We start from the raw sequence: 57,671 nt of genomic DNA on the forward strand, positions 1-57,671 counted from the left end.
AACGGCAAGCGGCTTTCTTCCCACGAGGAAGAGTTCGCGACGCCTGAAGTCGCCAGCCAGCAGTAAAAAGAAGCCCGGCAGAGATGCCGGGCTTTTTGGTTTTCGCCTACCATGGGGCTCTTCTCACGAAAAAGGATGCGTTGTGATGGCGAATACAGCCGACCGGGTCAACATCATTGAATCCCAGGTGTTGTCCCACGACTGGTACCTGCTGAAGAAAATCACCTTCGACTACCAGCGCAATGATGGCGAATGGCAACGCCAGACCCGCGAGGTCTACGACCGGGGCAATGGCGCGGCGATTCTGCTTTTCAACCGCGAGAAGAGAACCGTGGTGCTGACGCGCCAGTTCCGGTTGCCGGTGTTCGTCAACGGCCACGATGGTTTGCTGATCGAAGTGGCTGCCGGGCTGCTCGAAGGCGCGGCACCTGAAGAGCGCATCCGCGCTGAAGCCGAAGAGGAAACCGGCTATCGCGTTCACCACGTGCAAAAGGTTTTCGAATCCTACATGAGCCCCGGCTCGGTCACTGAAAAGCTGCACTTCTTCATCGCTGAATATGATGCAACGTCGAAAGTCAGTGATGGCGGTGGGCTGGAGGAAGAGACGGAAGAGCTGGAAGTGCTGGAGTGGACATTTGACGAGGCGCTCGAGGCGTTTTATCGCGGGGAAATCTGCGATGCGAAGACCATCATGCTGTTGCAGTACGCCGCGATGAAAAACCTCTTCGCCCCGGTTTAAGAGTGCATTACGCGCCCTGTAGGAGCTGCCGAAGGCTGCGATCTTTTGATCTTTTTTTAGACGCGAAGATCAAAAGATCGCAGCCTTTGGCAGCTCCTACAGGATCAAAAGCCCTCGAGTCTTGCAGACCCCAGCCACTGGCGGCCCTCAAGTGTGAGTAACAATTCCTTCGCCTCAAGCCCCCCGGCAAACCCGGTCAATTTCCCCGACGCCCCAATCACCCGGTGACACGGCGCGACAATCGAGATCGGGTTCTTGCCATTCGCCGCCCCCACCGCCCGAACCGCACTCGGATTGCCAATCTGCTCGGCAATCTGGCTGTAGCTGCGGGTCTCGCCAAACGGGATAGTCAGCAGCGCCTGCCAGACCTTTTTCTGGAACTCGGTCCCGGCAAAATCCAGCTCCAGGTCGAACTGATTGCGCGTACCGGCAAAGTATTCCTGCAACTGTAGAACGGCGCGTACCAGGATTGGATTGTCCGCCGCTTCCGTCATCGGCCCGAGCCTGACGCGGTTCGGTTTGTCGTTTTCCCAGAGGATGGCCGCCAGTCTTGAACCGTTCGCGACCAGCTTCAACTCGCCGACCGGGGAGGGCATGGTGGTGCAGGTGTAGGTCATGCCGGCGGACTCCGAAAAAGACTGAACAGGCGCTCAGCATACTGCCTGATCGGGGAGGCGCAATACGCAATCCCAGCCATACTGGCTACTGCTCTTGAAGCGTTCCCTCTGTTTGATACAGAGCCTGAAAACAAAAAAGAGACCGAATCATGAAGTTCGAACCTTTTGCCAAATCGCTGTTAGCGACCTCCTTGGCGCTCAGTTGCCTCAGTGCATACGCCGCTTCCGTGGCCCCGGTTGCGGCCGAAAACGGCATGGTGGTCACCGCCCAGCATCTGGCCACTCACGTGGGCGTGGATGAACTCAAGAACGGCGGCAACGCCGTAGATGCCGCGGTTGCGGTCGCCTATGCGCTGGCGGTGGTTTATCCCGCGGCGGGCAACCTGGGCGGCGGTGGTTTCATGACCATTCAACTGGCGGACGGGCGCAAGACCTTCCTCGATTTCCGCGAAAAAGCCCCGCTGGCGGCCACCGCCAATATGTACCTGGACAAGGACGGCAACGTCGTCCCGGACCTGAGCACCCGTGGCCACTTGGCCGTGGGCGTGCCGGGCACCGTGTCTGGCATGGAACTGGCCCTGAGCAAATACGGAACCAAACCCCGTAAGGAGGTGATCGCCCCGGCGATCAAATTCGCCGAAGAAGGCTTCGTGCTGGAACAGGGCGATGTCGATCTGCTGGAAACCGCGACCGACGTGTTCAAGAAGGACATGCGTGATTCGGGTTCGATCTTCCTGAGCAATGGCGAACCGATGCAAGTCGGGCAAAAACTGGTGCAAAAGGACCTGGGCAAAACCCTGCGGGAAATCTCCGAGAAGGGCGCCGACGGGTTCTATAAAGGTTGGGTGGCCGACGCCATCGTCACGTCCAGCCAGGCCAACAAGGGCATCATTACCCAGGCCGACCTCGATAAATACAAGACCCGTGAACTGGCCCCGGTGGAGTGTGATTATCGCGGCTACCATGTGGTCTCGGCGCCACCACCAAGCTCCGGCGGCGTGGTGATCTGCGAGATCATGAACATCCTCGACGGCTACCCGATGAAAGACTTGGGCTACCACTCGGCCCAGGGCATGCACTATCAGATTGAAGCGATGCGCCACGCCTATGTGGACCGCAACAGCTACCTCGGCGACCCGGACTTCGTGAAGAACCCGATTGCCCACCTGCTCGACAAAAACTACGCGACCAAACTGCGCGCCGCCATCGAACCGCAAAAGGCCGGCGTGTCCCGCGAGATCAAACCCGGCGTAGCGCCGCATGAGGGCAGCAACACCACGCACTTCTCCATCGTCGACAAGTGGGGCAACGCGGTGTCGATGACCTACACCCTCAACGACTGGTTCGGCGCTGGCGTCATGGCCAGCAAAACCGGGGTCATTCTCAACGACGAAATGGACGATTTCACCTCGAAAATCGGCGTGCCAAACATGTACGGCCTGGTACAAGGCGAGGCAAACGCCATCGCCCCCGGCAAGGCCCCGCTGTCCTCCATGAGCCCGACCATCGTCACCAAGGACGGCAAAGTGGTCATGGTCGTCGGCACGCCTGGCGGTAGCCGCATTATCACCGCGACCTTGCTGACGATCCTCAACGTCATCGACTATGGCATGAACATTCAGGAAGCCGTGGATGCGCCGCGTTTCCACCAGCAGTGGTTGCCGGAAGAGACCAACCTGGAGACCTTCACCACCAGCCCGGATACGGTGAAGATCCTCGAAAGCTGGGGACATAAATTTGCCAAGCCTCAGGATGCCAATCATGTGGCGGCGATTCTGGTCGGCGCGCCTTCGCTGGGGGTAAACCGGTGGGCAATAATCGCTTCTATGGGGCGAATGATCCGCGCAGGAATACCGGGTTGTCGTTGGGGTATTGAGTTCTTGCAACACCGCCTCGGCCACCCTGAGCGGGTTGGTCGAGTTGAAGGTGTTCGAGAAGCGAAAAAGGGGGCGAGAGTGGGTAATACCGATCAGTTAAGCTAAACACGATCTGTAGCAGCTGGCGAAGCCTGCGTTCGGCTGCGCAGCAGTCGTAAAATCTGAGAACGCGGTCTTTCGGATACACCGCGTCGTCTGGATTGACGACTGCTACGCAGCCGAACGCAGGCTTCGCCAGCTGCTACAAAGCGTGTGTCACCTTGAGATCTTCTTAACTGATCGGCATTACGCGAGCGTGGGTGTTCTTCTTGCGAGCAGCGCCCTAGGGCTGTTCTATATAACAGCGTTTTGCGGCATTATCGACGATGCGCGTCCATGCCCGGCCTCCAGTGAGCAGGTTGCGTCCCCCCTTAATCTGATGGACTACTTTAAGGCTCCTGTCATGACCACTGCACTGCTGATCATCGATGTCCAACAAGCCCTGTGCTCCGGCGAGTTCGAATGCTTCGACATCAAACACGTCATCCAAAACATCAACAGCCTGAGCGCCAAGGCCAGGGGAACCGGGATCCCGGTGATCCTGATCCAGCACGAAGCCAAGGATGATTTACTGCAGCACGGCTCTGAAGGTTGGCAATTGGCCGAAAGCCTGGAAACGTCGCCGCAAGATCTGCGTGTGCGCAAAACCACGCGGGACTCGTTCTATCAGACTAACCTTGGTCAGCTCTTGCCTAAAGAGGACTTCGAACGCCTGATCATCTGCGGCCTGCAAACTGACTATTGCGTCAACGCCACTGTCCGCCAGGCCCTGACGCTGGGCTACGACGTGGTCCTCGCCGGCGACGCGCATTCCACTGTCGACAACGGCAACCTCAGCGCTGAAGAGATCATCGCCGAACACAACGCAGACCTGGCGCATTTGACGGGCCCTGTGGCGCGAATCGACGTGCTACCTACCGCCAAAATCCACCTCTAAAACCACTCCGAATCCTCAAGCGAGCGAGCTCTCCTGTGGCGAGGGGGCTTGCCCCCGTTGGGTTGCGCAGCAGCCCCCCCCCAAAAAAATTCAAGTTGCAAACAACAACCCGCCTATCGCTCCAACCCGCTCCGGCACCACACCCCCCAAAACCAACCGCGTAATCGTCGCCGCAGCCTGCGAAAAGTCCCCATCGTCCGGCACCTGCCGCCCGGTGATATGCGCCATCTGCCAACCCAGATTGGTATAGGTGCGCGTCGCCGACCAGATAAACAACATCAAATGCTCTGGATCCACCGGCGCCAGCAACCCGCGATCAATCCAGCTGCGCAGGCACTCGACATTGCGCTGAGCCTCGGCATACAACAAATCCCGACACTCCTCAGGCAACTGCCGACCACCCAGCAGCAACTCACTACTGAACACCTTGGCAATGTGCGGATGTTCCCGCGCGATGCGGATCCGCGCCGCAATATAAGCCTGCAACCCCGCCACCGGATCGTCGCTCTCGCGCAACACCGCCGAGGCCTCCAGCAACGGTTCGACAAACTCCAGTAACACCTTGGCGTAGAGGTTTTCCTTGCTCTGGTAGTAGTAATAAAGATTCGCCTTCGCCAGCCCCGCGCGCAGCGCGATGTCCAGGGTCTGGGTGGCGTCGAAGCCTTTGGCGGCGAATTCTTCGCTGGCGGCGGCCAGGATCAGGCGCTGATTGCGTTGGCGAATGCTGGTCATGGAGAAGGAACGAAAGATAAGGACATGAGAAGGACTTGGGGGATTCTGGCTCGTAATATATAAAACTATACAGCGAATGAGCCAGACGCGACGGTGCGAATCGTCTGATCCCTACGGCAAGGATGTCGCACATGCAATGTGTGAATTTACGGCGAACCGAAAATCTCGATCAACTCGCTCAGGAAGGCACTCACCAAATCCCGCTGCCGGGCAGAGTGTCGTACCGCCGCATGAAAGCCGACCTCATAGCGTAGAAGTTCAGGATTGAGCGGATGTAACTGCCCCAATTGTTCATGCTTCGCCGCATAGTGTTGCGGCAGAAACCCCAAGTGTTGGCCTGACAGAATCAGCAGCGCGGCGCCGTCCATGCTGTCGGTGAGTACCGTCAAGCGTTCTATCGCGGCCGGTGCCGGCATTTCCGGCAAAGGATGGCTGGGCCATACCCAGTCATGCCCGGCGACTTCCTTTCTGGTCAACTCGCCTACATGTTCGAACAGCGGGTGAGTGGGCGCGCAATAAGCGATTTGGGTTTCCTGGAACAACGGGAAGTAGTCGATGTTGGGCAAGCGGTGCCAGAAGTAACCGATCGCCAGATCGATATGGCTGTTGATGATTTTCTCTTCCAGCAGTGATGACGACAGCTCGGTGAAGTGGAAATACAAGCCCTCATGCCGAGAGTGTAAACGGGCGATGGCCAGGGCGATTTTCTTATTGGCAACAGGATCGATTTGACCGAGCAGGCCAATGTTGATGTTGCCCGAGACCTTTCGGTTGAGCGCTGGCCGGCGCCGATCTGCTCTGCGCCCCGTCAACTGGCCCGACGGCCCAAGGCCGCAAACCGAGCGCCCCGCAGAAGTCGTACGGGTCCAGGCCAATGCATCAGTGAACGAATGTTCATTGCCGCGTGTGACCGACATGGCCACGAGCGCGGCGTCAGCTGGGTGCAGGGTTCAGTCATCGTCGATGCCGATGGTTACCCTTTGGCGGGGCCGGCGGAGCAGGGCGGCGAGCAAATTTTGCTCGCAACACTTAACCTGGTCGAGGCGCGGAACAAGCGGATCAGTGAGCGTAATGACCTGCATCGTGATCGGCGGCCATCGTTGTACGGGTGAGGCATGAAATGCCCCGTGCACCGAGTTCCTTGGCCGTAAGCACCACTTTTCCTTGTATCGCATGGTCCGGCATAGCGTAACGCCTGCAAGTGAAGGTATGACCGGGTCTGGAGTGGCATCGTCAAAAGATAAGCCAGTGCGGGCGGGATGAACTGTTCAGTTTTTTTTCGGACAATCGCCAGCGCTGCGGGAGTCTCAAGTCAGATAGGGGCTGGCAGTCCCGGGGTGTTCCGTACACGCTGAAGCCTGAAGAAAGATCGGGAGGTCTGTTGCCGGTGGAGAAATGTCGAGGTGATACAACATGCTCGCGATGTTTCCACGGTGATAGGTCGTGTGATTGACCACATGCAGAAAAATGTCTTCGCGGGACATGTTGCCAAGGCCTCCGCCGATGAACTGAAACTCGATCACTTCACTTAACTGCACCGGGGACAGCGAATCCGCATAGTTGACATACCAACGGTCTATCTCGCGTTGAGCGGCGACAAGATCCCGGATAGAAGGGTGGTCGGCCGGATTGCGCGTAGTAAGACCATGAGGCTCGCCAAGCAAGTGGCACTTCCAGACAAAATCCATGGCGTACGAATGATTGAGCGTTCGGATGATATTGCCGAAAAATCCCGGGTCCGGTGCAGTCAGTTGAGATTCCGGAAGGTTTTCCAGCGCGGATAAAAAAGTGTCGTCCGCCCACGCCTTGTAGCGTGTGAGAGTGTGTACCGAGTTCACAATATTTCCTTATGTAGTCAAACCGGGTGGAACAGCGTAGGTCTCAGGCGCCAACAGTCCTGGTTGCTGATTATTTTGGGGCGCCCATCACAATGCGTGTGATCGACGTGAAGGTTCAGTGCGATGCAGATACACGGCAAACGTATCCCACGGCAGTTCAATAGACAGTTGCTTCATGATTTGACCCACTTCACCGCGGTGGTACCCGGCATGCGTGACGACATGGGTCAGCATTTCTTCACGTGACATATAGCCGGCGTCTGCGTCGGTAAAAACGAAAGGCACGGATTCGGACAACAAGGACGGGGTCACGTTCTCCAGGTACTCGAGGTACCAACGATCGGTGGCTGCTACGGCGACGCGCAGATCAGCCAGTGAAGGTATCTGCGGTGTGTTGTCTGTGGAAAATCCGTGTGGCTTGCCCACCAGATGCGCAGCAAATATCTGGCTGACGACATGGGCGTGATTGATCAACCGCAATGCAGTGCGGAGTTCTTCTTTGTGGCGTTCGGGATCAAAGCCTTCCATCTTGTTTAGCAGCTCGCTGTTGGCCCATGCCTGATAGCTGAAAAGCGTACGAAGTAAGGGTGATGCGCTCATGATCCGTGATCCCTTCTGAAGTTCTAGAATGTGAATACTCTGTTTATATTTTGATTCCAGGGAGCGATTTTTGACTACTCGCATTTCATCGACGCATTCCCGGATGCGAAAGGAGCCACGCCAGGCGCGTTCTCGTGCCACGGTCGATTCCATTGTTCAGGCAGGTGCTCGCGTTTTGAGCGACCGGGGATGGGCGGGTTTCAATACCAACGACGTGGCTGATGCGGCTGGCGTGAGTATTGGATCGCTCTATCAGTACTTTCCAGACAAGCAAGCGCTGGTCGAAGCCATTCGGCAACATCACCTCAATGATGTTCTGGCGGTCATACGCACCGTGGGTAGCGGCGAAAAACATCCCGGGCAGCTAGTGGACGAGCTGGTCGACGGCATGATTGCGGCACACAGCATTCATCCGGAACTTCATCGAGTGTTGCTTGATATTGCCCCGCCGCATTCAAGTGCCATATCCGCTCATAGCGTGTTCGAAGCGCAATATCTGGCGCGATATAGAGCCGTTGTTGAGGCTTACCCGGGCTCACGAGGCCGCGCGGTGAACTCAATGGTGGCGCAAGTACTCTGCGCCGCAGTGGAAGGGGTCATTCATGGCGCAGCCAGAAGCGGAACGTTGAAATCCAAAGAGCTGAAAGAAGAGCTTGTGCACTTGGTCTGTTCGTATTTAGGTTAGGGCCTGCCACGTAACCAACAGGATAAGAACAAATGGGGGAGGGTAACGAAGTCGGTGCCATGGCCACGCTCAATGCATTCAGTCGCTGCGTGCTGCACCTCGGTCGTCTGGCCCAGGAGCGCGACGCCTCTCAGTTTATCGAGGACGGTTTGCAGGCATTCAGCGAACTGGTGCCATTCGCGTCCGCCTGGTGGGGCGAAATGTCGGCGTCAGAGGCCGATGCACCGCCGAAAAGCTGGATGCACGGGCGCATCAATCTGCCGCAATCGTTTGCCGTGGAATGGCACCAGGGCGCGGGCAGCGACGGTTTTTCCCATAACACATTGAGTCAGCCCGGTGAGGTTGTGCGCGAAAGCGGGTTCGACGATCTGGACGAGGTGGTGAGCGCGTTTGCGCGGCGCCACGATCTTTTCCACGCGATGTGCATTACCTTCGAATTGCCCGAAAGCGGCTTGATGTTCTTCGTTTGCCTCTACCGTGGCATCGATGCGCCGGGGTTTGGCGACGCTGAGGCCGATTTGTTTTCGGCGTTCTGTGATCATCTGTTGCAGCTCTGGCGATTTCAGGTGCAGGAGATGATCCGCTTCGACACGGGCAGTGGCGCGACCGACTTCGGGATCGCCCGTATGGACGGCAGCCTGCTGTACGTGGGGGCCAGTCTATGCGCGGTCATTCAGCGCGAGTTGCCGGGCTGGAGCGGTTCAATGCTGCCCTTTGAGGTGACGGCGCAACTGCCGAAAGCGCCATGCGTGATTCGCCTCGGTCGCTGTGCGCTGACCCTGAGCCCGAACGCCGAACATGTGATTCTGTCCCTCGAAGCCCAGTCGCGTGGTGCGGTGCTGGCGCCGCGGGAGCGCACGGCTGCGCTGCTGTTCGCCGCTGGCCATTCCTACAAGGAGATCGCCAAAACCCTCGGGCTCAGCCCGGCCACCGTGCGCACTTATCTGCGCAACTGCTACTTGCAGCTCGGCGTAAAGAGCAAGGTGGAATTGGGTTCTGTACTGCGTTCGCCGACGTCGTTTTCCCACGATACCCGGCGTATTTCCCACTAATTTCCTGACCCCTCCTCATTTGCGGAGGTCCGAATTTCGACGGCGCTCTATAGGCTAGGCCCTGCCTGCCACGGGCGTGCACAGCCGGCGGTTCGGGCACTTCAAAAACTATAAGAACAGAGGTGGGTCAGTTGAAATTTTCCAGGTTATTTATCGCGATTGCCGCGACGACGGTATGTGCGGGTATGGGGTTGGTGGGGTGCCAGACGCAGGGTTCGACCGGCGCCGACATGGTCATGCGCAACGGTTATGTCTACACCGTCGATGGCAGGAATTCGGTGCAACAGGCGATTGCCGTGACGGGCGGCAAGATCGTTTATGTCGGCAGCGATGAAGGCGTTGCCTCGTACATCGGCAAGCAGACCCAACTGGTCGACCTGGCCGGGCGCATGCTGATGCCGGGCTTCATTGACGCGCACATGCACCCGGGGGACGGCGGCCGCGCCATGACCTTGTGCGACCTTAACTACCAGACCATGACCCGCAAGGTGTTCCAGGAAACCGTTCAGGCTTGTCTCGATGCCGAGAAGGACAAGGGGCCCGATGTGTGGCTTGAAGTCGGCAGTTGGGACCGCATGGGCATGGAAGGCCTCGATGGCGATCCGGACAAATCAACGCTCGACGCGCTCAAGACCCAACGGCCGATTCAGGTGCGCTCCACCGATTTTCATACGGTGCTGGTCAACTCCCGCGGCCTGGAAGTCGCCGGCATCAACAAGCACACGCCCAACCCGGGTGATGGCAAATACGCCCGCGACAGTGCCGGCAACCCAACCGGTATCTGCGAAGACGGCGCTGCCGAGAGCATGGCCGCCGTGGTGCCGCCGGCCACCGATGCACAGAAGCTGATCCAGATTCGCGCGGCACTTGATGCGATGCGCCAGCAGGGCATCACCAGTTTCTTCGACGCCTTGTCGGGGCCGGAGAATGGCAAAGCCTTCACCCGCCTGCAGCAGTCCGGCGAACTGACGGCTCGGGCGTTGCTGGCGATCAAACTGGACCCGTCCGCGGCGGCGGCAGATCCGGCGAAAACCATCGTCGAGGCCAAGGCATTGGCCGATCTCTACGATCAGGGCGAAGCCAAAGTCGCGCCGGGCGTGAGCATGCGCCACGTCAAATTGTTCATGGATGGGATCATCAACGCGCCGGCAGACACGGGCGCGATGTTGACGCCTTACCTGCACAATGCGGGCACCGCCAAGGTGCCGAAGTGGGGGCCGGGCAAGAATGTCGGCGAGCTGTACTTCCCGCCGCCAGTGCTCGATGCGCTGTTGCTGAAGGCTGTTCAGGCCGGCTTCGACCCGCACCTTCATGCCACTGGCGACCGCGCGGTGCGTGACTCGTTGAACGGCATCGAGTACGTGCGCCAACAACTGCCGGGCAATGCTTTCCGTCCAGCCATCGCCCACGCCGAGTCGGTGGACCCTGGCGACTATGCGCGCTTCAAGGCGCTCGACGTGACGGCCACCATGTCCTTCCAGTGGGCCCAACAGGCGCCGTCCACCGTCGATGGCACCAGTGAACACCTGGGTGCCGAGCGTTTTTCCCGTATGGAACCGTCCGGTAGCATCGCCCGTGCCGGCGGCCGCATAGCGTATGGCAGCGACTGGCCGGTTGATCCGCTCGACGAATTCCTTGCGCTGAAAGTCGGCGTCACCCGCTCCGGTGATCCGCTGAACCCGCACAGCTACGGCGCCGAGTACGCGGGCCGGCTGAATGCCGATCCGGCGCTGTCACGCGCGCAAGTTCTGCGCAGTATCACCCTCAATGCCGCCGAGCAATTGAAGCTGGACGCGGTGGTCGGCTCGGTCGAAGTCGGCAAGTTCGCGGACCTGATCGTGCTCGACAAGAACTTCATGCAGGTGCCCGAGGCTGAACTGGCGCGCAATAACGTGGTGCTGACGATGGTCGGCGGCAAAGTCGTGTGGGCCAAGGCTCCGTTCGTTGGCCTGGATCGGCAATCGGTTGCCGTCGCCGTTTTGAACGCTGAACAATAAAAATAAAAGAGCACACAGTCATGACCCAACAACGAAGTCCCCTGATCGAGACACGTTCGATCGATTACATTCCCGAGGCCGAGCGCCACGGCAGCCTCTACAGCCAGTTCACGTTGTGGCTCGGCGCCAACCTGCAAATCACCGCCATCGTCACCGGCGCGCTGGCGGTGGTACTGGGCGGTGACGTGTTCTGGTCACTGATTGGCTTGCTGATCGGCCAGTTGCTTGGCGGCACCGTCGTCGCCCTGCATGCCGCGCAGGGGCCGAGGCTTGGGCTGCCGCAGATGATCTCCAGTCGGGTGCAGTTCGGCGTCTACGGCGCGGCGATCCCGATCGTGCTGGTGTGCCTGATGTACCTCGGTTTCAGCGCCACCGGCGCGGTGTTGTCGGGGCAGGCGATTGCGCAGTTGATCAGCGTCAGCGACAGCACCGGTATCCTGATTTTCGCCGCGTGCATCGCGTTTCTGACGATCTTCGGTTACCGGGTTATTCATGTGGTCGGCAGGGTGGCCAGCGTGCTGGGCATCATCGCCTTCGCCTACCTGTTTACCCGGCTGATAACCCTCAACGACATCGGCCTGTTGCTGGAAAACCGTCACTTTGGCTGGAGTACTTTTCTGCTGGCGGTGTCGCTGTCGGCGTCCTGGCAGATCGCGTTTGGCCCTTATGTGGCCGACTACTCGCGTTATCTGCCGAGCAAGACCTCGTCGTGGAAAACGTTCGCCGCTGTCGGGCTGGGCACCGTGCTTGGCGCTCAAGCGTCCATGGTGCTGGGGGTGTTCGCTGCCGCGTTGGCGGGGGCGAACTTCCGTGGTCACGAGGTGGCGACCATCGTCGGGTTGGGCAGCACCGGCGTGATGGCTTCGCTGCTGTACTTGAGCGTGGTGTTCGGCAAGGTCACGGTGTCGACGCTCAACGCCTATGGCAGCTTCATGTGCGTGGCCACGATTATCAGCGGCTTTCGCAGTCGTCTGGAAATCACCGCCAAACAACGCATGGTATTTGTGCTGCTGATCGTCGCCGCGTCGACCACGCTCGCTTTGTTGGGGCAGTACTCGTTTTTGAACACGTTCAAATACTTCATCCTGTTTCTGCTGACGTTCTTCACGCCGTGGAGCGCGATCAACCTGGTGGATTACTACTTCATCAACAAAGAGCGTTATGACATCCCGGCATTGTCCGACCCGGCGGGGCGTTATGGTCGCTGGAACGGGCGCGGGATCAGCGTGTACGTTATTGGAGTGTTGATCCAGTTGCCCTTTGTCGACACGCACTTCTACTCAGGGCCGATGGTTGCGCAGCTGGGTGGTGTGGATATTTCCTGGATCGTGGGGTTGGTGGTGCCGGGGGTTCTTTATTACTGGCTGGCCAGGACGTCGGCGTTGGCGGTGGGTTTGGAGCAGCAATCGAAGGCGTGAAGGACGCGAAATCGTATTGAGCGCTTACACTCCCTGCCGAGTGTTCGCTTTTCGTAGGAGCCAGGCTTGCCGGCGAAAGCGTTCTTGAGGACGCCTTCGCCGGCAAGCCTGGCTCCTGCGAGTCCGATGCTTTCATCCAATCTGTACGGAGACAGTCACCATGGCCATTCACGCCCAACGCGCCGACGCCAGCCACCTCGACCCCGTCGCGCAGTTGTTCGACGCCTACCGAGGTTTCTACGGCCAGCCTTCAAACCTGCCGCAATCCGGGACTTTATCGCCGAGCGCCTCGCCAGGGATGAATCCGCAATCTTCCTGGCGCTGGACGCCGACGGCGAAGCGCTGGGTTTCGTGCAGTTGTACCCGACATTTTCGTCCATCGACGCCCACCGCGCATGGTTACTCAGTGACCTGTTCACCACACCGGCCGCACGGGGCCGCGGGGTAGGGACGTTGCTGATGAATACCGCCCGCAGCTTTGCACTGTCGACGGGGGCGAAGGGTTTGTTATTGGAAACAGCGACCGACAATTACGGCGCGCAACGTTTGTATGAGTCGCTGGGTTATGTGCGGGATGAGGGTTACTACACCTACTTGCTCGATTTGAAGCAGGGGTGAGCGCGTCAGCTCAACAGCCGCTCGATCTGCGCCAGCTCCCAGGTACTCAGTAAACTCACCGGGTCCGTGCCAAAGCGCCAGGCTTCAAGCGTTCCTTCTCGACCGTCCGGGCTTAGGCAGTATTGGCAGTGGTACAAGCGCTTGCCGTCGAAGTCGAGGATCAGGCGCCAGCCTTCGATTTCGACCTGTACCTGGCCGGGCTCGCTGTTTTCCAGGCCACGCCGTAACGGACGGACCTCCAGGGCGGCGTCTCGCAGGATTTGGCAGACTTCGCGGGCGGTGAGGTCGGGCATCGGGGTCAGGCTCTGCAGATTCATTATCGGGATCACTTTCGCAGCAGTGTAGCGAGAGAGGCAAGCTACCTCGCTACCGGATTGCGTGACGACTGTTTCAACGTTCGACACCAGAGGGCAGGCCGCCAGCCATGACTGTGGGTTCCCTGCCAAGCTGCAAGCTTCGCTGGATGATCCACACCCGAATGTTCCACATGATCAGGTGATGGCGCAGATGCGAGTCCTTATCGAATCAAAGCGTAATAAGCGCGATGCGGGTTGAGTGGCAACCGAGTCCGTCACCGCCAGGCCGCTTCCCAATCACTGGCCCCGCACGCCCCAATTCCGTAACATCCGCAACCCTCTTTCCCCCGCAACTCCCGCGGCCCATTTCACCGGCCCGCCATTCAGGTACGTCATGAAATCTCAACGTCTACGCGCCGATGCCCTGGCCGGGCTCACTACATCCTTTGCCTTGCTGCCCGAATGCATCGCTTTCGCCCTGGTGGCTCATCTCAATCCGCTGATGGGCCTGTATGGCGCGTTTATCATTTGCACGTTGACCGCGCTGTTCGGCGGGCGGCCGGGGATGGTGTCCGGGGCGGCCGGGTCGATGGCGGTGGTGATCGTTGCGCTGGTGGTGCAGCACGGCGTGCAGTACTTGCTGGCCACCGTGTTGTTGGGTGGGTTGATCATGATGGCGTTCGGGTTGCTGCGGCTGGGCAAACTGGTACGGATGGTGCCGCACCCGGTGATGCTCGGCTTCGTCAACGGCCTGGCGATCATCATTGCGCTGGCGCAGTTGGAGCACTTCAAGAGCGGCGACACCTGGCTCAGTGGCATGCCGCTTTACGTGATGAGCGGGTTGGTGGTGCTGACGATGGCCATCGTTTACCTGCTGCCGCGCATGACCCGCGCGGTGCCGCCGGCACTGGTGGCGATTCTCGGCGTCGGGTTGGCGGTGTATGTGCTCGGCTTGCCAACGCGTACCCTCGGCGACATGGCGCACATTGCCGGCGGCTTGCCGGGCTTCGCGCTGCCGGACATTCCCTGGAACCTTGAAACCCTGCGCATCGTCGCGCCTTACGCGATTTTGATGGCGCTGGTCGGCCTGCTTGAAACCCTGCTGACGCTGAACCTCACCGACGAAATCACCGAGAGCCGGGGCTACCCTGATCGCGAGTGCGTGGCGCTGGGCGCGGCGAATATGGTCTCGGGTGTGTTCGGCGGCATGGGTGGCTGCGCGATGATCGGCCAGACCGTCATCAACCTTGGTTCCGGTGGCCGTGGCCGACTTTCCGGCGTGGTCGCCGGGGTGATGATTCTGCTGTTCGTGTTGTTTCTGTCGCCGCTGATCGAGCGTATTCCTTTGGCGGCGCTGGTCGGCGTGATGTTCGTGGTTTCGCAGCAAACCTTCGCCTGGGCCTCGCTGCGGGTGCTCAACAAAGTGCCGCTCAACGATGTGCTGGTGATCATCGCCGTGACCACCATCACCGTGTTCACCGACCTGGCCACCGCCGTGCTCTGCGGGATCATCATCGCCGCGCTCAACTTCGCCTGGCAACAGGCCCGTGAGCTGTACGCCGACACGTATCTGGAAGCCGACGGCAGCAAACTCTACCGCCTGCACGGCACGCTGTTTTTCGCCTCAACGGCGCCGTTTTTCAACCAGTTCGATCCGGCCAACGATCCGGCTCAAGTGACCCTCGATTGCCGTCACCTGAGCTTCGTCGATTATTCGGCCATCGCCGCGCTGAAAACCCTGCGTGAACGCTACGGCAAGGCCGGAAAGCATCTGCGGGTGTTTCATTTGTCGGAACGCTGCAAGCAGATGCTCAAGCGTGCGGGCGTGGATCACGACTGACGCGTGATGTTCTTCACCCCTTGAACTTGCTCATCGGCATGGTACGACGAGCGCACCAACGGGCCGGAAGCCACGTTCTTGAAGCCCATCTTGTAACCTTTCTCGGCAAACCAGGCGAACACGTCCGGGTGGACGAAACGCTGCACCGGCAAGTGGCTGCGGGACGGTTGCAGGTACTGGCCGAGGGTCAGCATGTCGATGTCGTGTTCGCGCATGCGCTTCATGACTTCGATGACTTCTTCGTCGGTCTCGCCCAGGCCAAGCATCAGGCCGGACTTGGTCGGAATGTGCGGCATCATCTGCTTGAAGCGTTGCAGCAGCGTCAGCGACCACTGGTAATCCGACCCAGGACGCGCAGCCTTGTACAGGCGCGGCACGGTTTCCAGGTTGTGGTTGAACACATCCGGCGGCTCGGCGGCGGTGATTTCCAGTGCCACGTCCATGCGGCCACGGTAGTCCGGGACCAGGGTTTCGAGTTGCACGTTCGGCGACAGCTTGCGGATCTCGCGGATGCAGTCGGCAAAGTGCTGGGCACCGCCGTCGCGCAGGTCGTCGCGGTCCACCGAGGTGATCACCACGTACTTGAGTTTCAGGTCGGCGATGGCAATCGCCAGGCTTTGCGGCTCGTTGACGTCCAGTGGTTTCGGACGGCCGTGGCCGACGTCGCAGAACGGGCAGCGACGGGTGCAGATGTCGCCCATGATCATGAACGTCGCGGTGCCGCCGGAGAAACATTCACCCAGGTTCGGGCAGGACGCTTCTTCGCAAACGCTGTGCAGCTTGTGTTTGCGCAGCAGGGCCTTGATGCGATTGACTTCCGGGGATACCGGGATGCGCACGCGGATCCAGTCGGGTTTGCGTGGGAACTCATCGGTCGGGATGATCTTGACCGGGATCCGTGCAACCTTTTCGGCGCCACGCAGTTTGACGCCGACTTCCATTTTTACCGGGGCTTTTACGGGTGATTGCGCCAGTGCGCTCATGTGTTTTTTCCTTTTAAGCGAGCAGAAGAAAACGATCCCTGTAGGAGCTGCCGAGTGAAACGAGGCTGCGATCTTTTGATCTTTTAAAAAGCCAAGATCAAAAGATCGCAGCCTCGTTTCACTCGGCAGCTCCTACAGAGCCCAATACAGTCGCGCTAGCGGATCAGTCGCGATAGACCGGGAAATCACGGCACATCGCAGCGGCCTGACGGGCGATGGTTGCCTCGACATCGGCGTCGCCGAGGTGATCGAGGATGTCGCCGATCCAGCCGGCCAGTTCGATGCTTTGGGCTTCCTTGAAGCCACGGCTGGTGATTGCCGGCGTGCCGATGCGCAGCCCCGAAGTCACGAATGGCGATTGCGGGTCGTTCGGCACGGCGTTCTTGTTCACGGTAATACCGGCGCGGCTGAGGGCGGCGTCGGCGTCTTTGCCGGTCAGGCCCTGGCGGATCAGGCTGACCAGGAACAAGTGGTTGTCGGTGCCGCCGGACACTACGTCGTAGCCACGGTCGATAAAGACCTTGGCCATCGCCTGGGCGTTGCGGATCACTTGCGCCTGATAGGTTTTGAAGGCCGGTTCCAGCGCTTCCTTGAAGCACACGGCTTTGGCTGCGATCACGTGCATCAGCGGGCCGCCCTGGCCGCCAGGGAATACGGCGGAGTTGAGTTTTTTCTCCAGTTCCGGATTGGCTTTGGCCAGGATCAGGCCGCCACGTGGGCCGCGCAGGGTTTTGTGGGTGGTGGTGGTCACCACATCGGCAAACGGAATCGGGTTCGGGTACAGACCGGTCGCCACCAACCCGGCCACGTGGGCCATGTCGACAAACAGGTAAGCGCCAACCTTGTCGGCAATTTCACGAAAGCGTGGAAAGTCCAACGTCTTCGAATACGCGGAGAACCCGGCGATGATCATTTTCGGTTGGTGCTCGACCGCCAGACGTTCGACTTCGTCGTAATCGATCAGTCCGGTCGCGGTGTCGATGCCGTACTGCACGGCGTTGTAGAGCTTGCCGGAAAAACTCACTTTGGCGCCGTGGGTCAAGTGACCGCCGTGGGCCAGGCTCATGCCCAAAACAGTCTCGCCAGCTTGCAGCAACGCCAGATAAACCGCGGCGTTGGCCTGGCTGCCGGAGTGCGGCTGGACGTTGGCGTAGTCGGCGCCGAACAATTGTTTAGCCCGATCAATCGCCAGTTGCTCGACCACGTCGACGTGTTCGCAACCGCCGTAATAACGCTTGCCCGGATAGCCTTCGGCGTACTTGTTGGTCAGGCCGCTACCTTGCGCTTCCATCACCCGCTGGCTGGTGTAGTTTTCCGAAGCGATCAATTCGATGTGGTGTTCCTGGCGCGCGTCTTCGGCATTCATCGCCGCCAGCAATTCGTCGTCGTAGCCTTTGATCTGGTCGTGCTTGCTGAACATGGTGGAGTCCTCTGTTGTTCTTGGATGTCTGACGTACACCCGTAGGAGCTGCCGCAGGCTGCGATCTTTTGATCTTGCTTTGATACGTAAAATCAAAAGATCGCAGCCTGCGGCAGCTCCTACGGGTGTCAGGTGTTGTTCTCAGGCCGGCATCAGGTTGCGATCACCGAATATGTTGTCGACCCGGCCCACGGGCGGCCAGTATTTGGCATCGATCAAGGTTTCCAGTGGATACACCGCTTGCTCACGGCTATACGGATGCGTCCACTCGCCAACGATTTGCGCGGCGTTTTTCAGCGGGTTGTCGTCCTTGTCCAACGCACTGCGCGGATTTCTTCGCGGATGCGGATCATGGCGTCGCAGAAGCGGTCCAGTTCTTCCCAGGATTGGCTTTCGGTCGGCTCGATCATCAACGTGCCAGCGACCGGGAACGACAGGGGCGGCGCATGGAAGTCGATCAGGCGCTTGGCGACGTCATCGACACTGATGCCGCTGCTGTCTTTGAGTTGACCTCAAGCATCTTCGTGGGTCAGTCGCTCGTAAGCGGTCTGGTCGAGCAGGGTGTCCATGGCGCTGGCGTCGCTGGGGCGCATACGGAAAAACCAGCCTTCACCCAGCGCGTCTTCGTTGATCAGTTCCGGGGAACCTTCCAGAGACGAATTGACCTCGACCACTTCGCCGTTCAACGGCATATACACGCTGCTGGCCGCTTTCACCGACTCCAGCACCGCGACTTCATCGCCAGCGCCGAATGCACGCAATTCCGGCACCTGAACGAAGACCACATCACCCAACGCTTGCTGGGCGTAAGCGGTGATGCCCACGGTAATCAGACCGTTGCTCTCAAGACGCAGCCATTCGTGATCGACGGTAAAACGCAATTCGCTCATATCAACTCCTCATTGTTCTGACTCAACCGCTGCTGGTGGCGGCTGACGTTTACCGGCTCGTATCGGGCAACGAGGGTGGCTTGAGGGTTGATAGCAAGGGCGGTGCCAATGTTGGTTAATCGTTGTAGATCAATGGGTTGAATGGTTTAAAGGCGGATTGATAGAGCGCGACTGTATTGAAATCAATACGGGAGTCGGGAGAGGAGGGTGTAAAGTCCGGGCCAGAGGTGTCGAGAGGGGTTTGTCTTGAATTCGTTACGCTGTATTGATTTGAATACGACCCCTGTAGGAGCTGCCGAAGGCTGCGATCTCTTGATTTTTCAATGCAGAAGCCGCCGAAAAGCAAGATCAAAAGATCGCAGCCTTCGGCAGCTCCTACAGGGGATCGCGCAGGGCTTCAGGGCTTGCCGGGAATCCCGTATTTACGCAACCGAACCGCAATTGCGCTGTGCGAAGTTTGCAGGCGCGCGGCGAGCAAACGGCTGGACGGATAGCTGCGGTAAAGCTGTTCCAGCAGATCCTTTTCAAACCCTCCGACAGCATCTTCCAGGCTGCCAACCTCGCCATCGTTTTTACGCTCGACGGCGGTGCGGGCGATATCCAGGTCATCGATGTCCACCCATGGATTCTCACAAATCGCCGCCGCCCGAAAGATCACGTTTTGCAGTTGCCGCACATTGCCCGGCCAACGGTTGCCCAGCAACGCTGAAAATGTACCGGGGGCCAGTCGACACGGTGGCCGTTGAATCTGCGCGCAGGCCTGCTGCATGAAGTGGTTGGCCATCAGCAGAATGTCATGGCCGCGTTCACGTAGTGGCGGCACTTGCAGGTTGAGCACGTTGAGGCGATAGAACAGGTCCTCGCGAAAACTGCCTTCGGCGACCATTTTTTCCAGGTCGCGGTGGGTGGCGCTGAGCACCCGCACATTGACCCTGACCTCACGATCCCCACCGACCCGCCGGAAGCAGCCATCGCTCAAGAAGCGCAGCAGTTTCGCCTGCAGGTACGGCGACATTTCACCGACTTCATCGAGAAACACCGTGCCCTGGTCGGCCAGCTCCAGCAGGCCGAGTTTGCCGCCACGCTGGGCGCCGGTGAAGGCGCCAGCGGCATAGCCGAACAGTTCGCTTTCGGCCAGGCTCTCCGGCAGTGCCGCGCAGTTCAACGCCAGAAACGGCGAGTCATGTCGGCTGCTGATGGCGTGGCAGGCGCGCGCCACCAGCTCTTTGCCGGTGCCGGTTTCGCCCTGGATCAGCAGCGGTGCATCGAGGGTCGCCACTCGTTGCGCGCGGGCCTTGAGCGTACGAATCGCCGGGGACTCGCCGAGCAGTGCATCAAAACCTTCGGCATGGTCGTGGTGCAGCGCCGACAGGCGTTCGCCGATGCGGTTCGGTTGATACAAGGTCAGCAGGGCGCCGGCGTCGGTGATCGGCATCGCGTCCAGCAGCAAGGTCTGGCCGCCGAGGCTGACTTCACGCATGGGCAAGCGGTAACCGTGCTCGATCAGCGTGCTTTGCAAATCCGCATCATCAAACAGTGCGGTCAACGGCTCACCAGCTGGTTCACGGCCGCACAGTGAAATCAGCGCCGGGTTGGCCAGCAGCACGTAGCCGCGCTCATCCACCGCCAACACCGGGTCGGTGCTGGCCGCCAACAAGGCATCCAGTTGCAGGCGTCGGCGTTGCCCCGGAAGGATGTCGACCATCGTCACCGCTTGCACGCCCTGCACGCCGAGAAACGCCTCGCGCAATTCTTCCAGCACCTCGGCGCCGAGGGTCGGCGCATCGATGTAGACGTTCGGCGGGACCATCTCGACCGCATCCAGATTGAACCGGCGCCCACCGAGCAGGGCCAGCACTTCCTGGGTGATGCCGACGCGGTCGATGAAGGTGACGTGGATGCGCATGGATAGCCTGCAAGGGTGGAGAACGGAATGAGTATGACCGGCACGCGCCGGGTCTGTCAGGTGTTGGCGGTTTTGCGCGAACAGGCCGCCAGGTCTTCAAGGAACGCCTGGAGGATCGGTGGCGGGGCGGTGCCGCGCCGGGTGATCACATCGAACGGCGACATCAGGCGCATGCTGGTCGGCGCCAATTGGTGCATCTCGCCGGTCTTGATCCACTGCGCCGCAAAGTGCATCGGCAGAAAGCCCAGGTAGGCGCCGGAGATCAGCAAGATCGCCAGCGCTTCGATGTTGTCGACGGTGGCTGCGGCCTTGCTGACGCCCAGGTGTTCCAGGTCGTATTGCTGCATGTAGCCGCGCACGACAATCCGGCTCGCGCCAATCTCTTCGAGCAGTTCATCGCTCTCGGCCTGGCTGCCATACAACGGATGCCGCCGCCCGCAATACAACCCCAGGGCTTCCTGATACAGCGGTGAGTGCAGCAGGCCGGGCACGTGGATCGGGAAGTGCCCGATGGCCAGGTGCAGTCGGCCGTCGAGCACGCGTTCCTCCAGTTCGGCCGGGGTGCCGACGTACACGTTCAGGTGCACGTCATGCCCCCGGGACACGAAGCGCTGGGTGGTGCGCGGCAGCGGCGAATCGGGATCGGTAATCGTGGTGTCGATGATCCCCAGGTTGAGCTTGCCGCTGATGTGCTGCTTGAGCACGTCGGCGTCCATGCAGAAGTTTTCCACCGCCGAGAGCAGGCGCTGGGTCGCTTCATGAATCGCCACGCCTTGCTCGGTCAGGCGAAAGCCGCTACGCCCGCGCTGGCAGAGTTTGACCCCGAGGCGAGTTTCCAGATGAGTCATTTGTTCGCTGATGGTCGACTGGCCGGCGTTCAGCGCCGCCTGCGCCGCGGAAAAGCCGCCGCACCGAACAATCGTGGCAAACACCCTGAGCAGTTTCAGATCGACATCGTGCAGCTGAATCACCTTGGACCTCCCGCGTGTGGATGCATCGGTAATGCCGATATGAGTATCTGATGTTTGGCATTTTTTCCACGAAAACCTGCGCTCATAGTCATTTCAACAGCGGGCACCTTCCACCTCCGCTGAGTCGATAACAAGAATTGGAGAAGCCTGAAATGTCGAACAACGGTTATGAATCCGGTCGCCTGAACTTGCCGTTCGTAGGGCACTGCACGTTCGCCAAATCCCCGGTGTGCACCGATTGGGACGCGCTGGATGCCGACGTGGCGATCCTCGGTGCACCCAATGACATGGGCACCCAATGGCGCTCCGGCGCACGCTTCGGACCACGGGGTATTCGCGAGGCATCGACGCTGTTTTCCTTCGGCCATGCCGGCGCCTACGACCACGAAGATGACGTCATGTACTTGACCGCGTCCGACGTGCGGATGGTCGATGTCGGTGATGCCGATATCGTCCACACCGACATGGTCACCAGTAACCGGAACACCGAATACGCCGTGCGCAAGATCCTCGATGCGGGCGTCATGCCGGTGGTGCTCGGCGGCGATCACTCGATCCATGCCCCGGTAATCAAGGCCTTCGAGGGTCGCGGGCCGATCCACATCATTCACTTCGATGCGCACCTGGACTTCGTTGACGAGCGTCACGGCGTTCGCTACGGCCATGGCAACCCGCTGCGCCGCGCTTCGGAAATGAACCACATTGTCGGCATGACCCAAATGGGCATCCGCAACGTCTCGTCGTCCAATCGCGATGACTACGAAGCGGCCCACGCGGCGGGTTCGAAGATCCTCTCGGTGCGCGACGTTCGCCGCCTCGGCGTTGAGGGCGTACTGGCGCTGATCCCGCAGAACATCAACTACTACATCACCATCGACATCGACGGTTTCGACCCTTCCATCGCCCCAGGCACCGGCACGCCGAGCCATGGCGGCTTCCTCTATTACGAAGTGCTGGAAATCATCCAGGCCCTGGCCAAACGCAGCCAAGGCAACATCGTCGGCATGGACCTGGTGGAGGTGGCGCCCGTCTACGACCCGACTGGCATGACCTCGATTCTGGCGGCGCAACTGCTGCTCAACAGCATCGGATTCATCTTCCACGAGCGGGCTCAGGCGCGGCAGCTCATGAGCGAAACCACCACCGCTTCGGCGTGATCTGAGCGCCGCACAGAGGGCATGAACATGGACACAATCGTTAAGCAGTACCTGCAGAAATTCGGCGTCTCGGAAGCGACCCAAACCTTCCTCGGCAAAGTGCAGAAGATGTTCATCGGTGGCGCCTTTGTCGAGGCCAGCGACGGGCAAACGTCCGATGTGATCGAACCCTCGACCGAAGGCCTGATCACCCGTATTCCGATGGGCACCACCGACGACCTGGACCGCGCCGTGCAAGCCGCGCGCGCCCAGTTCGACGGCGGCGCCTGGCGTCAGGTCAAGCCGGCCGAACGTGAACGGCTGATGCAGCGACTGGCGGACCTGATTGAGCAAAATGCCGCTGAATTGGCAGAGATCGAATCGATCGACATGGGCAAGTCCGTGGCGTTCGCCAGGGATGTCGATATTCAGGGCACGGTCGACACCCTGCGTTACTTCGCCGGTTGGGCGACCAAACTCCACGGCCGCACCGTCGAGCCTTCGCTGCCGGGCAATTACCTGGCCTATACGCGCAAGGAAGCGGTGGGCGTGGTCGGCGCCATCGTGCCGTGGAACTTCCCGCTGCAAACCATGGCCTGGAAGCTCGGTGCGGCGCTGGCCACCGGTTGCACCGTGGTGGTCAAACCCGCCGAACTGACCTCGCTGTCGGCCTTGCGCTTCGCTGAACTGGTGCAAGAAGCCGGGATCCCGGACGGTGTGATCAACATTGTCACCGGGCGCGGCAGCGTGGTCGGCGCGGCGATGGCCACCCACCCTGGTATCGACAAACTGACCTTCACCGGCTCGACGCCGGTCGGCCGTACCGTCGGCCGCGCGGCGCTGGATGAAATGAAGCGACTAACCCTCGAACTGGGAGGAAAATCGCCGGTCATCGTCCTCGCCGATGCCGACGTGCCGGCCGCCGCCCAAGCGATTGCCAACGGGGTGTTCTTCAACTCCGGCCAGGTGTGCGATGCCGGTACGCGGGCCTATATTCATCGCAGTGTCTACGACGAATTTTTGCGTGAACTCGTCGCTTACACCCGCACCTTGAAAATGGCGCCGGGTCTGGATCCAGACTGCTTTATCAGCCCGTTGGTCTCGGCGTTGCAAAAGGCCCGCGTGACGGAGTACATCGAAACCGGCAAACAGGAAGGTGCCGAACTGGTCTACGGCGGCCAGCCTGTCGAAGGGCCTGGGTTCTTCGTCGAACCGACGATTTTTGCCCATTGCCGTAATGACATGCGCATCGTTCAGGAAGAGATTTTTGGCCCGGTGCTGGTGACCGCGCCGTTCGATGATGAAGAAGAGGCGCTGGCCCTGGCCAATGACTCGCCGTACGGCCTGGCGGCCGCGCTGTATTCCAATGATCTTGGAAAAGTGCACAGCCTGATCCCGCGATTGCGCGCCGGTTCGGTCTACGTCAACGCCCACGGCACCCTCGACCCGTCGATGCCGTTCGGTGGCTATAAACAGTCCGGATTCGGCAAGGATCTGGGTGCAGAGCAGCTCGATTACCTGCTCGAAACCAAGGCTGTCTGGATCACGCTGCCCTGAGTCACGGTTGTCTCAAACCCTGTGGGAGCGGGCTTGCTCGCGAATAGGCCGGCACATCCGGCATTGATGTCGGCTGATACTCCGCTTTCGCGAGCAAGCCCGCTCCCACAGGGGCGTTAACCCGTAAGGATGCGGTTACTTCGTCATGATCTTCCAACAATAAGAGTCCATCATGAACACTAACGCCAAGTCCGCCCCGAGCGTGTCGGTCCTCGATGACAAACCCGTCGTCGAAAGCCATTCGATTGATTTCATCCCGGAGAACGAGCGCACTGACAAACTGTCGAGCCAGGGCCCTTTCTGGTTTCTCGGCAATTTCACCTTCTTCACCATGACCATCGGCTTCGTCGGCCCAAGCGTCGGCCTGACCGCGCTTTGGACCACGCTTGCCGGCACGCTGGGCATCATGTTCGGCACGTTGTTCATGGCGTTTCACGGTTCGCAGGGTCCACACCTCGGGCTGCCGCAGATGATCCAGTCGCGGGCGCAGTTCGGTTATCGCGGGGTGATCCTGGTGTTGCTGGCGACGCTGTTTGTGTTCGCCGGGTTCAACATCGTCAACCTGGTGTTGATGATGCAAGGGCTGCACACGCTGTTCGGCTTCAACCCCGCCGTGATCGCGGTGGCGGTGACGATACCGGCGGCGGTCCTGGCGATCCTTGGCCATGACTGGATGCACCGCAGTTTCAAATGGGCGCTGTACCTGTCGCTGCCGCTTTACAGCCTGGTGACGTTGGCCGTGATTATGGGCTGGGTGCCCGATGCCGCGATGCCGGTATTGGCCCCCGGTGAAGTCGCCCCGGCACCATTGGGGTTCAACTGGACCGGTTTTATCGCGCAGTTCGCGGCGGCAGCCAGCTACAACATCGCCTACGCCCCGTATGTGTCCGACTACTCGCGTTATCTGCCGAAAAACACCTCCAGCGGGAAGCTGATCGCGGTGGTCTTCCTCGGCGCTTCGTTGTCCGGCGCGTGGATGATTTCCGTCGGTGGCTGGCTCGCCGATCACCTGCATTCCACTGACGTGCTGGTGGCACTCGGGCAAGTCGGCAACACCGTCTCGCCGCTGATGGGCACGGCGGTGGTGGTGGTCACGATCCTGGCGTTCCTGCCGGTTATCGCGATGAACATCTACAGCGCGAAGCTGACCACGTTGACCTGCGTCGACTCGATCAAGCACATCGAACCGACCCGCAAGGCGCGGATTCTGGCGATCGGTTTTGTGATCCTGCTGCAACTGGGCGTGGCCCTGAGCATCCAGAGTTCCGGCAAAGGTTTGTCGGTGCTGGGGATCTACCTGGTGGTGATGCTGTACTTCCTGGTGCCCTGGACCTCGGTCAACCTCACCGACTACTTTTTCGTGCGCAAGGGCCGCTACGCCATCCCGCATTTCTTCATGCCCCACGGCAACCTCTACGGCAGCTGGGGCCTGCGCGGTATCGCCGCGTATGCCATCGGCTTTATCTCGATGATCCCGTTCTTCTACATCTACGACGGCGTCGAACAGCGCGAAGTCTACGTCGGCCCGCTCGCCCGGGCGCTCGGCAGCATCGACATCGCCTGGCTCGTCGGGCTGATCGTCTCGGGGCTGGTCTACTACTGGTTCAGCCGTTCGATCGACCTCAAGCGCGAAGAAGCCGTTATCCAGCAAATCGAGAAAACCTGCCCGCAATACACCACCGGTGACACGCTGACCAGGCACTCGTCACCGGTCTTCAACGAATCGACGGTCGGGAGATAACCATGACTACCCAAAAATACGACTACATCATTATTGGCGCCGGCTCCGCAGGTTGTGTGTTGGCCAACCGCTTGAGCGAAGACCCGTCCACCTCGGTGCTGGTGCTGGAATACGGCGGCAGTGATCGCAGTGTGGTGATCCAGATGCCGAGCGCGTTTTCGATCCCGATGAATACCAAGAAGTACAACTGGCGCTACGAAACCGAGCCCGAACCCTACCTCAACGGCCGCCGTATTCACTGCCCGCGCGGCAAGGTGCTGGGGGCTCATCATCGATCAATGGCCTGGTCTACATCCGTGGTCATGCCTGTGACTTTGATGAGTGGGAGTCGCTCGGCGCAAAGGATTGGGGCTACCGCAATTGCCTGCCGTACTTCAAACGGGCCGAACATTACGAAGGTGACGGCGACAACTACCGGGGTAAAGCCGGGCCGCTGCACACCACCAACGGCAACCACATGAAAAACCCGTTGTACGGCGCGTGGGTCGAGGCCGGTGCCGAGGCGGGCTACATCAAGACCGATGACTGCAACGGCTTTATGCAGGAAGGCTTCGGCGCCATGCACATGACGGTCAAGAATGGCGTGCGTTGCTCCACGGCTAACGCTTATCTGCGCCCGGCCATGGACCGCCCGAACCTGACGGTGATCACCAAGGCGATGACCCGTCACGTCATTCTCAAAGGCAAGCGCGCCGTAGGGATCGCTTATGACCACGAAGGCCAGACCCATGAGGTGTATTGCAACCGGGAAGTCCTGATTTCAGCCGGTCCGATCGGTTCGCCGCACCTGCTGCAACGCTCCGGTATCGGCCCGGCCGAGGTGTTGCGCAAGGCCGGGGTCGAGGTCCGGCATGACCTGCCGGGCGTTGGCGAAAACCTCCAGGATCATGCCGAGGTCTACATCCAGTTTGGCTGCAAGGAGCCGGTGACGCTGAACAGCAAAATGGACCCGCTGAGCAAGCTGTTGATTGGCCTGCGCTGGCTGCTGTTCAAGGATGGGCTCGGCGCCACCAACCATTTTGAGGCCGGGGGGTTTATTCGCTCCGAGAAGGGGTTGCGCTGGCCGGACATTCAGTTCCATTTTCTGCCGGCGGCCATGCGTTACGACGGTAACAAACCGATCAAGGGCCACGGCTTCATGGTGCTGACCGGGCCAAACAAACCGAAAAGCCGCGGCTATGTGCGCATCCGCTCGGCCGACCCTTACGAGCATCCGCTGATCCAGTTCAACTACCTGCAACGAGAAGAAGATCGCGAAGGTTTCCGCCGCTGCATCCGCCTGACCCGGGAGATCATCGGCCAACCGGCGATGGACCGCTTCCGCGACGGCGAGATTGCGCCGGGACCGTTAGTTAGCAGCGATGAAGAGATCGACGCATTCGTCCGTGAAAACCTTGAGAGCACCTACCATCCATGCGGTTCATGCCGCATGGGCGAGGACGATGGGGCGGTGGTTGACTCGGAGCTGCGGGTGCATGGCATCGCGGGGTTGCGGGTGATTGACTCGTCGGTGTTCCCGACTGAGCCGAATGGCAACCTCAATGCGCCGACCATTATGCTGGCCGAGCGGGCTTCGGATCTGGTTCGCGGGCGCAAGATGCTGCCGGCGTCGGAAGCGGCAGTGGGGCGTGTCGAGGATTGGGAGACCAGTCAGCGAACGTCGCTGCCAGCGCGAAACGTCCGGGTTTGACGTACCTGTGGGAGCGGGCTGGCCCGCGAAAGCGGTAGATCAATCGGCATTGATGCTGGATGTGCCGACGCTTTCGCGAGCAAGCCCGCTCCCACAAGGGCTATCGTCGGCGTTATCAACGCCGGGGAAGACCCCAACTGTCACGCAACTGCGCGTATTCAGCTTCGGGCAACTGAACCAGCAACGGCTCCTGTCGCGGGTCCAGCCAACCGAACAATTCCGCAATATTCGCAGGTTCCATGGCGGTACAGCCTAAAGTCGGCGAAGTCGGCCCACGCCAGATATGGAAGAAAATGCACGACCCAGCACCCGCAGCCGCCGGTGTGTTGTGCTCGATGAAGATACCGTTGCGGTACATGTCATCGTCGCGGCGCATCTGTTCGGAGCTGTTCCAGTCCTTGGTCACCGTCGAGCCGTCGACCAGTTGGTTGTAGCGTTTGGATTGGCTGTCATCCACGCATTCCTCGGTCGAGGTCAGCGCCAGGTAGGGCAATTTGGTGTCCGCCGAGTTGGCGTAGCCAAACGCCGTGCCGAGTTTGAAAATCCCCGCCGGGGCTTTGCCGTCGCCTTCACGCTTGACCGGTCCCTCGCGCTGCTCAACCACCGTCATGCCCTTGCCCCAGGCCAGCCCACTTTTACCGACGACCACCGCAAACGGCTCGCCGTATTTTTCAAAGGTTGGCCCATGGCGTTCATAGCGCTGGGCGCTGCCCTGAATGTCGGTCCAGTTTTTGGTGGTGACGATAATCAACTGGCTGCTGGTACCAAGCGCCAGCGGGGTGATGGGGAAATCCATGACCTGTTTCAACGCCGGATTGCCGGTGTAGGTGAAGTGCCACCATTCTTTCGAATAACCGACAAACCCTTCTTTTTCCAAGGCGCTGGTGAGTCGCTGGCGATTGGCTTTGGCGGTGGCGTTGATTGCCGTGCTATCGGTGTGTGCCGGCTCATCGAAGCAATCGAAGCCAGTGCCCATGTCCAGCGCACCGTCCGCAAAGCGCTGGTCATAAGGCGCGGTGCAATCGACTTGCTTGGCCGACGGCGTCCAAGTGGCGGCGGGCAGGGCGGTTGGGCCGGTCAATGTCAGGTCTACGGTGCTGCCCTTGGAATGATTCGACACCCGCGCCACATAACCCAGGTGCCAGAAGTCTTGCTTGTCCACGCGCGGATAGAATTCGGCTTTGGTTGGATCGCCCGGGACCTTGGCAAAATTACCCATATCGGCAACCGCGCGAGCAGGGCGATAGCAGTCGAAAACCTTCAACCCGTAGCCTTGGGAACGCAGTGCGGTTTGAACCCGGGCGAGGGCTTTGGCCGCATCCACCGACAGCAGGCATTCAGGCGCCTCGTACCCGTCCAGCGGATGGCCGGTGAAGTTGTGAGCCGTGGCGTAGCGGATGTCTTGCTCGATGCTGGGGGCGATTGTGCGCAGATAAACCATGTGCTCGGGCCGTGGTTCGGCGATGGCCATGCCCGGCACGACAAGGCACAGGGTCGCCAGGATTTTGCTCAGCGCGGGCATGGGATGCCTCCAGAAAGAGTCCATATTCAGCGGATCGCACCTCGGATATCGGCCAGGATCCGCGCCGCATCTCGCGCCGGCGGTAAACCGAATACGAGAGCATAGTCGCGACTGAACTGGGTGGCGCTTTCATAGCCGACATCGAAGGCTGTGCTGGTGACGCTTTTAGCGTTGGCCACCAACAGCGTCCGGGCCTGTAGCAGTCGAACGCGCTTTTGATACTGCAAGGGGCTGAAGTTGGTTACGGCTTTGAAGTGCCGATGGAAGGCCGACACGCTCATCGCCGCTTTCTGCGCCAACGCCTCCACCCGTAGCGGCTCGGCAAAGTCGCGGCGGATCCACTGGATGGCCAGGCTCACCCGCGCTATTGCCGAATCGGGCGCGGCGATTTCCCGCAGCATCCCGCCGTGGGGGCCCTGCAACACCCGATAGAGAATCTCCCGCTCGTAGACTGGGCTCAACGCCGCAATATCCGTCGGCCGATCCATCAATCGCAGCATCCGTACCCAGGCGTCCATCAGCTCGGGTGTGACTGCAGCGACCGAGAAACCGGCTTTCTGTTCATGGCGCCCGGCCGCCGGGGAAGGTCCGCCAGCAGATTCGCCACCACCGCAGGGTCGAGCGTCAGGCTGACGGCCAGGTAAGGCTCGCCGGTCGCGGCCGGATGCACCTGGCCCACCGCGGGCAGTTCGATGGACATGACGAAGTACGTCGCCGGGTCATAGCGCAGCGTGCGGTCGCCAACGGTCATCGATTTACTGCCCGTCAGTATCAGGTTGATCATCGGCTCGTAGACCGCGGCCAGCAGGTGTTCCGGGATTGCGCCCTGAACCATTGCCACCCGTGGGATGCCGGTCTCGGTACGGCGGTTTTCCGCCCAGGCAGCGAGGGTTCTAAGTTCATTCAGCTGATTGTTCATGGGGAGACATCTGATCCCATGACCACCCACGGCGCAAGCAAAAAGCAGAAACAGGCAGGTTTCGAGTAGGAATGGCTGCGCTCGCCGACAGGTCAATCGCTACCGTGGTGGTTCACCTCATTCACAGCGGAGCAAACATATGAACGTCATCCTGATCACCGGCGGTAGTCGCGGCATCGGCGCCGCCACCGCCCAGTTATGTGCCCGGCACGGCATGGGCGTCATCCTGACCTACAACAGCAACCGCCTGGCGGCCGAGTCGGTCGTGGCGCTTATTAACGCTGAAGGCGGCAAAGCCGTGGCGTTGGAACTGGACGTAGGGGATGTCGGCTCGTTTGGTGTGTTTGTCGAGGCGGTGCGGCGTGCGCTGCAATCGACCTGGCAGAAGGCGACCCTGAAAGGCTTGGTCAACAACGCCGGACATGGCCTGTTCAACCCGATCGAGACGGTCACTGAGGCGCAGTTCGACAGCCTGATGGGCGTCCACCTCAAAGGCCCGTTCTTCCTGACCCAGGTCCTGTTGCCGTTGATGGAGGAGGGCGCGAGCATCGTCAACCTGACCAGCGCGACCACCCGCGTGGCCACTGCCGGCGTAGCCCCGTACGCCGCGTTCAAGGGTGGCCTGGAAGTGCTGACCCGCTACATGGCCAAGGAATTCGGTGAGCGGCGTATCCGCGCCAATGCCGTCTCGCCCGGCGCGATCCGCACGGAATTGGGTGGTGGCCTGAACGATGAATTCGAAGCATTGCTCGCTTCGCAAACCGCCCTCGGTCGCGTCGGCGAACCGGACGATGTCGCGCGGGTCGTCGCCATGCTGTTGTCCGAGGACAGTGGCTGGATCAACGGGCAGAACATCGAGGTTGCTGGCGGTTATATCATCTGAAGGCGCTCAGCCTTATACACCAGGCTTTGCGGTTGCCCCGTTACATCATCCAGCTCACCGAAGGGTTGCATGCCGATTTTTTCCAGCACACCGATGGAGGCCGAGTGGGCAGGCCTGACCAACGCATAAACCTGTTCGGCCTCCAGGTCAGTAAAGGCGAATTCGAGCGCTGCGCTGCCCAACTCCGTCGCATAGCCCTTGCCCCACGCGGCGGCGTCAAGTCGATAGCCCAGGTTAAGGCGTTGTACGTCGCGGTAGTTGTACAGCGCAATGCCGCCGAAACCGAGCACATGGTCCGGCGCTTTACGGGTTGAAATCGCCCATTGTCCGTAGCCGTTGTCGTTCCAGTGATTGAGCCAGCCATTGAGCAACACTTCAGCCTGACGAGTGTCGGCCAGCGGCCCGGCCGGGTTGAACTGATTCGTCGCCGGGTCGCCGTAAATATCGAACAGGCGAGTCAGGTCTTCAGCGTTCGGTGGCCTCAAGATCAATCGCGCGGTGGTTCTGTGCATGGTCCGGTCAATCCTTGTCGGAGCGGCATTATTTTTCGAGGTTTTACCGCTGGTAGGGATGTGCAGGTAAGCCATCACGCTTTCGGTCAGTTCGGTCGCCAGTTTCACAGCTTCTTTATTGCGCGCCATCACGCCCGCGACCAAGCCTTCAATCAACGCGAGCACGGCGATATTGGAACTGGTCAACACCGGGTGGTCGGCGGGAGCAAACAGCGTGTGTTCGGCGATGCTGGTGAGCGGCGAGGCGGGGGAGTCGGTGATCGCCAGTACCGAGGCGCCACGTTCGTTGGCGAAGCGCGCGAGTTGCAGGGTGTCGAGGGAATAACGCGGCAGCGAGATCGCCAGCAACACGTCCTGATCGGTGATCGCCGCCAGTCGGTACGCGGCGTTTTCGTTACCGCCTTCCATGCTGATCGCCGTGGCGTCGGCACAGAACGGCATCAGGGTCGAGGCGGCGAGGCCGGCAAAGTAGACGCTGTTGCCAAAGCCGAGGATGTAGATTTTGCGCGCGGTGGTCAGTCGGGTGACGAAGGCTTCAAAGGTGTCGGCATGGTTGTTGGTCGCCGCCGTGGCGAGGTTGATGCTGGCGCTCTGGATTTGCTCATGCAGGCCAAACGCGCCGCCTGGCCGATGGGCCAGTTCGTTGCGCAGCTTGTCGACCGGCGAGACCATTTGCTGCAACGTCGCGACCAGTTCGGCTTTCATCCCGGTGTAGCCACCCAGGTCCATGGCTTTGGCCAAGCGGTTGACGGCGGCGGGTGACGTCGAGGTTTCGTGCGCCATCTCTTCGATGGTCAAGGTCGCCGCTCGCAACGGGTGACGCAGGATAAAGTCCGCGACCTTGCGCAGCGACGGCGGTAAATCGGCAACGATTTCCGCCAGTTTGCGCATGACCGGCGCGGCATAGACCGTGGTGTTTTTCGATGAGGTCGGCATGTGCGGCTCAACAGTTCCTGAGGGCATAAGGTTGGCTGGAGTGTATCCGAAGCCAACCGTCGGTGCGCAGCGCCGGTTTGACCGACTATTTCAAACTGCCGGACAGAAACTGCCGGAGGCGCTCGGACTGTGGATTGACCAGCACCTCACGCGGGTCGCCACGCTCTCCGACCTGGCCCTTGTGCAGGAACACCAATTGATTCGAGACCTCGCGGGCGAAGCCCATTTCATGGGTTACGACCACCATGGTCCGGCCTTCGAGGGCCAGGTCCTGCATGACTTTTAGCACTTCGCCGACCAGTTCCGGGTCGAGGGCCGACGTCGGTTCGTCGAACAGCATCACTTGCGGCTCCATCGCCAGCGCCCGGGCAATCGCCACGCGCTGCTGTTCGCCGCCGGACATGTGCGCCGGCCAGGCGTCCATGCGTTGGGCGACGCCGACTTTGTTCAGGTAGTGCTCGGCTTTTTCCCGCGCCTCTTTCTTGCTGATGCCCAGCACGTGCACCGGGGCTTCCATGACATTTTCCAGTGCGCTCATGTGCGACCAGAGGTTGAAGTGCTGGAACACCATCGACAACCGCGAACGCATGCGTTGCAACTGCTTGGGTTCGGCAGCCTTGAGTCCGCCGAGCTTGTTGCTGACCAATTTAAGCTGTTCGCCGTTGAGCACGATATTGCCGGCGTTGGGCTGCTCCAGCAGGTTGATACAGCGCAAAAAGGTGCTTTTGCCGGAACCGCTGGAGCCGATGATGCTGATCACATCGCCGGCCTTCGCCTCCAGGGACACACCCTTCAGTACTTCGTGTGAGCCGTAGCTTTTGTGCAGGTTCTGGATTTCAAGTTTGTACATGCTGTTCACTCTTCTGGCGTCAGTCGCTGAGCAAGCGACCCTGGCGAATAAGGCGGGAGCCGGCGACTTTGGCCAGCCACAAACCTGGCTGGGCAAAGCGCAGGCGTTCGCGGGCATAGAGGATGCCGTCGGTGCTGGCGCGCACGATGCTGTGGCGGTCGGTCAACGGATCCAGCACTTCAAACAGCGGATCGCCGACCCTGACTCGGGCGCCCAGCGGTTGCAGGAAACTCACCACGCCGGGGTGCGGCGCATAGGCGTATTGCGCGCCGGCGAAAGGCGTCGCTTCACAGTCGCTCGGTGGCGCGGCCGGCCAGTCGCCGCTGATCAGGCCTTGTTCGGCGAGGTAACCGAGAATGGCCTCGGCGTTGTCGACACATTGCTCGCGCTCGGTGTCGGCCATGCCGCGCAACTCGATGGTGGTAGCGACGCAGGCCAGTGGAATAGCGGCTTCAGGAAACAGTTCGGCCAACCGCAACCAAGGGATCGCACAGGCTTCGTCGAAGGCGCTGCCGCCGGCATCTTCGGCCAGCAGGGCGGCGCCGGCACCGAGTCGAGCGGCCAATGAGCGCAGGCGCGGCCAGTTTTGCGGCATGGCGTAAAGCAGCATGATCGACTCGAAATCGCAGTGCAGGTCCAGCACCACATCGGCGTCGCAGGCATGTTGCAGCAATAACCGGCGCAAGCCATCGAGTTCCGACGTCGCGGGCGGCATGTCGGCGAGGACTGCGGCCATGGCGCGGCGGATCAGCGCAGTGTTGACGTCGGCGTCGGCGCCCAGTTGATCTTTCACCAGCGGTGTCACGGCTTCGGCCAGCTCCGGGAAGTCGCGGTTGAAATTCTTGCCGCTGGAAAACTCGAAGCGACCTTGATGGGTGGCCTGGAACATCTGGGCGATACCGATCGGGTTGGCCATCGGCACCAACTCGATTGTCCCGTTCAGCCGACCTTGTTCTTCCAGCCCCCGCAGACGCCGCTTCAGTTCAACCGCCACGCGCATCCCCGGCAGCTCATCGGCATGCAGGGACGCCTGGATGTAAGCCTTGCGCGGCCCGCTGCCAAAGCGAAACAGCGACAGACGCCGTTCAGTGCCCGACGCACTCCACGGCAACAAGTATTCAATGTGCTCCATAAATGCTCCTTAGTGCTTGCGCGGTGCCAGGTACGCGAGCCAGCGGCGCTCGGCCAGCTTGAACAGACGCACCAGGATGAAGGTCAGGGCCAGGTAGATCAGGCCGGCGGTAATGAACGCCTCGAACGGCAGGTAGAACCGCGAACTGACGGTTCGCGCCGCTCCGGTGATGTCCACCAGCGTGACAATCGACGCCAGGCTGGTGGTTTGCAGCATCATCAGCACTTCGTTGCTGTACTGCGGCAGCGCCCGGCGCAAGGCCGATGGCAGCAGAATCCGCCGGTACAGGGTCAAGCGCGACATGCCCATGGCTTTGGCGGCTTCGATCTCGCCGTGGGCTGTGGACTTCAGGCTGCCGGCGAGCAGTTCGGCGCTGTAGGCACTGGTGTTGATCGCAAACGCCAGGCAAGCGCAAAAGGTTGCGCTGGACAGGTACGGCCACAACGCGCTCTCCCGCACGGCGGCGAACTGCGCCAGGCCGTAATAGATCAGGAACAATTGCACCAGCATCGGTGTGCCGCGAATCACGTAGGTGTAGAGCCAGGCCGGGAAGCTGAGCAGCGGTGAGCGGGACACGCGCATCAGTGCCAGCGGGATGGCCAGCATCAGGCCAAACGCCAGGGAAATCAGCAGCACTTTGAGGGTCAACAACGCGCCGTTGAAGTACAGCGGCAGGTTTTCCCAGATCAGGTTGTAGTCGAGCATCAGCAGTGGCTCCCCATCACAATTCGGCGGCTTTGATGCCGACCGAGTAGTGTTTTTCCAGATAGCGCAGCACCAGCAACGACACGCTGGTGAGCATCAGGTACAGCGCCGCCACCGCGAGGAAAAACGTAAACGGCTCGTGGGTCGCATCGGCAGCATTCTTGGCTTTGAACATCATGTCTTGCAGGCCGATTACCGAGATCAGCGCGGTGGATTTGGTCAGCACCAGCCAGTTGTTGGTGAAGCCTGGAATGGCGAAGCGGATCATCTGCGGCACCAGAATCCGCCAGAACACTTGCGCGCCACTCATGCCGTACGCCGCGCCGGCCTCGGCCTGGCCTTTGGGGATCGCCATGAAGGCACCGCGAAAAGTCTCCGAGAGGTAGGCACCAAAAATGAAGCCCATGGTGCAGACGCCGGCAATGAACGGATTGATGTCGATGTAGTGGGTATAACCGAACGCGAACGCGAGGCGGTTCACCAGGTCCTGGCCGCCGTAGAAGATCAGCAGGATCAGCACCAGGTCCGGAATGCCGCGAATCAGGGTGGTGTAACTTTCACCGAGCATTGCCAGCCATTTGAGCGGCGACAAGCGAAACGCTGCGCCAATCAGGCCGAGGGCAATTGCCATGGCCATGGAGGTCAGGGCCAGGTTGATGGTCAGCCAGGCGCCATCGAGAATGCTCGATCCGTAGCCGTGAAGCATGATGAAGTTCCTCAAGCGAGCGCCGAATGGCGCGCGACACAAACCCGGCGCAGCGCCTTTAGCGGGGCGGCGCCAGGGTCACAGGTAAGGGCTTATTCGCCGTAGATATCGAACGCGAAGTACTTGGCCATCACTTGCTGGTACTTGCCGTTGGTGCGGATCGCATCAATCGCGGTGTTGAGGCGCGCAATGTTCACGCTGTCGCCTTTACGCACCGCAATCCCGGCGCCGCGACCGAAGTATTTTGGATCGCTGATGTCCGGCCCGACCAGAACGAAACCGTTGCCCGCCGGGGTTTTGATAAAGCTTTCGTTGGTGTTGACGATGTCGGCGAGGGTGGCGTCCAGACGGCCCGACGCGAGGTCGAGGAAGGCTTCGTTTTGTGAGCCGTAGCGCACCACTTCGACCCCGGCTTTTTCAAGCTGCTCGGTGGCGAAACGGTCGTAGGTCGAGGAGCGTTGCACGCCGACTTTCCTGCCCTTGAGATCCACCAGCGGGTCGTTGATCACATTGCCGGCCTTCATCGCGAACTTGCCCGGCGTGTGGTAGTACTTTTTGCTGAAGTCCACTGATTTCATCCGGTCTTCAGTGATCGACATCGACGACAACACGGCATCGATCTTGCGCACTTTGAGTGACGGGATCATGCCGTCGAATTCCTGGATCACCCACTCACATTTGACCTTCATCTCTTCGCACAGCGCGTTGCCGATGTCGTAGTCGAAACCACTGACATTGCCCTCGGGCGTCTTGTACGAGAAGGGCGGGTAGGCAGCTTCGATACCGATGCGCAGGCTGTCGTCGTCGGCGTGAGTGAAGAAGCTTGCGGCGCACAGTGCCAGGGCACCTAGAAGTTCTGTCTTGTTCATATTGTTAACTCCTTGGAGGGGGCGTTGGGTGGTGCAGGTGCGGGCCGTCCGGTTGGCGCGGTGGAGCAGTCCTGATGATTTTGTGGGGCTATAAATGACATGTATTATTTCATTAATCAATAGTATGAAAATAAACGTGTCAGATTGATCTGTGAAAAATCCCGGTCATGCCGGGATTTTGGGTTTTGCTGTTTGTCAGGAACTGCGTTCCAGAGCGGTTCGGGTAAGTGAATACCGTCGGTCAGGATCAGGTGCTGGTGTTGCGCGTCACCAACCGCAGTGCACTCGCGACACTGCCCACCGCCGCAAACCCAGCACCAATGCTCAACGCCAGCACCGGGCCGTGGGTGCCGGATATCCCGAAGCTCAGCGCGACCAACGCGGCACCGGTTGCCTGGCCGATCAGTCGGGCGATGGCGATGGTGCCGCTGGCACCGCTGGAGCGGTCCCGAGGTGCGCTGGTCATCAGGGCTTTCTGGTTCGGGGCCTGGAAGAAACCGAAACCGATGCCGCAAATGATCATGCGGGTCACGATCTCGATTGCGCCGGGATCACTCGGCATCAACGCCAGGGACACCATGCCGGCGCTGAGAATGGCCAGGCCGATCCCGCCGAGCAGGCCGGGTGGGTAGGTGTCGGACAGGCGCCCGGCCACCGGCGCGATAAGCGCCACGACGATGGACCATGGGGTCATCAGGAATCCGGTCTGGATCGGGTCGCGGCCCAGGGTTGTTTCGAAGAAGAAGGGCAGCGAAACGAACGCCAGGCCTTGAGTGGCGAAGGAACAGAACGCGGTCAGCGCCGATAAGGCGAACATCGGGCGCTTGAGCAAATCCAGTGGGAACATCGGCGCCGGACGCCCGGATTCTCGGCGCAACATCAAGGCCCCGGCGACCAGGAACACCATGAGGGCGATCAACACGCTGTGCATTGAACCCAACTGCGCGGCCTGGCTCAACGCGAAGATCAACGCGCCGAAGGTGATGGCATTGAGCAACGCTGTTGGCCGGTCAAAGACCTGGGCTTTGGGTGTGCTGGTCGGCAAGGAACTCCAGGCGAAGGTCAGGGCAAACAGGCCCAGGGGCAGGTTGATCAAAAACAGCCACGGCCAGTTGGCGACCGACAACACCAGCGAGGCAATGGTCGGGCCGGCGGCGAAGCAGGTGCCGACCACCAATGCGTTCAAACCGAGGCCGCGACCGAGGCGTTCCGGGGAAAGATCAAGCCGATCAGCGCGGCATTGACGCTCATGATCGCACTGGCGCCGACGCCTTGGAGGACGCGGGCGACGGTCAGGGTCGGCAGCGACCAGGCGAGCGCGCACAGCGCCGAAGCCACCACGAACAGGATAATGCCGCCAAGGAACACCTTGCGGTGCCCGATGATCCCGCCCAGCGAGGCGAACGGCAGCAAGGTGGCCACGGCCGCCAGTTGGTAGGCGTTGATGATCCACACCGATGCGGCGGGCGAGGCGTGTAAATCGGCGGCAATGGTCGGCAGCGCGGTGTTGGCGATGGCGGTGTCGAGTACCGCCAGGGCAATCGACACCAGAATCGCCACCAGCCCGCGAAGCTCACGCGAGGTGAGTTTGCCGGGAGTGGCGTCTGGCAGATTCGAGGCTGGCTGAGTCATGAGTTTTGACTGGCCAAGCCAGGAAGGAGCCTGCCCGACAGTTGATTGATCATTTTCCCGACTCCCCGTATGCAGGCGCTGCGCAAGGCCCTCACTCTACCTAAATCCATTGCGCTTCTGTAGACGGCTGTAGCGTCATTTTGCCCCGAATAACATCGTCCAGTAGACGCCTTCGTTGCTACGCGTATCGGTGGCAAAGGCGGCGCCGACCTGGGTGAACATCGGGTTCATCAAGTTGGCGCAGTGTCCTGGGCTGGCCAGCCAGCCGGCCATCGCCTTGCTCGGTGAACCCTGGCCGGCGGCGATGTTCTCGCCGATCTGCCGACCACGGTAGCCAGCGGCCCTGGCGCGGTCCGCCGGCATGTCACCGTCGGGGTCCTGGTGTGCGAAGTAATTGCCGTAGGCCATGGCTTTGCTGTGGCCTTGCGCGGCGGCGCCCAACGCGGCATTCCAACTCAGCGCCCGGGCGGCGGCGAAACGCTGGCGACCGCACATCCGTGGTCTTGCCCGTGCCGCGTTGACCTCGGCCAGCAACGTCTTGCTCGCGGCTCGCGGGTCACCCATGCGACTGTCGATTAACGGCTGCGCCAGCACCACTTGCCACTCGCTGCGGGCGCGACTGATGCCGATGTCGGCGTACTGCGCATCGAGCAGCGCCCCGCAGTAGCGGCCCTGCAGCATGTCGAACGCTGCTTCGGCATCTTGCGCACCGACCAGGCGGATGGTGCGCACCATCACCGCTTGATAGCCGTTCTGCTTCAAGCCCTCGCGCAACGGGCCGCCGTAACCGATCGGCAAGGCCAGGTTCGATTTCAGCGCCAGGGGTGGCAGAGATTGGGGCGGACGTACCGAACAGCGGCCAGGGTGGGCGCGGTAGTTGTTGATGTCCGCCACCAGTTGCCGCTCCTCGCTGGCATGGGCGGACGTGGCAAACAGGGGAAGCAAAGGCATGAGGCAGAGCGAAACAACGCGATAGGACAGGACGGCTTGGCGCATGGGGTGAATGGCTCTGATGAGATGACAACGGGAGTGACGAGCATGGGGCTGAGGATGCGCTGGCGGGGGCGAGCGGATTTCAGGGCAGGTCTAAGACTGCGGGTTTGAAATCTGGTTCATGGTGGCACTGTGGCAAATTTTGGGGGAGTTAGCCGGTTTGCGAAGGCTGAGAGTCGGCCGACATTGATGCTGGATACGCTGGCCTCATCGCGAGCAGGCTCGCTCCCACAGGGGGGGTGTGTTGATCGATGGTTATGTACACGCCACCGATCCAGTGTGGGAGTGAGCCTGCTCGCGATGGCGGTGTGTCAGTCAACATCAATGCTGAATAATGTACCGGCCTTATATGCAATCCAGATGAACAGGCATTGTTGTCAGGCTCCAGGTTTTTTCAAAAACGATCCAGTCGATAGAGCTCCAATGCTGGCAATCCATGTGATGGCGTGACGGTCGCAGGTGACGCTATCCGGGCAATAAGCTCGGCGGTGACGGCAGCCTGGGTCAGGCCCAAATGCTGGTGGCCGAAGGCGAGCAGGACCTTGCCGTCGCACACCCGGTCGATGATCGGCAGGGAATCCGGCAGAGAAGGGCGAAAGCCCATCCACGGCGTGGCAGCTTCAGCGCTCAAATCGCGGCTGAACAAGCCTTTGCTCAGGCGATGCAGTTGCCACGCACGCTCCATGCTCGGCGGGCGGTCGAGGCCGGCGAATTCGACGGTGCCGGCCAGCCTCAGCCCATCGGCCATCGGCGTCATGATGAACTTGCGCTCCAGCGAGGTGATGGCGAACGGCAACCGATCATGCTCATGGGGCAGCATCAGGTGATAGCCGCGTTCGGTGTCCAGCGGGACCTTCTTGCCGGTCAGCGTGGCGGTGAGTTTCGCCGAGTGCGCGCCGCAGGCGATCAACACCTGGCGGGCCGTCAGATTCCCTTGGTCGGTGATCAGTGAAACACCGCGCTCATGCAGGTGCCCGCCCTGGACCTGCTGCTTCAGGAACTGCACGCCGCTGGCCTTGGCCGCGTGTACCAGTTCGCAGACTACCCGGTAGGGATCGAGAAAATGCCCGGTGCCCGGATAGAACAATCCACCCAGAATCCGCTCGCTGAGTTGCGGGGCCTTCGCGCGGACGGCCTCGGCCTGCCAGTAATCGACCGGCACCTCTTGTTGGCGCATGCGGGCTTGCAGTGCTTCGATCGCCTGACGCGATTCGGGCCGCTCGAACACCAGCAACGAGCCGTCTTCGCGCAGCAAATCGGGACGGTCGATATCCGCCAACAACCGCTGCCATGCGCCAAGGCTGCTTTCGTTGAGCGCGCGCAGGCCGGCGACGGTACGCTGGAAGGGCGCCGGGCGCAGGTTCAACAACAGGCGCGTGAACCACGGCAAGGCACGCGGCATGTATTTCCAGTCCAGGCGCAGCGGGCCCATCGGGTCCAGGAGCATGCCGGGCAGGCGTTTGAGGATGGACAGGTCCGCGATGGGAAATACCTGCTCGGTCGCCAGATGCCCGGCGTTGCCAAACGAGGCGCCGTGGCCGGGGGCTTGCTGGTCGATCACGACCACTCGCAGACCCTGGCGCGCCAGCCGCAGGGCGCAGGCAACGCCGATAATCCCGGCGCCAACCACGGCAATGTCGTGCGGGGTGTTTGAAGTGGCGTTGTTAGACATTGTCCTGGGCTTCTCTTTGGCCATCGAGCAGGCGCCGCAGTTGCAGCGGATTACTGTGTTTGAGCGCTGCAGGCAACAAAGTGTCAGGGAAGTCCTGGTAGCAGACCGGGCGCAGGAATCGCAGGATGGCGGCGGTGCCGACCGAGGTTGTGCGTGAGTCGGAGGTGGCCGGGAAGGGGCCGCCATGGACCATGGCATCGCTCACCTCGACCCCGGTTGGCCAGCCGTTGATCAACAGGCGTCCGGCCTTGCGCTCCAGCACTGGCAGCAATGTTCTGGCGCTGTCCAGATCGGCGTCGTCCAGATGCAGGGTTGCGGTCAGCTGGCCTTCCAGATGCTCGATAACCTGACGGATTTCGTTGTCGTCGGCACATTGCACAACCAACGACGCAGCACCGAACATCTCCGCCTGCAAGGCTGGGTCGGCGAGAAAATCCTGCGCCTGGGTGACGAACAAATGAGCCTGGCATTGGTTCGGGGTTTCGCCCCTCAGTCCAATAGCCGCCGCCTTGGCGCGGGCATGTTCGAGCAACGCGCCCACGCCGGCCTCATAAGCATTGAAGATGCCGGGGGTGAGCATGGTTTGCGCCGGGCTGCGCTGAACCAGGTCCGCAGCAGTCTTGATGAAACGCGCCAGTGCCGGGCTTTGGCGGGCAATCACCAGACCCGGGTTGGTGCAGAACTGGCCGGCACCCTGGGTCAGGGAGGTAACGAATCCCTGCGCCAGCGTTTCGCCTCGGCTGTGAAGCGCCGCCGGGAACAGCAGGACCGGGTTGATCGAACTCATTTCCGCATACACCGGAATCGGCTCGGGCCGCGCCTGGGCTGCCTTGCACAAAGCGCTGCCGCCACTGCGCGAGCCGGTGAAACCGACAGCCTTGATGCGCGAGTCGGTGACCAAGGCGATCCCCACTTCGCGGCCAGAGCCGAACAACAACGAAAACACACCTTCGTGCAGGCCACATTTTTTCACGGCACGAGCCACTGCGCGGCCAACCAGTTCGCTGGTGCCGGGGTGAGCGCCGTGGGCCTTGACGATCACCGGGCAGCCGGCGGCCAATGCCGAGGCGGTGTCACCGCCGGCAACGGAGAAGGCCAGCGGAAAATTGCTGGCGCCGAACACCGCCACCGGCCCCAGCGGAATCTGACGCTGACGCAGGTCCGGGCGTGGCTGGGGCTGGCGTTCCGGCAGTGCGGTGTCGACGCGCACATCCAGCCATTCGCCGGCACGCACGGTGCGGGCAAAGGTTCGCAGTTGCTGGCAGGTGCGGCCACGTTCACCCTGGATGCGTGGTCGCGGCAGACCTGTCTCGGCGACCGCGCGCTCGATCAGTTCATCGCCAAGGGCTTCGATCTCATCGGCCATCGCTTCAAGAAAGTGCGCGCGGGTCGCCAGTGGCGTTTCGCGATAGCTGTCGAAGGCTGCCCACGCCAACGCGCACGCTTGTTTGACGTGCTCGTCGGTGCCGCCCGGATAGGCCGGATCGAGCGGTTTGTCGGTGGCGGGATCGATCGCCCGGATCGCTTCGCGAGTACCGGTAATGGCGTGCTGACCGATCAGCATTTGCCCTGTCAGAGTCATGGCGCTTTCCTGGGAAAAAGGGTGGGCCCAACGGCGCAACAGGAGTGTTGCGCAGCGGGCACGAACACGGGCTACGGTCAGGCGACGTTCTGTTCTGCCGACCAGTTTTTGTACCACTGGCGGAACAGCGTGTACTGGTTCTCGGCGTAATGACGCTGGGCATCGCTGAGTACATCGGTCTCGTTGAAATGCAGGGTGTACTCCTGATCGCCATTGAGCACCATCAGGTGCTTGTAATAGAGCACCAGGTCGCAGCCTTCATCGAACGACGACAACACGGCCAGCGCAGATTCCAGCTCCCGGGCCAGGCGTCGGGCCTTGGCATCACCTTTGGCCGCTTGCTTGCTCAGGGCCACCAGTTGCAGTACTTCCCGTGGCAGCGCGTTGCCGATGCCGGTAATCGCACCGGTCGCATTGCAGTTGACGAAACCATGGACCACTTGCGTATCGACACCGACCATCAAGGTGACGTTGTCGTCCTGGGACGTGATGTTCTCGGCGGCGTAGCGCAAGTCGGCGGCACCGCCGAACTCCTTGAAGCCGATCAGGTTCGGGTGTTCGCGGCGCAGTTCAAAGAACAGATCGGCGCGGGTCGCGAAACCGTAATAAGGGCTGTTGTAGATCACCGATGGAAGCTTTGGCGCAGCGTTCAGAATCGCGGCGAAGTGAGCTTTTTGCGCGGCCGGCGAGGCACCGCGTGAGAGAACACGGGGAATAACCATCAAGCCATGGGCGCCGACTTTGGCCGCATGTGCCGCGTGGGAAATCGCCTCGCGGCTGTTCACGGCCCCGGTACCGACGATGGTCGCAATGCCCGCAGCGACCAGCCGTGCCACACCTTCCTGACGCTCGGCTTCGGTGAGCAGCGGCCAGTCCCCCATGGAGCCGCAGTACACGACCGCACTCATGCCGATATCGATCAGTTCGCGACCCTTGGCCACCAGCGCGTCAAAGTCTGGTTTGCGCTCGGCGGTGCAGGGGGTCATCAGTGCCGGGATGCAGCCCGTGAAGATGTTGTCGCTCATTGTTGTCACTCCTTGAAGCGTTCAAATTTATTGAGGGTGAGGTGCCGCGTGGTCGCTCAAATGCCCCACGCGAACGGATCTTGCTCGTCGATCAGCAGGGTGCTGTCGGCGGTCATAAAAGCCTGGCCGGTAATGAACGGGCGGACGCGCTCGCCGTCCCATTCGTAGCTGCCGATGAACTGGCTGGCGGTGATGCTCGCTTGTACCCAAGGCTCACCGGCGGCCAGTTTTCCATCGGCGGCCAGGCACGCGAGTTTGGCGCTGGTGCCGGTGCCGCAAGGCGAGCGGTCGTAGGCCTTGCCCGGGCACATGACGAAGTTGCGGCTGTCGGCCTGAGCGTCGTCGGCAAACAGTTCGACATGGTCGATAAGCGCGCCGTCTTCGCCATGAATGCCTTGGGCTTCCAGGGCCTTGAGCATCGCCCAGGTGTACTCGGTGAGCGCCTCGACATTGTCGAATTGCAAGGCTTGCCCGTGATCCGAGACCAGGAAAAACCAGTTGCCGCCCCAGGCGATATCGCCATACACCCGGCCGTGTCCAGGCACTTCGACCGGTACCTGTTGGCGATAACGGTAGGCGGGCACATTGCGCAGGGTCACGCTGCCGTCTTCATGCAATGTGGCATCGACCGGTCCGACCGGCGTGTCGATCTTGTGCACACCCGGAGCGATGTGCCCCAGGTAGTGCAATGAGTTGACCAGGCCGATGGTGCCGTGGCCGCACATGCCGAGGTAGCCGGCGTTGTTGAAGAAAATCACGCCGCAAGTGGCATCCGGCGACACCGGTTCGCAGTACAACGCGCCGACCAGTACATCGTTGCCACGGGGCTCCAGCAGGCAGGCACGACGCCATTGATCATGCTGATCGCGCAGGGCATCGCGCTTTTCGACCATGGTCTGGCCCGGCAACTGGGGAAAGCCTTGCATCACCAACCGAGTCGGTTCGCCGCCGGTGTGGGAGTCAATGACATGGACTTTTTTCATAAACCTATCCTTTGGACGAGAGCCTGAATGTCAGGAAGAAGCCTGGGTGCGCGCACTGACCGGGCGCAGTCCTGATGGTGTGCCGGCAAGTGGCAGTTCGGCTTCGCTTTCATCGTCCTCGTCTTCCAGACGAACCAGATGCGCCGGTACCCCGGTGGCTGCGCCCCAGCAATAAATCCCCAACGCGAAGGCCGCCACGACCACAGTGTCGAAGGGATGACTGAGCACGCCCAGGCCACCAAAACTGCCGAGCTTGGACAGCACGATGGTCACGGCGTAGAAGCCGATCAGCCACGCGGATGAGCGGATTTGCTGGGCGAGGCTGAGGTGTTGAGTCGGGACGAAGCGACCGCACAACAGGTAGACCACGAACATCAGAATCTGCAGTCCAAGTAGCCAGGACACGGTGTCCCAACCCGACCAGTAAACGATCAGCGCGGCGATGACGAACGACAGTGGACCGAGTACGCCCATCCACTTCACCCGGAACGGACGCGGCATATCTGGCGCATTGCGGCGCAGTGCCGCCACCGACACCGGAGCGACGGCGTAGCTCAACACCAGCGCAGCAGAGACGACGTTGATCAGGGCTTCCCAGGACGGGAAGGGCAGGGTCCAGAACACCGACAAGGCAAAGGTCAGCCACAGCGCCGGGCGCGGGATGCCGGATTTTTCGTCAATGCGGGTGAACACCTTGAAGAACGTACCGGTTTGCGCCCAGCCGTAGATCACTCGCGGTGTGGCGTTCATGTAGATGTTGCCGCAACCGCTGGGGGAGATCACCGCGTCGGCGACCACCAGATAGGCCAACCAACCCACGCCGAGTGCCAGGGCAATGTCGCGATACGGCAGGGACAATTCCTTGGCAACGCCGGCCCAGCCGTTGGCCAACATTTCGCTCGGCACGCCGCCGAGAAAAGCCACCTGCAACAACACATAAATCAAGGTGGAAAGCAGCACGGACAAGATCAGTGCAATTGGAATGGTCCGTTGTGGATTCTTCACTTCACTGGCCACCGAGATGATCGGCGTCAATCCGAGGTAAGCGAAAATGACGCCACCAGCAGACACCGCCATCTCGACGCCCGACAGGCCGAATGGCGCGAAGCCCTGGGCGTGGAGGTTTTCCGGTTTGAAGAAGGTGAACAGCACGCCAATCACCAGCAGCGGGACGATGAACTTGAACACGCTGACCAGGTTATTGGCCATGGCGAAGGTCTTCACGCTGCGATAGTTGAGCATGAAGAACAGGCAGAGCAGGGCGAATTGCATGAGCCAGCCAATGATCGTCGGATCGCTGGAACCGGCCTTCGTCAGCTCGGGAAACCAGGCCGCGGCATACTGGCGAGAGGCAACAACTTCGATCGCCACCAGGCTGGTGAAGGCGATCAGCGTGATGAAACCCATCAAGTAACCCAGCAACGGGCCATGGGAGTAAACCGGGTAGCGCACCACACCACCGGCACGCGGCAGCGCTGCACCCAACTCGCAGTAGACAATGCCCAGCAGCAGGACGGCAAAACCGCCCAGCAGCCAGGAAAAGATCCCGGCCGGCCCCGCGATAGCGGAAACGTGACTGGCCGCGAACAACCAGCCGGAGCCGAAGATCGCGCCCAATCCGATGAACGTAAGGTCCATCAACGAAAGTTGTTTTTTGAACTTGCCTTTGCCTGACATAGCGTCGCCTTCTTGTGAGTTATTGGATAGGCAGGTGTGCATGCAATGGCCATAGAGTGAACGTGTCGGCAGGTGTGTGATTGATGTTTTCCATAAGTGTCGATGACGAAATCGGCACAGTTTTGAAGGGCTGGCCGGGGTCACATTGCCGCGTTTCAGCCTGTACCGGGTGCATCGCTGCAAGCTCGACAGGGCGTCGACCTTGGGGCAGTCTGAAGGGCAGGTGTCTCGACACAGGCGCGACCTTTCGCCTGGCGGACAGTGGGAGAGTGAGATTCATGACGCAGAACGCCTTTGCGATCCTGTGCCAGGGAAACGACTTGAGTCGTCCTGAAACCATCGAAGAGTTACTGGCGGGCGTGGCACTGCTGTTGCCGATGCTGGATGTCATTCCGAATGCCGCGATCTTTATCAAAGACACCCAAGCGCGTTACGTCATGGCCAATCGCACGCTGGTTCAGCGCTGTGGATTGAAACAGCTGCAACCCTTGCTCGGGAAAACCAGTGCCGAGGTCTTTCCAGCGCAACTGGGGCCCGGTTATACCGAACAGGATCGACGTGTTCTGGAGCAAGGCCTGGTCCTGGAAGACCAACTCGAGCTGCACTTGTACGGCAGTCGAGAACCCGGTTGGTGCCTGACGCACAAACGCCCGTTGTACAACCGCAACGGTGTAATCATCGGCCTCGCAGGGATCTCGGTTGACCTGCAATCGGCCAGCGACACGCACCCGGCTTACCAGCGTCTGGCCGCCGTCGACGAATACATCCGCGCCAATTTCAATCGCCGCGTCACCCTGGGCGAACTGACACGGATTGCCGGTATTTCAGTGGCCCAGCTGGAAAGATACTGCAAGCGTGTGTTCCACCTGACGCCCCGGCAGATGATTCAAAAGGTCCGGCTGGAGCATGCGCATCGTTTGCTCCATACCGATATTCCGATCACCGAGGTTGCATTGCAGTGTGGGTATACCGACCACAGTGCGTTTACTCGGCAGTTCAAGGCATCGACCGGTTTTAGTCCGCGGGAGTATCGGCAGGCTACGGGGCGGTGAGGGGGGTGAGGGGATGAGTTCTGATTTTTTAGGGCATTGATATTAGACGGTGACGGCGACTGTCAGAAATCCACAACCCATAGCTGACATAGCCAATCAATAAGTCGGCTGACAATGTTTACTGGTTCCAAGCGATCCTTCTGAATGAAGGGGTGGATACGAAAATGAGTCGCGGTGTCATTTTCATAACCTTTGGCAGTTGGTTTTTTCTTACCGATTGCTGTCGGTAATATCTTTTCCGCCTGGGGCAAATACTTCAGTTGCCAGCGGATGAACTAGGCTCCAAAAACAACACCGCAGATCGAAGATACAGTGCGTAAGGTCGATACGACCAGAATGCTGATGGGTACCAACTGACCATTCTTCGGAATCCGGCATCCCTGATCGCTACCACCCGGAGTATGCTCCGTGAGTATCAAACAGCCCCTGCTGGCTCTTCTGTTGCTCGCGTTGCTGTTTGGCGGCTGTACGACACTCGATGTCCCTCACGAAACCAGTCAGGCCTTGCCTGCGAGCGATTCGGCGTTCGGTCGTTCTATCCAGGCCCAGGTAGCCCCCATCAGGGCCAATCGGGCTTTCGCTTGCTATCCGATAGTGCCGAGGCTTTCACAGCCCGCGCCGAGCTGATCCGTAACGCCCAAAGCAGCCTCGACTTGCAGTATTACATCGTCCACGACGGCATCAGTACGCGGATACTGGTGAGCGAACTGCTTGACGCCGCCGACCGCGGAGTCCGCGTGCGGATTCTGCTCGATGACACGACCAGCGATGACCTGGACCGAATTATCGCGACGCTGGCTGCCCACCCGCAGATTCATGTCCGCGTGTTTAATCCACTGCATCTGGGCCGCAGCACCGTCGTGACGCGAACGATGGGCCGGCTGTTCAACCTGTCGCAGCAGCACAGGCGCATGCACAACAAATTGTGGGTGGCGGACAACAGCGTGGCAATCGTCGGAGGGCGCAATTTGGGGGACGAGTATTTCGATGCCGAACCCAACAAGAATTTCACCGACATCGACATGCTCAGTGTCGGCCCGGTTGCAGAACAGTTGGGGCATAGTTTTGACCAGTATTGGAACAGTGCTCTGAGCACGCCGATAGAGCAGTTTCTCTCAACCAAGCCGACAACCAAGGACCTGAAAAATACCCGGACCCGACTGGACGAATCCCTGGAGGAAACGCGTAAACAGAATCATGCTCTCTACCAACAGTTGACGACCTACACCACTCACCCACGTCTGCATGTCTGGCGCCGCGAGCTGATCTGGGCCTGGAACAAGGCGATGTGGGATGCACCGAGTAAGGTCTTGTCGAAGGGCGAACCAGCCCCGTACTTGCTGTTGACCACCCAGTTGGCACCCGAGCTTAACGGGGTCACCAGGGAGCTGATCATGGTTTCCGCCTACATGGTGCCCGGCCAACCGGGGTTGGTGTACTTGACCAGTCGTGCCGACGCTGGCGTGTCGATCAGCTTGCTGACCAACTCACTGGAAGCCACCGATGTGCCCGCTGCGCACGGTGGTTACGCCCCTTATCGCAAGACCTTGCTGGAGCATGGTGTGCAGTTGTTCGAATTACGCCGCCAGTCCGGCGACAATGGCGACAGCGGACCACACCTGTTTCACAGCGGATTTTCCAATAGTTCCGATTCCAGCCTGCATAGCAAAGCGATGATTTTCGACCAGCAGAAAGCTTTTATCGGTTCGTTAAATTTCGACTCGCGCTCATTATTGTGGAACACCGAAGTCGGGGTGTTGGTGGATAATCCGCAACTCGCCGGACGGGTGCGCGAGCTGGCCCTGGAAGGTATGGCTCCACCTCTCAGTTATCATGTCCTGCTGGAAAAGACACAGCTGGTCTGGGTCACCGAGGATGACGGCAAACAGCATACGTTGACCACGGAGCCGGGGAGTTGGTGGCGACGCTTCAGTTCGTGGCTCAGCAGCTGGATCGGGCTGGAAAAAATGTTATAGCGAAAAAATTTTGGCGGTAACTTCATTCATTTAACGTTCAGAACGAGGATGAATCATGCGGATGTGGATAGGTGGCACGGCGCGGCTTATCAGCCAATTGATGATCGCTGCAGGCATTAGCCTCATCGCAATCGTCACTGATGTGCAGGCTCAAGCCACACCTCAAACCACTCAAGAGATAAAGGGCTTGCTGGATTTTGTCGAACACAGTGAGTGTCAGTTTGTGCGCAACGGGAGCGAATACCCAGGTCCCCGCGCTCGGGCGCATCTGGAAAAGAAGCTGAATTATCTCGAAGGCAAGAACATGGTGAACAGTGCAGAAGACTTCATCGATCTTGCTGCCACTGAAAGCAGCATGAGTGGCCGCGCCTATGAGGTGCGATGTTCGGAAGGCGTAGAACCGGCAAGCATCTGGTTGAAGCGGGAACTACAGAGGCAACGGCAACTTCATTGATTTTGTGCCAGCCCTCATCACCGACTGGATATCCGGTTAGCGGCAAGTCGAAGGCACCACCGCCCTAAGAGTTGGGGGCAAGGACAGTGTGTTGGCCAGACAGTTACCATTTGGTGGGTGAACGGAGGCGTCCCGATCTGCCTTTAAGTACGAGCGTCACGGGACGCCAGAGGCGTCATCGCTGGCTAGCTTCAGGGTCGCTTAGCTGAGTATCAGCGACCTGCTTTGGGGCCGCTTTCTTCTCGGCGGCTGTTTTCGCCATCAAAATCACGAAACCTCCGGCAACAGCACAGACCCCCAGCAGTAACAGCGATGTGCGGTAGTCCGAAGAGAAGGACCGGGCGTATCCAACCAGAAGCGGGCCAAGGAGTTGGCCGATGAAGGTTCCTCCCCGCTGACCACCGCAACTGCCGGGATAGCCTTTCGAATCGGAAAAATCTCGGTTAATCGTGAGAATACGAGTGGCGTCAGCATTTTCAGCGTAAAGCCCATTGCGATAAACAGAGCAATCTGCAGCCAGTACAAGTGTGTTGGCACGAAGGCGGCACAGAGCATGATCAGTCCGGTAATCACCGTCGGAATCGCTGCGTGCAGTCGGCGTTCTTGATTATGCCTATCGGAGCGTCGGGTGATGTACCAGACGCCAAGCATGGTCATCAGAAAAGGGGCCCCCGATAGCACACCGATCACGAATTCGTTCAGGTCGCTATAGGATTTGAGGATGGTTGGCAGCCACAAGGTGATGCCATACAGCAGGATGTTGCTTAGCCCAAAACCTAACGTCAACAGCCATACCACCGGCTCGTTGAACACTTTCCACCACGTGTCAGACTGAGCATGACCATGGCTGTTCTGTTCCGCCGCAAGTTCTGCTTCTATGGCATTCCTGTCAGCGTCAGGTAGCCACTTCGCTGCCTGCAAGTTGGGTGGGATCATTACAAACCAGACCAGACAAAACAGCCAGGCTGGCACGCCTTCGATGATCAGCATCAAACGCCAGTCGTAATGCGCAAGAATGGCCCCGGAGACAGGGCCGGCAAGAAAGCCGCCTAGAGGTACGGCAAGGTTCCAGATGCCAAAGGCACGGCCGCGCTCAGGTTTAATAAACCATTGCGCCAAGAGCATCGACACCGCTGCATAGATCGGGCCTTCGGCAAGACCAAGAATGAACCGCATGGCCATAATCTCTTCGCTTGTACGAGCGAAACCGGTGGCGATGGCGGCAGCCCCGAAAAGGAAAAGGCACCACCCGATTAGCCGTCGCGAGCCAAAGCGCAGAGCCAGAAAAGCGCCGAGCACCTGAGTGATCACATAGCCCCAGGCAAAGGCAGCGCCAATCCAACCGGCTTCTACCGGGGTCAGATTTAAATCCACAGCCATATAAGGCAAGGCCATGGCGATATTTGCACGATCGAAGAACGAGATCGTGTACATAATCATTACGGCGGGCATGATTACTTGCCAGCGTTTAACGCCCAAGGCTGTGCCCGTTATATTTGTGTGGGTCATATGTCACCAGCTAATTATTATAATGTTTTAGGAGCGTCGTTTGCTTAAAGTTTGCGACGTATAACGTTCTCTTCACTGGCTCTGATTAATCGCGCAAAAAATCAACGCTGTCAGCTCCATAGGTCTGGAGATGTTTCATAGGTTTATCCAGAGCCAAACTAGTCAATCTATGCTTAGGCATGTCTCAAGAAATCACTGCTGAACATACAACTGCACTAATGGCGTTCGGACGATTATTTCTCTGAAGCGTAGTAATGGATTTATTTAAAGTGGGGTTGATAGATTTCGCGCACTCTTGCTTTATGCATAAAGTGAGTGCAGGCATAAACAATCACATTATTAGAAGTGATAAAGGATTATCTCGATACCTTTGAATAGCAGCCTGCTGCGGGGCTAAATCCTTGCCGCACTGTCAGTGTGTACTCCCAGCAACCCGTAGGGAATCTACTTCTCCCAAACAGGGTGTTAACTAAATCACAACGCTTCTAATCCTGGGGTTTGCAATTGTTAACACCCACTGTCATCCACAGAGGTCTTTGATGAGCACTGAAACGAGCCCGGCCAGCTTTGCAAGAGTAACGGGCCCAATGAGTCCTGCGCATGCAGGAGGGGATCTTCCAGTGTCAATATCCGCTACCCAGCGGATCTACGCGTCCGCCGAATGATCGACATTGTCGCTCGCTGAAATCTGAGCTTGCGGCTTCATAATCGTTATCAACGCCTTGATGCACCCAGGGAGCGCGTCGAAGTCGCGTACCAGAATGCTTCTTTCCCTCACTGCCCACGGCTCATCCAAAGCCAGAATAGACAAGTTCATGGTCTTGCTATGCCGTTTTGCTGCCGATTCCGGGATGACGCCTATTCCAACTCCTGCTTCCACCATTCGGCAGATCGACTCAAAACTGGATACTTGGATTCTCCAGTTGACGTGAGTGCCCAGTTTTTCCGCCTGCTCCTTCACGAAGTCCTGCAAGGTACTGCCGGCATGAAGCCCTACCTGGTGGAACTTCAAGGTATCGGAGAGCCTGACCGGGCTGGCGATGTCCAGCTCGTGGCCGCTCGGTACGATAACAACCAGCTTGTCGGTGCTGAAATGTATTGCCTGAAGCCCCTTGGCAGTGATCGGCCCTGCAATGATGCCCATGTCCGTAGAGCCATCCAGAACGCCTCGCACAATGTCCCGTGACATTCGTTCCTGCAGATCGACCGTTACTCCAGCATTCTTGGCCAAGAATCCAGCCAGGATCTCTGGCAGAAATTCCGTGACGGCAGTGCTGTTGGCAAAGATGCGAATGTGGCCAGAAGTACCTTCCGAATACTCTGCAAATTCGGCTTTCAGATAGCCCACTTGCCCCATGATCAACCTGGCGTGCTTGAGTAAGCGCTGCCCCGCATCCGTGAGTTCTACGCCTTTGCTGTCCCGGTAGAACAGCTGTGAGTTGAGCTGGTACTCCATTGCTTTGATCCGAACGCTGGCAGCAGCCGGTGACAAGAAGGCCCGTTTTGCGCCTTGGCTCAGCTTTTGTGCTTCAGCAATGTGGATGAAGAGTTTTAGGTCGGTTAAATCAAGATGCATTTGCAGCCCCAGGGTCGTTAATCGTTCGTCACAGCTAAACGCACTGTTTGGAAAACGCAACTTCACAGAACATCAAGAGCCTCTCATGATCGGGCCAGAACGACAACTTCTTGGCGATAGTGATGGCCTTTGAACCTTCAGCACTCCCATTAGTTGCTATTCATCGTGAGGAGGCTGTGAGGTTGTTCCTGCCTCTGCAGATTGTGCGCTTCCTGGCCTCAACGGCCAGGCGTTTCAAATCCACGAATATTAAAGTCGGTGTGCAGGGCGTCGGCCTCAGGCACTTGGCTTCAGCGTTAGCTTGAGGATTAATAATGCCTACCCAAAAATCTCCTGCCCGCCCGCTTGATGGCATCACTGTTGTGAGTTTGGAACACGCCATTGCAGCGCCATTTTGTACTCGGCAATTGGCAGACCTGGGTGCCCGAGTCATCAAGGTCGAGCGGCCAGGTGTCGGTGATTTTGCGCGCGCTTATGACACCCGCACCAAGGGCCTTGCCTCTCATTTTGTATGGACCAATCGCTCAAAGGAGAGCCTTTCCCTTGATCTGAAAAAAGAAGGCGCTCAGTCCATTCTCGATCAGTTGCTGGAGAAAGCCGACGTGTTCGTTCAAAACCTCGCGCCAGGAGCTGCTGCCAGAATGGGGCTCTCTTTTGAAGAGCTTCATGCCCGCTTTCCACGCCTCATCGTCTGCGACATTTCCGGGTATGGGGAGGGTGGGCCCTATGAACAGAAGAAGGCCTATGACCTGCTGATCCAGAGTGAGAGCGGATTTTTGTCGGTGACCGGCGGCCCCGGTGCCGCCGAGCTGGCGAAGGCCGGTTGTTCGATCGCAGACATCGCCGCCGGCATGTACGCCTACACAGGAGTCCTGTCTGCCCTGCTGTTGCGAGAGAAAACCGGAACTGGGAGTTGGGTCGACGTCAGCATGCTCGAAAGTCTTGTTGAATGGATGGGATACCCTCTCTACTACTCCTTCGACAATGCCCAACCTCCCGCGAGAGCTGGCGCCTCCCACTCCACAATCTACCCCTATGGACCGTTTCCAGTGGGCGACGGCGGCACTGTAATGCTGGGCCTGCAAAATGAGCGCGAGTGGGCTCTGTTTTGCGAAAAGGTACTGCTTCAGACACCGCTGCTTACTGACGAGCGATTCATTTCAAATACCAAGCGCTCTGAAAATCGCGATCCGTTGCGCGCGATCATTGTCAAAGCATTCTCAGAGTTGACCACTGACGAAGTCGTAGCCCGATTGGACGATGCTCCGATCGCAAATGCTAAGGTCAACGATATGCACGATGTCTGGAAGCACCCGCAACTCCAGGCTCGAGGGCGCTGGACGGAGGTCGGGAGCCCATCCGGTACTATCCCGGCGCTACTCCCGCCAGGCACTAATTCGGCGTTCACGCCTCGTATGGATCCCGTGCCGGCGTTGGGCGAGCACACTGAGTCGATCCTCTCGGAACTGGGCTATCAGGCTGCCGATATCAACCATCTCAAGCAGGCGGAGGCGGTGTGATGCAATTGGATAGCATTCTGCGAAGCGCACTGTTTGTTCCTGGCAGTCGGCCTGAACGGTTTTCGAAGGCAATCGCGAGTGGCGCCGACATCGTCATCGTGGACTTTGAGGACGCCGTCGAGGAAGAACTCAAAGCTCAAGCCCGTGATCACCTGGCAACTTACCTGACTGAAAATCCAGGCACCTCGGTTGTCGTGCGCATCAACGCTTCAGGCCACCGCATGCATCGTGATGACATCGACTTTTGTGCCAGTCATCGAGGTGTCGCTGCGGTGCTGCTTGCCAAGGCGGAAACGCTAGAGCAGATTCATGTCGTCGCCAAATCCGAGAAGCCAGTCTGGCCACTGATCGAAAGCGCGCTCGGTCTTGCAAACCTGAAAGCGATCTCGGCAGCGCCTGCGGTGCAGCGTCTGACTTTCGGTGCGCTCGACCTCGCCTTCGATCTTGGGCTGCGCGCTGCTAGCGGTGCGGCCTACCGTATCTTTGATCAAGTGCGCTATCAGCTCTTGGTCAATAGCGCAGTCCATCATCTGGCGAAACCGCTCGACACGGTGTTTCCCAATATCGGCGATCCGGCCGCGCTACGTTCATTCGCGCAGGACGCCCGCGATTTGGGGTTTGCGGGGATGCTCGCCATTCACCCAAGTCAGGTAGCGGTGATCCATGAGGTGTTCACGCCTTCTCAAGGGGAGATCGATTGGGCTCGGCGCGTCATCGACGCAGCACAGAACGCTCCTGGGGCCTTCAGGCTCGACGCAAAGATGATCGACGCGCCGGTCATTGCCGAGGCACGGCGCATAGTCGCGTTCTACTCCTCCTGAATTACCTCGTTGGCACGAGCGATTCGATCACACCCTCCAAGCGTTGGCTCATGTCGCCTAGAGCGCGTAGTTCGAAGAAGGCCACGATACCGTGCGGCTTCAGTTTTTGTTTGATCTGGAAGTACGGCTCTCCCATTTTATGTACGGCTTGATGTCGGAACTGCGCGCTATCACGCAGCCCATTAAGCGGGGTCAAGCGTGACTGTCCGTGAATAGCCCCTAGTTTCGTAGTCACATGGAATGGCTGCTTCTGGCTGTGGATTCAACCGGTCGCGACGGGCAGCAATCGGCGCCATAGCGCGCTATTGCGCTGCATTTCCCGTCGATCACAACGGGGCTGTAAACTGACCGTACAAAAGTCGTTGCCTCCTTGAGTTCCTCCAACGGACAACGACTGCTTATTTACGAACTCAAACAAGAGACCCTCATGGCAAACCACGACATCACCTTCACCCCCGACCCTGACGCGGACTCCATTTCCTCGGACGTCGCCGGTTTCGGCGGCTTGTTGGTCTCCACCCAGATCCCGACCCGCGCCGACGGCAGCCTGGAACTGGGCGGCATCATCGAGCAGAGCGAGTGCACCTTGCAGGCGCTGAAGGTCGCGCTGGAGCGTGCCGGCAGTTCCATGGACCGCGTCATGCACCTGACCATCTACCTCACCGACATGGCCGACCGCGCGGCGTTCAACGAGGTTTACAAACGCTTCTTCGCCAAGCCTTGGCCGGTTCGCGCCGCGGTTGGCGTGGCGTCACTCGCGGTTGAAGGCATGCGTGTAGAAGTCACCGCGATAGCCGCCAAGGGCTGAGTCGGTGGACGGATCCCGGAGGTGGCTAGCGCCTCCGATGATCGGTATCGGCAGCCAAGCTATCTTCAATCGGCCAGCGCCTTTCCAGGTATTCAGTCAAATAATTCATAAACGCTTTGACCTTGGGTGTGATGGCTGCGCGTTCCTGGACGCAGGCATAGATATCAAGCGGTTCTGCGTAGGCATAAGTCTCAGCGTGGCGATGCTCAAACAAAGGAACAAGTTGGCCACTTTCGAGGCAAGGCGCCGCCACGAACTCTGCCAGGCGGGTAATCCCCGCGCCGCGGATCGCCATTTGGGCTAGGGCGTCAATATCGTCACTGATCGCGGTGGCATTGATCGGCGCGTCGTAACGTTGCCCCTCCCGGATAAAACCCCAGCGCAGAAAACGTCCATCCAGCGGGTAGCGAAACGCCAGGCAGGCGTGCTGTTGGAGCTCCTCTGGAGAGTGTGGCCAGCCGACTCGTTCCAGATAGGCGGGGACGCGCAGATGATAAATGGCACTGAAACGATCTTGCGGGCGATGATCCCTTCTTCCAGTTGTGGCTTGATTCGCAGGCTCAGATCAATGCCTTCCTGAATATGATTTATCTTGCGATCGGTGGTTGAGAGTTCAAGGATCAGGCGTGGATAGCGTGCCGCGAAACCCGCGATGACCGATGCCATCACATGCCGCCCGAACGCGCAGGTAGAGGCGATGCACAGTCGCCCTTGAAGTTCGGTCTGCGCGCTGGTGATTGCGCTGTGCGCCGATTCGAGATCACGCGCAATGTGCTTCACTTTTTCGTAATACATCGTGCCGCTCTCGGTCAGCGCCATGCTTCGTGTGGTGCGCTGGAGGAGGCGCGTGCCCAGGTGAGTTTCCAGGCGATTGACGGTCTGGCTGACGGCCGCGGCACTGACGCCCAGGGTTTTGGCTGCACCGACGATGGAGCCCGCTTCAACGACCTTGATAAAGCTGTCTATCGCGCCTAGCAGGTTCATTTTTGGCCTGGAGTTATTCGTAAGTTTTTATTTATAAAGCACTCACAGATAGCCGTCTAGTTGCAGGCTATTGACCTTGTTAGGGTACTTGGCACTTATTAATCGACGATCAACAAGGTCTGATATGAATCCAGAAACCTCCTCAAAAGTCCGGTTCTCAAGCCAGCGCAAACTCTCGGTCCGCACGACGCCTTATGTTTTTGCACTGTACATGGCGGCGATCATGGCGCTGTTGATGTCATTCGTGATTACGGCGGCAAACTCCGGCATTGAAACGGATTATCTAAGCAATGCGCTGCACGCCTATAAGTTGGCGATGCCCGTGGCATTTCTGTGCATCCTCGTTGTTCGCCCCGTCGTGATCAAACTGGTGTCGCTGACGGTACATCCACATCATTGAGGGCGCACCGGTCTGCAATCAGTGGTCTTTTAGCCAGCGAGCAGCGGCGTCGGCGGTCGTTTCAGGCCCCGTGTTAAACGCGATTGATGCGTGGGGCGCGCCTTTGTGTACGGCGTTAATGATGACTTCGAAAAGCGAAAGACTTTTTGGCGGCAGGCGAACGCCAGCGCCGATGACCACACAGTCGTAGGTCGTGGTTGCCAGTTGTTTATCCAGCATGAGGCTGGCGGTTGCGTCGGGTGGGATCAAGCAAAGGTCGGCCTGCCATCCCCGGTCCGCCATGGTCGCCATGCCAACCGCTATGCCTGCATGTATCTTCTCGACATTCAAGCCTGGCGGTAGGGCCGGATCAGAGAAATCGACGGTTTCCGGCGTCTGCCCAATGAACAATATC

General features: G+C 59.7%; 46 protein-coding genes and 11 pseudogenes (2 of these 57 running past the window's edge). 24 read left to right on the forward strand and 33 right to left on the reverse strand.

The genetic code is table 11. From position 1 onward, the window contains the following. A pseudogene (locus tag JFV26_RS29255) lies at nucleotides 1–3 on the forward strand (chitinase); its annotated part reaches 999 nt to the left of the window's first position; the annotation flags it as partial. Nucleotides 4–145: 142 nt separating this feature from the next. After that, nucleotides 146–739 (forward strand): NUDIX domain-containing protein, encoded by a 594-nt coding sequence (locus tag JFV26_RS29260; protein WP_201197148.1) that lies wholly within the window; start codon nucleotides 146–148, stop codon nucleotides 737–739. A gap of 104 nt (nucleotides 740–843) precedes the next feature. On the opposite strand, the gene JFV26_RS29265 is transcribed toward JFV26_RS29260, so the two are convergent. Beyond that, nucleotides 844–1,356: a methylated-DNA--[protein]-cysteine S-methyltransferase gene (locus JFV26_RS29265; protein WP_201197149.1), complete on the reverse strand. Its 513-nt coding sequence runs from the start codon at nucleotides 1,354–1,356 to the stop codon at nucleotides 844–846. A 149-nt stretch (nucleotides 1,357–1,505) separates the two neighbouring features. Here JFV26_RS29265 and ggt point away from each other — a divergent pair. Both ggt and JFV26_RS29275 read left to right on the forward strand, forming a co-directional pair. Continuing rightward, a pseudogene (ggt, locus tag JFV26_RS29270) lies at nucleotides 1,506–3,232 on the forward strand (gamma-glutamyltransferase). A 443-nt stretch (nucleotides 3,233–3,675) separates the two neighbouring features. After that, nucleotides 3,676–4,209 (forward strand): cysteine hydrolase family protein, encoded by a 534-nt coding sequence (locus JFV26_RS29275; RefSeq protein ID WP_201197150.1) that lies wholly within the window; start codon nucleotides 3,676–3,678, stop codon nucleotides 4,207–4,209. Between the two features lie 90 nt (nucleotides 4,210–4,299). On the opposite strand, the gene JFV26_RS29280 is transcribed toward JFV26_RS29275, so the two are convergent. Together JFV26_RS29280 and JFV26_RS29285 are read right to left on the reverse strand one after the other, a co-directional pair. Then, entirely contained in the window at nucleotides 4,300–4,941 is a 642-nt protein-coding gene (locus JFV26_RS29280) for a TetR/AcrR family transcriptional regulator (RefSeq protein ID WP_201197151.1), read from the reverse strand. A 146-nt stretch (nucleotides 4,942–5,087) separates the two neighbouring features. After that, a complete protein-coding gene (locus JFV26_RS29285; RefSeq protein WP_242487940.1) occupies nucleotides 5,088–5,858 on the reverse strand; it encodes a substrate-binding domain-containing protein in 771 nt (256 codons plus the stop codon). A gap of 24 nt (nucleotides 5,859–5,882) precedes the next feature. On the opposite strand from JFV26_RS29285, the gene JFV26_RS33875 reads away from it, so the two are divergent. Beyond that, a complete protein-coding gene (locus tag JFV26_RS33875; protein WP_242487941.1) occupies nucleotides 5,883–6,053 on the forward strand; it encodes a hypothetical protein in 171 nt (56 codons plus the stop codon). A gap of 195 nt (nucleotides 6,054–6,248) precedes the next feature. Here JFV26_RS33875 and JFV26_RS29295 read toward each other — a convergent pair whose 3' ends face one another. Continuing rightward, nucleotides 6,249–6,779, reverse strand: coding sequence for a DinB family protein (locus JFV26_RS29295; RefSeq protein ID WP_201197152.1), 531 nt, complete (start codon nucleotides 6,777–6,779; stop codon nucleotides 6,249–6,251). A gap of 87 nt (nucleotides 6,780–6,866) precedes the next feature. Further along, nucleotides 6,867–7,379, reverse strand: coding sequence for a DinB family protein (locus JFV26_RS29300; RefSeq protein WP_201197153.1), 513 nt, complete (start codon nucleotides 7,377–7,379; stop codon nucleotides 6,867–6,869). A gap of 70 nt (nucleotides 7,380–7,449) precedes the next feature. Between JFV26_RS29300 and JFV26_RS29305 the strand changes: the two genes are divergently transcribed. The 5 genes and pseudogenes from JFV26_RS29305 (at nucleotide 7,450) to JFV26_RS29325 (ending at nucleotide 13,149) form a co-directional block, all read left to right on the forward strand. Continuing rightward, nucleotides 7,450–8,064, forward strand: coding sequence for a TetR/AcrR family transcriptional regulator (locus JFV26_RS29305; protein ID WP_201197154.1), 615 nt, complete (start codon nucleotides 7,450–7,452; stop codon nucleotides 8,062–8,064). A gap of 32 nt (nucleotides 8,065–8,096) precedes the next feature. Then, nucleotides 8,097–9,116 carry a helix-turn-helix transcriptional regulator gene (locus JFV26_RS29310; RefSeq protein WP_201197155.1) on the forward strand — a complete coding sequence of 340 codons (1,020 nt, stop codon included), beginning with the start codon at nucleotides 8,097–8,099 and terminating at the stop codon, nucleotides 9,114–9,116. A 131-nt stretch (nucleotides 9,117–9,247) separates the two neighbouring features. Then, the gene (locus tag JFV26_RS29315) at nucleotides 9,248–11,113 is read left to right on the forward strand and encodes an amidohydrolase (protein WP_201197156.1); all 1,866 of its coding nucleotides are present in this window, start codon (nucleotides 9,248–9,250) and stop codon (nucleotides 11,111–11,113) included. A 20-nt stretch (nucleotides 11,114–11,133) separates the two neighbouring features. Continuing rightward, nucleotides 11,134–12,531 carry a purine-cytosine permease family protein gene (locus JFV26_RS29320; protein WP_201197157.1) on the forward strand — a complete coding sequence of 466 codons (1,398 nt, stop codon included), beginning with the start codon at nucleotides 11,134–11,136 and terminating at the stop codon, nucleotides 12,529–12,531. 160 nt (nucleotides 12,532–12,691) lie between these two features. Further along, a pseudogene (locus JFV26_RS29325) lies at nucleotides 12,692–13,149 on the forward strand (GNAT family N-acetyltransferase). Nucleotides 13,150–13,154: 5 nt separating this feature from the next. On the opposite strand, the gene JFV26_RS29330 reads toward JFV26_RS29325, so the two are convergent. Next, nucleotides 13,155–13,442, reverse strand: a complete 288-nt coding sequence (locus JFV26_RS29330; RefSeq protein ID WP_201197249.1) for a DUF7693 family protein — start codon at nucleotides 13,440–13,442, stop codon at nucleotides 13,155–13,157. 85 nt (nucleotides 13,443–13,527) lie between these two features. Here JFV26_RS29330 and relB point away from each other — a divergent pair, with 85 nt between their 5' ends. Together relB and JFV26_RS29335 are read left to right on the forward strand one after the other, a co-directional pair. Continuing rightward, a complete protein-coding gene (relB, locus tag JFV26_RS33880; RefSeq protein WP_342215495.1) occupies nucleotides 13,528–13,704 on the forward strand; it encodes a type II toxin-antitoxin system RelB family antitoxin in 177 nt (58 codons plus the stop codon). 135 nt (nucleotides 13,705–13,839) lie between these two features. Continuing rightward, complete coding sequence (locus JFV26_RS29335) at nucleotides 13,840–15,285, forward strand: SulP family inorganic anion transporter (protein WP_201197158.1); 1,446 nt, start codon at nucleotides 13,840–13,842, stop codon at nucleotides 15,283–15,285. On the opposite strand, the gene lipA is transcribed toward JFV26_RS29335, so the two are convergent. From lipA to JFV26_RS29365, 6 genes and pseudogenes are all read right to left on the reverse strand, one after another. Further along, nucleotides 15,276–16,268, reverse strand: a complete 993-nt coding sequence (gene lipA, locus JFV26_RS29340; RefSeq protein WP_201197159.1) for a lipoyl synthase — start codon at nucleotides 16,266–16,268, stop codon at nucleotides 15,276–15,278. The genes JFV26_RS29335 and lipA overlap by 10 nt on opposite strands. 163 nt (nucleotides 16,269–16,431) lie before the next feature. Continuing rightward, complete coding sequence (glyA, locus tag JFV26_RS29345) at nucleotides 16,432–17,688, reverse strand: serine hydroxymethyltransferase (RefSeq protein WP_201197160.1); 1,257 nt, start codon at nucleotides 17,686–17,688, stop codon at nucleotides 16,432–16,434. 141 nt (nucleotides 17,689–17,829) lie between these two features. Further along, a pseudogene (locus tag JFV26_RS29350) lies at nucleotides 17,830–18,194 on the reverse strand (glycine dehydrogenase (aminomethyl-transferring)); the annotation flags it as partial. Between the two features lie 6 nt (nucleotides 18,195–18,200). Further along, entirely contained in the window at nucleotides 18,201–18,578 is a 378-nt protein-coding gene (gcvH, locus tag JFV26_RS29355; RefSeq protein WP_201197161.1) for a glycine cleavage system protein GcvH, read from the reverse strand. A 397-nt stretch (nucleotides 18,579–18,975) separates the two neighbouring features. Next, entirely contained in the window at nucleotides 18,976–20,484 is a 1,509-nt protein-coding gene (locus tag JFV26_RS29360; protein ID WP_201197162.1) for a sigma-54-dependent transcriptional regulator, read from the reverse strand. Nucleotides 20,485–20,540: 56 nt separating this feature from the next. Then, nucleotides 20,541–21,455, reverse strand: a complete 915-nt coding sequence (locus JFV26_RS29365) for a LysR family transcriptional regulator (RefSeq protein WP_201197163.1) — start codon at nucleotides 21,453–21,455, stop codon at nucleotides 20,541–20,543. A 152-nt stretch (nucleotides 21,456–21,607) separates the two neighbouring features. On the opposite strand from JFV26_RS29365, the gene speB reads away from it, so the two are divergent. From speB to betA, 4 genes and pseudogenes are all read left to right on the forward strand, one after another. After that, nucleotides 21,608–22,612 (forward strand): agmatinase, encoded by a 1,005-nt coding sequence (gene speB, locus JFV26_RS29370; protein ID WP_201197164.1) that lies wholly within the window; start codon nucleotides 21,608–21,610, stop codon nucleotides 22,610–22,612. A gap of 27 nt (nucleotides 22,613–22,639) precedes the next feature. Then, on the forward strand, nucleotides 22,640–24,148 hold the full coding sequence (locus tag JFV26_RS29375; protein WP_201197165.1) for an aldehyde dehydrogenase family protein: 1,509 nt from the start codon (nucleotides 22,640–22,642) through the stop codon (nucleotides 24,146–24,148). A gap of 172 nt (nucleotides 24,149–24,320) precedes the next feature. Next, the gene (locus JFV26_RS29380) at nucleotides 24,321–25,889 is read left to right on the forward strand and encodes a purine-cytosine permease family protein (RefSeq protein ID WP_201197166.1); all 1,569 of its coding nucleotides are present in this window, start codon (nucleotides 24,321–24,323) and stop codon (nucleotides 25,887–25,889) included. A gap of 2 nt (nucleotides 25,890–25,891) precedes the next feature. Further along, nucleotides 25,892–27,579, forward strand: a pseudogene (gene betA, locus JFV26_RS29385) (choline dehydrogenase). A 115-nt stretch (nucleotides 27,580–27,694) separates the two neighbouring features. Here betA and JFV26_RS29390 read toward each other — a convergent pair. Both JFV26_RS29390 and JFV26_RS29395 read right to left on the reverse strand, forming a co-directional pair. Beyond that, nucleotides 27,695–29,101: a M15 family metallopeptidase gene (locus tag JFV26_RS29390; protein ID WP_201197167.1), complete on the reverse strand. Its 1,407-nt coding sequence runs from the start codon at nucleotides 29,099–29,101 to the stop codon at nucleotides 27,695–27,697. A 26-nt stretch (nucleotides 29,102–29,127) separates the two neighbouring features. Further along, nucleotides 29,128–30,020: pseudogene (locus tag JFV26_RS29395) on the reverse strand (AraC family transcriptional regulator N-terminal domain-containing protein). Nucleotides 30,021–30,159: 139 nt separating this feature from the next. Between JFV26_RS29395 and JFV26_RS29400 the strand changes: the two are divergent. After that, nucleotides 30,160–30,903 carry an SDR family NAD(P)-dependent oxidoreductase gene (locus JFV26_RS29400; RefSeq protein ID WP_201197168.1) on the forward strand — a complete coding sequence of 248 codons (744 nt, stop codon included), beginning with the start codon at nucleotides 30,160–30,162 and terminating at the stop codon, nucleotides 30,901–30,903. Here the strand turns inward: JFV26_RS29400 and JFV26_RS29405 are convergent. The 14 genes and pseudogenes from JFV26_RS29405 to JFV26_RS29470 all read right to left on the reverse strand — a co-directional run bounded on the left by JFV26_RS29405 (nucleotide 30,891) and on the right by JFV26_RS29470 (nucleotide 46,177). Beyond that, complete coding sequence (locus tag JFV26_RS29405; RefSeq protein ID WP_201197250.1) at nucleotides 30,891–31,415, reverse strand: GNAT family N-acetyltransferase; 525 nt, start codon at nucleotides 31,413–31,415, stop codon at nucleotides 30,891–30,893. The genes JFV26_RS29400 and JFV26_RS29405 overlap by 13 nt on opposite strands. Before the next feature lie 33 nt (nucleotides 31,416–31,448). Further along, nucleotides 31,449–32,351, reverse strand: a pseudogene (locus JFV26_RS29410) (MurR/RpiR family transcriptional regulator); the annotation flags it as partial. A gap of 85 nt (nucleotides 32,352–32,436) precedes the next feature. Beyond that, nucleotides 32,437–33,201 (reverse strand): ABC transporter ATP-binding protein, encoded by a 765-nt coding sequence (locus JFV26_RS29415; protein WP_201197169.1) that lies wholly within the window; start codon nucleotides 33,199–33,201, stop codon nucleotides 32,437–32,439. A 19-nt stretch (nucleotides 33,202–33,220) separates the two neighbouring features. Next, complete coding sequence (locus JFV26_RS29420) at nucleotides 33,221–34,333, reverse strand: succinylglutamate desuccinylase/aspartoacylase family protein (RefSeq protein WP_201197170.1); 1,113 nt, start codon at nucleotides 34,331–34,333, stop codon at nucleotides 33,221–33,223. 9 nt (nucleotides 34,334–34,342) lie between these two features. Further along, complete coding sequence (locus tag JFV26_RS29425) at nucleotides 34,343–35,038, reverse strand: ABC transporter permease (protein ID WP_446739955.1); 696 nt, start codon at nucleotides 35,036–35,038, stop codon at nucleotides 34,343–34,345. Nucleotides 35,039–35,054: 16 nt separating this feature from the next. Beyond that, nucleotides 35,055–35,744, reverse strand: coding sequence for an ABC transporter permease (locus JFV26_RS29430; RefSeq protein ID WP_201197171.1), 690 nt, complete (start codon nucleotides 35,742–35,744; stop codon nucleotides 35,055–35,057). Nucleotides 35,745–35,836: 92 nt separating this feature from the next. Next, a complete protein-coding gene (locus tag JFV26_RS29435) occupies nucleotides 35,837–36,613 on the reverse strand; it encodes an ABC transporter substrate-binding protein (protein WP_201197172.1) in 777 nt (258 codons plus the stop codon). A gap of 247 nt (nucleotides 36,614–36,860) precedes the next feature. Continuing rightward, nucleotides 36,861–38,176, reverse strand: a pseudogene (locus JFV26_RS29440) (MFS transporter). Nucleotides 38,177–38,380: 204 nt separating this feature from the next. Next, nucleotides 38,381–39,241 carry a CAP domain-containing protein gene (locus JFV26_RS29445; protein WP_201197173.1) on the reverse strand — a complete coding sequence of 287 codons (861 nt, stop codon included), beginning with the start codon at nucleotides 39,239–39,241 and terminating at the stop codon, nucleotides 38,381–38,383. Between the two features lie 391 nt (nucleotides 39,242–39,632). Next, nucleotides 39,633–40,910, reverse strand: coding sequence for an NAD(P)/FAD-dependent oxidoreductase (locus JFV26_RS29450; protein ID WP_201197174.1), 1,278 nt, complete (start codon nucleotides 40,908–40,910; stop codon nucleotides 39,633–39,635). Further along, entirely contained in the window at nucleotides 40,903–42,492 is a 1,590-nt protein-coding gene (locus tag JFV26_RS29455) for an aldehyde dehydrogenase (NADP(+)) (RefSeq protein ID WP_201197175.1), read from the reverse strand. The genes JFV26_RS29450 and JFV26_RS29455 overlap by 8 nt, the downstream gene beginning before the upstream one ends. Nucleotides 42,493–42,569: 77 nt before the next feature. Further along, nucleotides 42,570–43,517, reverse strand: coding sequence for a dihydrodipicolinate synthase family protein (locus JFV26_RS29460; RefSeq protein ID WP_201197176.1), 948 nt, complete (start codon nucleotides 43,515–43,517; stop codon nucleotides 42,570–42,572). A 56-nt stretch (nucleotides 43,518–43,573) separates the two neighbouring features. After that, nucleotides 43,574–44,500: a 4-hydroxyproline epimerase gene (locus JFV26_RS29465; protein WP_201197177.1), complete on the reverse strand. Its 927-nt coding sequence runs from the start codon at nucleotides 44,498–44,500 to the stop codon at nucleotides 43,574–43,576. 30 nt (nucleotides 44,501–44,530) lie between these two features. Further along, on the reverse strand, nucleotides 44,531–46,177 hold the full coding sequence (locus JFV26_RS29470; RefSeq protein ID WP_201197178.1) for an APC family permease: 1,647 nt from the start codon (nucleotides 46,175–46,177) through the stop codon (nucleotides 44,531–44,533). 278 nt (nucleotides 46,178–46,455) lie between these two features. Here JFV26_RS29470 and JFV26_RS29475 point away from each other — a divergent pair, with 278 nt between their 5' ends. From JFV26_RS29475 to JFV26_RS29485, 3 genes and pseudogenes are all read left to right on the forward strand, one after another. Continuing rightward, nucleotides 46,456–47,229 (forward strand): AraC family transcriptional regulator, encoded by a 774-nt coding sequence (locus JFV26_RS29475; protein ID WP_201197179.1) that lies wholly within the window; start codon nucleotides 46,456–46,458, stop codon nucleotides 47,227–47,229. 408 nt (nucleotides 47,230–47,637) lie between these two features. Beyond that, nucleotides 47,638–49,205, forward strand: a pseudogene (locus JFV26_RS29480) (phospholipase D family protein). Between the two features lie 55 nt (nucleotides 49,206–49,260). Then, entirely contained in the window at nucleotides 49,261–49,659 is a 399-nt protein-coding gene (locus JFV26_RS29485) for a DUF5329 domain-containing protein (RefSeq protein WP_201197180.1), read from the forward strand. Between the two features lie 267 nt (nucleotides 49,660–49,926). Here the strand turns inward: JFV26_RS29485 and JFV26_RS29490 are convergent, their stop codons facing one another. Beyond that, the gene (locus tag JFV26_RS29490; RefSeq protein ID WP_201197181.1) at nucleotides 49,927–51,111 is read right to left on the reverse strand and encodes an MFS transporter; all 1,185 of its coding nucleotides are present in this window, start codon (nucleotides 51,109–51,111) and stop codon (nucleotides 49,927–49,929) included. Between the two features lie 703 nt (nucleotides 51,112–51,814). Further along, nucleotides 51,815–52,744 carry a LysR family transcriptional regulator gene (locus JFV26_RS29495; protein WP_201197252.1) on the reverse strand — a complete coding sequence of 310 codons (930 nt, stop codon included), beginning with the start codon at nucleotides 52,742–52,744 and terminating at the stop codon, nucleotides 51,815–51,817. Between the two features lie 314 nt (nucleotides 52,745–53,058). Between JFV26_RS29495 and JFV26_RS29500 the strand changes: the two genes are divergently transcribed. Continuing rightward, complete coding sequence (locus JFV26_RS29500; RefSeq protein ID WP_201197182.1) at nucleotides 53,059–54,264, forward strand: CaiB/BaiF CoA transferase family protein; 1,206 nt, start codon at nucleotides 53,059–53,061, stop codon at nucleotides 54,262–54,264. Continuing rightward, entirely contained in the window at nucleotides 54,264–55,085 is an 822-nt protein-coding gene (locus tag JFV26_RS29505) for an HpcH/HpaI aldolase/citrate lyase family protein (protein WP_201197183.1), read from the forward strand. The genes JFV26_RS29500 and JFV26_RS29505 overlap by 1 nt, the downstream gene beginning before the upstream one ends. A gap of 10 nt (nucleotides 55,086–55,095) precedes the next feature. Here JFV26_RS29505 and JFV26_RS33885 read toward each other — a convergent pair. After that, a pseudogene (locus JFV26_RS33885) lies at nucleotides 55,096–55,265 on the reverse strand (DNA polymerase V subunit UmuC); the annotation flags it as partial. A gap of 247 nt (nucleotides 55,266–55,512) precedes the next feature. On the opposite strand from JFV26_RS33885, the gene JFV26_RS29510 reads away from it, so the two are divergent. Continuing rightward, complete coding sequence (locus JFV26_RS29510; RefSeq protein WP_201197184.1) at nucleotides 55,513–55,893, forward strand: RidA family protein; 381 nt, start codon at nucleotides 55,513–55,515, stop codon at nucleotides 55,891–55,893. Nucleotides 55,894–55,918: 25 nt separating this feature from the next. On the opposite strand, the pseudogene JFV26_RS29515 reads toward JFV26_RS29510, so the two are convergent. Beyond that, a pseudogene (locus tag JFV26_RS29515) lies at nucleotides 55,919–56,877 on the reverse strand (LysR family transcriptional regulator). A 124-nt stretch (nucleotides 56,878–57,001) separates the two neighbouring features. Between JFV26_RS29515 and JFV26_RS29520 the strand changes: the two are divergent. After that, on the forward strand, nucleotides 57,002–57,277 hold the full coding sequence (locus JFV26_RS29520) for a DUF2798 domain-containing protein (RefSeq protein WP_201197185.1): 276 nt from the start codon (nucleotides 57,002–57,004) through the stop codon (nucleotides 57,275–57,277). Between the two features lie 18 nt (nucleotides 57,278–57,295). Here the strand turns inward: JFV26_RS29520 and JFV26_RS29525 are convergent, their stop codons facing one another. Continuing rightward, a protein-coding gene (locus JFV26_RS29525) for a hypothetical protein (RefSeq protein ID WP_201197186.1) crosses the window boundary here: on the reverse strand, nucleotides 57,296–57,671 show its 3' portion. Its footprint extends 8 nt past the window's final position; 376 of the gene's 384 nt are visible here — the last part of the coding sequence; its start codon lies off the right edge, out of view — the gene reads right to left on this strand; it ends in the stop codon at nucleotides 57,296–57,298.

It is taken from the genome of Pseudomonas sp. TH31 (assembly GCF_016650815.1).
In the GTDB taxonomy this organism is placed as follows: Bacteria; Pseudomonadota; Gammaproteobacteria; order Pseudomonadales; family Pseudomonadaceae; genus Aquipseudomonas.

Coding starts and splice junctions, on each gene's coding strand:
- JFV26_RS29260 (WP_201197148.1), top strand. CDS start 146: ATGGCGAATACAGCCGACCGGGTCAACATCATTGAATCCCAGGTGTTG.
- JFV26_RS29265 (WP_201197149.1), bottom strand. CDS start 1,356: ATGACCTACACCTGCACCACCATGCCCTCCCCGGTCGGCGAGTTGAAG.
- JFV26_RS29275 (WP_201197150.1), top strand. CDS start 3,676: ATGACCACTGCACTGCTGATCATCGATGTCCAACAAGCCCTGTGCTCC.
- JFV26_RS29280 (WP_201197151.1), bottom strand. CDS start 4,941: ATGACCAGCATTCGCCAACGCAATCAGCGCCTGATCCTGGCCGCCGCC.
- JFV26_RS29285 (WP_242487940.1), bottom strand. CDS start 5,858: ATGTCGGTCACACGCGGCAATGAACATTCGTTCACTGATGCATTGGCC.
- JFV26_RS29300 (WP_201197153.1), bottom strand. CDS start 7,379: ATGAGCGCATCACCCTTACTTCGTACGCTTTTCAGCTATCAGGCATGG.
- JFV26_RS29310 (WP_201197155.1), top strand. CDS start 8,097: ATGGGGGAGGGTAACGAAGTCGGTGCCATGGCCACGCTCAATGCATTC.
- JFV26_RS29320 (WP_201197157.1), top strand. CDS start 11,134: ATGACCCAACAACGAAGTCCCCTGATCGAGACACGTTCGATCGATTAC.
- JFV26_RS29330 (WP_201197249.1), bottom strand. CDS start 13,442: ATGCCCGACCTCACCGCCCGCGAAGTCTGCCAAATCCTGCGAGACGCC.
- JFV26_RS29335 (WP_201197158.1), top strand. CDS start 13,840: ATGAAATCTCAACGTCTACGCGCCGATGCCCTGGCCGGGCTCACTACA.
- lipA (WP_201197159.1), bottom strand. CDS start 16,268: ATGAGCGCACTGGCGCAATCACCCGTAAAAGCCCCGGTAAAAATGGAA.
- glyA (WP_201197160.1), bottom strand. CDS start 17,688: ATGTTCAGCAAGCACGACCAGATCAAAGGCTACGACGACGAATTGCTG.
- gcvH (WP_201197161.1), bottom strand. CDS start 18,578: ATGAGCGAATTGCGTTTTACCGTCGATCACGAATGGCTGCGTCTTGAG.
- JFV26_RS29360 (WP_201197162.1), bottom strand. CDS start 20,484: ATGCGCATCCACGTCACCTTCATCGACCGCGTCGGCATCACCCAGGAA.
- speB (WP_201197164.1), top strand. CDS start 21,608: ATGTCGAACAACGGTTATGAATCCGGTCGCCTGAACTTGCCGTTCGTA.
- JFV26_RS29375 (WP_201197165.1), top strand. CDS start 22,640: ATGGACACAATCGTTAAGCAGTACCTGCAGAAATTCGGCGTCTCGGAA.
- JFV26_RS29380 (WP_201197166.1), top strand. CDS start 24,321: ATGAACACTAACGCCAAGTCCGCCCCGAGCGTGTCGGTCCTCGATGAC.
- JFV26_RS29390 (WP_201197167.1), bottom strand. CDS start 29,101: ATGCCCGCGCTGAGCAAAATCCTGGCGACCCTGTGCCTTGTCGTGCCG.
- JFV26_RS29400 (WP_201197168.1), top strand. CDS start 30,160: ATGAACGTCATCCTGATCACCGGCGGTAGTCGCGGCATCGGCGCCGCC.
- JFV26_RS29405 (WP_201197250.1), bottom strand. CDS start 31,415: ATGCACAGAACCACCGCGCGATTGATCTTGAGGCCACCGAACGCTGAA.
- JFV26_RS29415 (WP_201197169.1), bottom strand. CDS start 33,201: ATGTACAAACTTGAAATCCAGAACCTGCACAAAAGCTACGGCTCACAC.
- JFV26_RS29420 (WP_201197170.1), bottom strand. CDS start 34,333: ATGGAGCACATTGAATACTTGTTGCCGTGGAGTGCGTCGGGCACTGAA.
- JFV26_RS29425 (WP_446739955.1), bottom strand. CDS start 35,038: ATGCTCGACTACAACCTGATCTGGGAAAACCTGCCGCTGTACTTCAAC.
- JFV26_RS29430 (WP_201197171.1), bottom strand. CDS start 35,744: ATGCTTCACGGCTACGGATCGAGCATTCTCGATGGCGCCTGGCTGACC.
- JFV26_RS29435 (WP_201197172.1), bottom strand. CDS start 36,613: ATGAACAAGACAGAACTTCTAGGTGCCCTGGCACTGTGCGCCGCAAGC.
- JFV26_RS29445 (WP_201197173.1), bottom strand. CDS start 39,241: ATGCGCCAAGCCGTCCTGTCCTATCGCGTTGTTTCGCTCTGCCTCATG.
- JFV26_RS29450 (WP_201197174.1), bottom strand. CDS start 40,910: ATGTCTAACAACGCCACTTCAAACACCCCGCACGACATTGCCGTGGTT.
- JFV26_RS29455 (WP_201197175.1), bottom strand. CDS start 42,492: ATGACTCTGACAGGGCAAATGCTGATCGGTCAGCACGCCATTACCGGT.
- JFV26_RS29460 (WP_201197176.1), bottom strand. CDS start 43,517: ATGAGCGACAACATCTTCACGGGCTGCATCCCGGCACTGATGACCCCC.
- JFV26_RS29465 (WP_201197177.1), bottom strand. CDS start 44,500: ATGAAAAAAGTCCATGTCATTGACTCCCACACCGGCGGCGAACCGACT.
- JFV26_RS29470 (WP_201197178.1), bottom strand. CDS start 46,177: ATGTCAGGCAAAGGCAAGTTCAAAAAACAACTTTCGTTGATGGACCTT.
- JFV26_RS29475 (WP_201197179.1), top strand. CDS start 46,456: ATGACGCAGAACGCCTTTGCGATCCTGTGCCAGGGAAACGACTTGAGT.
- JFV26_RS29485 (WP_201197180.1), top strand. CDS start 49,261: ATGCGGATGTGGATAGGTGGCACGGCGCGGCTTATCAGCCAATTGATG.
- JFV26_RS29490 (WP_201197181.1), bottom strand. CDS start 51,111: ATGCCCGCCGTAATGATTATGTACACGATCTCGTTCTTCGATCGTGCA.
- JFV26_RS29495 (WP_201197252.1), bottom strand. CDS start 52,744: ATGCATCTTGATTTAACCGACCTAAAACTCTTCATCCACATTGCTGAA.
- JFV26_RS29500 (WP_201197182.1), top strand. CDS start 53,059: ATGCCTACCCAAAAATCTCCTGCCCGCCCGCTTGATGGCATCACTGTT.
- JFV26_RS29505 (WP_201197183.1), top strand. CDS start 54,264: ATGCAATTGGATAGCATTCTGCGAAGCGCACTGTTTGTTCCTGGCAGT.
- JFV26_RS29510 (WP_201197184.1), top strand. CDS start 55,513: ATGGCAAACCACGACATCACCTTCACCCCCGACCCTGACGCGGACTCC.
- JFV26_RS29520 (WP_201197185.1), top strand. CDS start 57,002: ATGAATCCAGAAACCTCCTCAAAAGTCCGGTTCTCAAGCCAGCGCAAA.